37 protein-coding genes and 1 pseudogene (1 of these 38 running past the window's edge) are annotated in these 57671 nt (G+C 36.8%); 26 read left to right on the top strand and 12 right to left on the bottom strand.

Annotated features, from left to right (window positions below; all coding sequences use genetic code 11):
- Nucleotides 1–96: the 5' end (the start) of a DUF1003 domain-containing protein gene (locus L1275_RS10740; protein WP_253472721.1), read on the bottom strand. It extends 609 nt beyond the left edge of the window; 96 of the gene's 705 nt are visible here — the first part of the coding sequence; it begins with the start codon at nucleotides 94–96; its stop codon lies beyond the left edge, outside the window.
- 968 nt (nucleotides 97–1064) lie between these two features.
- On the opposite strand from L1275_RS10740, the gene L1275_RS10735 reads away from it, so the two are divergent.
- The 3 genes from L1275_RS10735 to L1275_RS10725 all read left to right on the top strand — a co-directional run bounded on the left by L1275_RS10735 (nucleotide 1065) and on the right by L1275_RS10725 (nucleotide 10669).
- Nucleotides 1065–7721: a gliding motility-associated C-terminal domain-containing protein gene (locus L1275_RS10735; protein ID WP_253472718.1), complete on the top strand. Its 6657-nt coding sequence runs from the start codon at nucleotides 1065–1067 to the stop codon at nucleotides 7719–7721.
- Nucleotides 7722–7786: 65 nt separating this feature from the next.
- The gene (locus tag L1275_RS10730) at nucleotides 7787–8716 is read left to right on the top strand and encodes a type IX secretion system membrane protein PorP/SprF (RefSeq protein ID WP_253472715.1); all 930 of its coding nucleotides are present in this window, start codon (nucleotides 7787–7789) and stop codon (nucleotides 8714–8716) included.
- A 12-nt stretch (nucleotides 8717–8728) separates the two neighbouring features.
- Nucleotides 8729–10669, top strand: coding sequence for an OmpA family protein (locus tag L1275_RS10725; protein ID WP_253472712.1), 1941 nt, complete (start codon nucleotides 8729–8731; stop codon nucleotides 10667–10669).
- 76 nt (nucleotides 10670–10745) lie between these two features.
- Here L1275_RS10725 and L1275_RS10720 read toward each other — a convergent pair whose 3' ends face one another.
- From L1275_RS10720 to L1275_RS10695, 6 genes and pseudogenes are all read right to left on the bottom strand, one after another.
- Nucleotides 10746–11468 carry an SDR family oxidoreductase gene (locus L1275_RS10720; RefSeq protein WP_253472709.1) on the bottom strand — a complete coding sequence of 241 codons (723 nt, stop codon included), beginning with the start codon at nucleotides 11466–11468 and terminating at the stop codon, nucleotides 10746–10748.
- A 118-nt stretch (nucleotides 11469–11586) separates the two neighbouring features.
- The gene (locus L1275_RS10715) at nucleotides 11587–12267 is read right to left on the bottom strand and encodes a hypothetical protein (protein WP_253472706.1); all 681 of its coding nucleotides are present in this window, start codon (nucleotides 12265–12267) and stop codon (nucleotides 11587–11589) included.
- 249 nt (nucleotides 12268–12516) lie between these two features.
- Nucleotides 12517–12951, bottom strand: coding sequence for an META domain-containing protein (locus L1275_RS10710; RefSeq protein WP_253472703.1), 435 nt, complete (start codon nucleotides 12949–12951; stop codon nucleotides 12517–12519).
- A gap of 231 nt (nucleotides 12952–13182) precedes the next feature.
- On the bottom strand, nucleotides 13183–14058 hold the full coding sequence (locus L1275_RS10705) for a pirin family protein (protein ID WP_253472936.1): 876 nt from the start codon (nucleotides 14056–14058) through the stop codon (nucleotides 13183–13185).
- A gap of 45 nt (nucleotides 14059–14103) precedes the next feature.
- Nucleotides 14104–14352: pseudogene (locus L1275_RS10700) on the bottom strand (GNAT family N-acetyltransferase); the annotation flags it as partial.
- 200 nt (nucleotides 14353–14552) lie between these two features.
- Entirely contained in the window at nucleotides 14553–15149 is a 597-nt protein-coding gene (locus L1275_RS10695) for a Crp/Fnr family transcriptional regulator (RefSeq protein ID WP_253472701.1), read from the bottom strand.
- Between the two features lie 246 nt (nucleotides 15150–15395).
- Between L1275_RS10695 and L1275_RS10690 the strand changes: the two genes are divergently transcribed.
- From L1275_RS10690 to L1275_RS10630, 13 genes are all read left to right on the top strand, one after another.
- The gene (locus tag L1275_RS10690; protein ID WP_253472698.1) at nucleotides 15396–15977 is read left to right on the top strand and encodes a YdeI family protein; all 582 of its coding nucleotides are present in this window, start codon (nucleotides 15396–15398) and stop codon (nucleotides 15975–15977) included.
- Nucleotides 15964–16389 carry a DUF1801 domain-containing protein gene (locus L1275_RS10685; RefSeq protein ID WP_253472695.1) on the top strand — a complete coding sequence of 142 codons (426 nt, stop codon included), beginning with the start codon at nucleotides 15964–15966 and terminating at the stop codon, nucleotides 16387–16389. Before L1275_RS10690 ends, L1275_RS10685 begins: the two co-directional genes overlap by 14 nt.
- A 71-nt stretch (nucleotides 16390–16460) precedes the next feature.
- Complete coding sequence (locus tag L1275_RS10680) at nucleotides 16461–16916, top strand: DUF1569 domain-containing protein (protein WP_253472692.1); 456 nt, start codon at nucleotides 16461–16463, stop codon at nucleotides 16914–16916.
- Nucleotides 16917–17011: 95 nt separating this feature from the next.
- Nucleotides 17012–17500 (top strand): DUF4199 domain-containing protein, encoded by a 489-nt coding sequence (locus tag L1275_RS10675; protein WP_253472689.1) that lies wholly within the window; start codon nucleotides 17012–17014, stop codon nucleotides 17498–17500.
- Nucleotides 17501–17515: 15 nt separating this feature from the next.
- Entirely contained in the window at nucleotides 17516–18364 is an 849-nt protein-coding gene (locus tag L1275_RS10670; protein ID WP_253472686.1) for an SRPBCC domain-containing protein, read from the top strand.
- A 27-nt stretch (nucleotides 18365–18391) separates the two neighbouring features.
- Nucleotides 18392–18823, top strand: coding sequence for a VOC family protein (locus L1275_RS10665; protein ID WP_253472683.1), 432 nt, complete (start codon nucleotides 18392–18394; stop codon nucleotides 18821–18823).
- 269 nt (nucleotides 18824–19092) lie between these two features.
- Complete coding sequence (locus L1275_RS10660) at nucleotides 19093–20601, top strand: hypothetical protein (RefSeq protein WP_253472680.1); 1509 nt, start codon at nucleotides 19093–19095, stop codon at nucleotides 20599–20601.
- A 70-nt stretch (nucleotides 20602–20671) separates the two neighbouring features.
- On the top strand, nucleotides 20672–22468 hold the full coding sequence (locus L1275_RS10655; protein WP_253472677.1) for a cytochrome-c peroxidase: 1797 nt from the start codon (nucleotides 20672–20674) through the stop codon (nucleotides 22466–22468).
- A gap of 215 nt (nucleotides 22469–22683) precedes the next feature.
- Nucleotides 22684–23040 carry a hypothetical protein gene (locus tag L1275_RS10650; RefSeq protein ID WP_253472674.1) on the top strand — a complete coding sequence of 119 codons (357 nt, stop codon included), beginning with the start codon at nucleotides 22684–22686 and terminating at the stop codon, nucleotides 23038–23040.
- A gap of 151 nt (nucleotides 23041–23191) precedes the next feature.
- Nucleotides 23192–23557, top strand: a complete 366-nt coding sequence (locus L1275_RS10645) for a heavy-metal-associated domain-containing protein (RefSeq protein ID WP_253472671.1) — start codon at nucleotides 23192–23194, stop codon at nucleotides 23555–23557.
- A 21-nt stretch (nucleotides 23558–23578) separates the two neighbouring features.
- Nucleotides 23579–24061: a TlpA disulfide reductase family protein gene (locus L1275_RS10640; protein ID WP_253472668.1), complete on the top strand. Its 483-nt coding sequence runs from the start codon at nucleotides 23579–23581 to the stop codon at nucleotides 24059–24061.
- Nucleotide 24062: 1 nt separating this feature from the next.
- Nucleotides 24063–24587 (top strand): heavy-metal-associated domain-containing protein, encoded by a 525-nt coding sequence (locus tag L1275_RS10635; RefSeq protein ID WP_253472665.1) that lies wholly within the window; start codon nucleotides 24063–24065, stop codon nucleotides 24585–24587.
- Nucleotides 24588–24590: 3 nt separating this feature from the next.
- A complete protein-coding gene (locus L1275_RS10630; RefSeq protein WP_253472662.1) occupies nucleotides 24591–25397 on the top strand; it encodes a hypothetical protein in 807 nt (268 codons plus the stop codon).
- Between the two features lie 195 nt (nucleotides 25398–25592).
- Here the strand turns inward: L1275_RS10630 and L1275_RS10625 are convergent, their stop codons facing one another.
- Nucleotides 25593–27308, bottom strand: a complete 1716-nt coding sequence (locus L1275_RS10625) for a tetratricopeptide repeat protein (RefSeq protein ID WP_253472659.1) — start codon at nucleotides 27306–27308, stop codon at nucleotides 25593–25595.
- 423 nt (nucleotides 27309–27731) lie between these two features.
- On the opposite strand from L1275_RS10625, the gene L1275_RS10620 reads away from it, so the two are divergent.
- The 3 genes from L1275_RS10620 (at nucleotide 27732) to L1275_RS10610 (ending at nucleotide 40329) form a co-directional block, all read left to right on the top strand.
- Nucleotides 27732–33758, top strand: a complete 6027-nt coding sequence (locus L1275_RS10620) for an MBG domain-containing protein (protein WP_253472657.1) — start codon at nucleotides 27732–27734, stop codon at nucleotides 33756–33758.
- Nucleotide 33759: 1 nt separating this feature from the next.
- Nucleotides 33760–34599 (top strand): outer membrane beta-barrel protein, encoded by an 840-nt coding sequence (locus L1275_RS10615; RefSeq protein WP_253472655.1) that lies wholly within the window; start codon nucleotides 33760–33762, stop codon nucleotides 34597–34599.
- Nucleotides 34600–34857: 258 nt separating this feature from the next.
- Complete coding sequence (locus L1275_RS10610) at nucleotides 34858–40329, top strand: choice-of-anchor J domain-containing protein (protein WP_253472653.1); 5472 nt, start codon at nucleotides 34858–34860, stop codon at nucleotides 40327–40329.
- A gap of 81 nt (nucleotides 40330–40410) precedes the next feature.
- Here L1275_RS10610 and L1275_RS10605 read toward each other — a convergent pair whose 3' ends face one another.
- From L1275_RS10605 to L1275_RS10595, 3 genes are all read right to left on the bottom strand, one after another.
- Entirely contained in the window at nucleotides 40411–40665 is a 255-nt protein-coding gene (locus L1275_RS10605; protein ID WP_253472651.1) for a zf-TFIIB domain-containing protein, read from the bottom strand.
- Nucleotides 40666–40813: 148 nt separating this feature from the next.
- On the bottom strand, nucleotides 40814–41776 hold the full coding sequence (locus L1275_RS10600; RefSeq protein WP_253472649.1) for a TIGR03571 family LLM class oxidoreductase: 963 nt from the start codon (nucleotides 41774–41776) through the stop codon (nucleotides 40814–40816).
- Nucleotides 41777–41843: 67 nt separating this feature from the next.
- Nucleotides 41844–42143: a helix-turn-helix transcriptional regulator gene (locus L1275_RS10595; RefSeq protein WP_253472647.1), complete on the bottom strand. Its 300-nt coding sequence runs from the start codon at nucleotides 42141–42143 to the stop codon at nucleotides 41844–41846.
- Between the two features lie 449 nt (nucleotides 42144–42592).
- On the opposite strand from L1275_RS10595, the gene L1275_RS10590 reads away from it, so the two are divergent.
- From L1275_RS10590 to L1275_RS10560, 7 genes are all read left to right on the top strand, one after another.
- Nucleotides 42593–42769, top strand: coding sequence for a histone H1 (locus L1275_RS10590; protein WP_253472645.1), 177 nt, complete (start codon nucleotides 42593–42595; stop codon nucleotides 42767–42769).
- A 277-nt stretch (nucleotides 42770–43046) separates the two neighbouring features.
- Complete coding sequence (locus tag L1275_RS10585) at nucleotides 43047–46769, top strand: helix-turn-helix domain-containing protein (RefSeq protein ID WP_253472643.1); 3723 nt, start codon at nucleotides 43047–43049, stop codon at nucleotides 46767–46769.
- Nucleotides 46770–46914: 145 nt separating this feature from the next.
- A complete protein-coding gene (locus tag L1275_RS10580; protein ID WP_253472641.1) occupies nucleotides 46915–49986 on the top strand; it encodes a TonB-dependent receptor in 3072 nt (1023 codons plus the stop codon).
- A 106-nt stretch (nucleotides 49987–50092) separates the two neighbouring features.
- Entirely contained in the window at nucleotides 50093–51682 is a 1590-nt protein-coding gene (locus tag L1275_RS10575) for a RagB/SusD family nutrient uptake outer membrane protein (RefSeq protein WP_253472639.1), read from the top strand.
- A 117-nt stretch (nucleotides 51683–51799) separates the two neighbouring features.
- The gene (locus L1275_RS10570) at nucleotides 51800–53596 is read left to right on the top strand and encodes an alkaline phosphatase (protein ID WP_253472637.1); all 1797 of its coding nucleotides are present in this window, start codon (nucleotides 51800–51802) and stop codon (nucleotides 53594–53596) included.
- The gene (locus tag L1275_RS10565) at nucleotides 53597–55093 is read left to right on the top strand and encodes a calcineurin-like phosphoesterase family protein (protein ID WP_253472636.1); all 1497 of its coding nucleotides are present in this window, start codon (nucleotides 53597–53599) and stop codon (nucleotides 55091–55093) included.
- Between the two features lie 145 nt (nucleotides 55094–55238).
- On the top strand, nucleotides 55239–57377 hold the full coding sequence (locus L1275_RS10560) for a catalase (protein ID WP_253472634.1): 2139 nt from the start codon (nucleotides 55239–55241) through the stop codon (nucleotides 57375–57377).
- Between the two features lie 84 nt (nucleotides 57378–57461).
- Here L1275_RS10560 and L1275_RS10555 read toward each other — a convergent pair.
- Nucleotides 57462–57671, bottom strand: a 210-nt coding sequence (locus L1275_RS10555; RefSeq protein WP_253472632.1) for an IS3 family transposase, incomplete at its 5' end; no start/stop codon positions are given.

The following is a 57671-nucleotide window of genomic DNA, read 5'->3' as shown; positions in this document are numbered from 1 at the left end:
GACTTTTATTAAATTAAAAATTCCCTCGCGGATATCTGAAACTTGTATTTCTTCACCGGTTTTAATCTCTTTTTTACTGATAGCGCTGATTTCCATTTGCTGATTTTATTTTTATACTGTGAGCATGCGATATTTTAGAATGGAAATTGTTTGCTTTCCAACAAATGTCGTAGTGCTGTTGTTAATTGATTGGAATAATTGTTGTAAGGTTGGATTCCATTTTAGGTATGCGATTGCGTTTAATGTACCCAGCAGCTTTCAAACATTTAAAGATATGATAATTTTCTCCTATCAGAATTATTTAAAAGCCATTTTCTGTGTTTTTTATAGTACAATTTGTGAATGATTTTGTATTCTTTATTAGAAGATAAAGATTGATGTCTTGTTTTTATATCAAGCTACATGTAAATGTTATTTCGAATTTATCTAGGATTATTGCTAATCAGCACTCCTCAGTGTCAAGAATTTTCTTTAATTGGGATATTTGAAGTCGAAATGACAATTTGTGCGTTAAGTATATGTAATCCTTATAATGATTGATTTTTTTAAAATTTAATTGAGGCATATATAGCAAATTGCTTGTTTTTGGGCTGTTTTATTGATAGACTATACTAGTAAAACACTACTTTATCTATTATGTAATCTTGTTATCTGCATTATTTATGTGATTTTTTATATAAAATTAATATAATTCTATTTTATTTCTCATTTTATACTATATTTGGTCTGCTTTTGAGAAAGTACTCAATATGCGATTTTATATTAAATTTTAAGACCTCCTTACTAACGAATCGAGTATTTATAATTTAATAAAAACCTACAAAGTGAATATAACTCTTCTGTCGTTATTTAGGAGTGTTTTTGCAATGGATGAAGTATTCGTTGTGAAACAATCTTTAGAGTACAAGATGTGTTACAAATAAGTGATTACCTCATTTCTGTAAGAGGTGGGGGTATCGTTGTTATAAATAAAATGGACATATATATTATGTAATAAAGAGAACGATCGTCTTAGGTGTTGGGAAACCGAAGTCGATTAAGATTAGTAAACTAAATAAATAGGTATGAGCAAAAAGAAGACTCTCGCCGCGACTATTAGAAACCTAATAGTTGCAGTGGGAATTAGTATGTTGCTGCCCCTGACAGGGTATGCACAGGTGAGTCATGTTTTTCCGAATAAAGTAACGGGAAAACATCTTGACGATGCGTCTAACGCATTAGACAAAAGCGATTCGTTCGCAAAGGTTAATTCTTATGGCGGACTTGCCTTAGGAATAGGTAGTTATAGCGGGAATTTGGATTTAGCATTCGATACCGCAATACCTGCCAATCAAACTTCCTACATTCGTATGGGGTTTAATCCAGATGTTTTAAATGCCATTCTAGGCGGAGGTTTAGGTGGTGTATTGGCTGATATTTTGGGAACTGTGGTTCTGGGGAACCACAGTTTTGAAGTGATTGCGTCTAGCGGATCTAAAGAGATTCTAAAGGTAAACAGTCAGAAAAACAATAGTTTTTCTTCTCGAGCACGTATGGTTCAAAACCAATTTGGCCATTATATGCTCGCTTTAAAACCGGATCAGTCTTACAATAAGTTGTCGGTTATTGATCGTACTAGCGCTTTACTGCTCGGTACTTTGAATCACACTAAGGTTTACAGTGTGTTTACTACTTCAGGTTCAGATGTTTGTAATCAGGAGTTGCTGACATACTACGATGCCAATGGCGGATTATTGACTCTTGATGCTTTAGGATTAGCTCGTGGAGGAGTTACTAATGCCTATAAGGCCATAGATAAAGATGCCGATAGTTTTTCAGAAATCAGTTTGGGTCTACTTGCAGTTGCAGGAGAGATTAGTCAGACGATTCAATTGGAAACTCCAATGGGAGCTGAAAAACAATTTCACGTAGTGATGCAAGTGGGCAATCCTGCACTTTTGCAGTTGGGACTTGCTTCAGATGCGATCCGAATTCAAGCTTTGAGTAACGGAGTCGTTGTTTTTGAGAAACCGGTTAATAAAGACTTTTTAAGTCTGGATTTATTGGGGCTTTTAAGCAGCAATAAAAAAGCGCGTATTCCCTTTCATCCAAATACTAATTTTGATGCTGTACGCATTGTACTGCGATCATTTTTGGATTTGAATTTAGCAAAAACCACGAAAATATATGATGTAGAATTTACTTCTTTTCAATCGCAATTATCTTTGCAAGGCTGTGGAACCGTTGATTTAACAAAAGCCATTCCCAATTTCGACCCGTTGAACTCTTACGAGTTCTTTGATCAAAATGGAGCTGTGGTTGACGGAAATGGAGCAAAAAAATTAACTACTTCTGGAGTTTATCAAATCCGTGGAATAAGCGGAAATGGTTTTTGTCCAAACGATCGCGTGACTGTAGATGTTACCGTATTGGCTTTACCAACTTTAATTGTGACTACCCCAAATAGCGCATTAAATATCGGTGAGAGTATTGAACTAAAAGCTACTTCAAACAGTGTTGTTAAATGGTATGATCAGCAAGGTGTGGAAGTGACTAATCTTAAGGTTGGGCCTTTTACTGAAGCAGGATCGTATTCATTTACGGCTATAGCAAATGATGGACAATGCGAAAGCAGTCACACGGTATATATCAACGTGATTGACCCAGCAACATGTCCTCCTTTGGTAAAACGCGTATATGCTACGAAAACCAGTGTGGGTTCTATAATTACTGGTGGTGTATCAAATAAAGGAAATGCCGTAGATGGCAATTCTAAAACCTATTCCACGATTACGACAGGTTTGGGATTATTGGGAATTGGTACTACATGGCAGAACTTGCAATGGGATCATACGATTCCTGCAGGAACACCAGTTACGATCAAATTGGGAAGTGAATATAGCGGATTAGCTTTGGCTGGCGCTATTTCAGTTGTGGGTACTAAGAAAAATAGTCTTGGTGATCCTATAGATATCGGAACGATTAAAGCGGTAGATGGAGCACTTTTAACGCTGCTTCCGGGACAGAATACTTTTGAATATACTTTTGTACCGTCAACGTTAAGTGGGGTAAAAGCTTATGATGGTATTCGCGTTTCTATGGGCGCTTTGTTAAGTGTGGCTCAGAATGCACGATTATATGGAGCATATCACGAAGCTACTGCAACTCAGGTTGCTTGTACAGGTGAAGATATTCAAGATGTTTTAAGTGGTGTAGTAGACTTGGGAATCGGTGCTTTAACCGCAACAGTTGGGGTTTCTGATCCATGGAATATTGCAGATCGCAATCCGAATACGTATGCTACAATGTTTGCTGGTGTCAACGTGCTAGCTGCAACGGAATTGACCGCTGTTTTTCACAGCCCGTCACAAGTTGGTGATAGTTTGCGTATTGATATTTCTAAGCCCAATGCACTTTTATCTTTAGGCTTGATTAAAGGAATGGAAATCCAACGTTTTTTAGGTAAAACCAAAGTTGGGCAACCGATCTATACCGATTATTCTTTATTGGATTTAAGACTGTTAAGCAATGGAACCTCTCGGATTTTGATTGCTCCGCAAGATGGGATTTATGATCGCGTTCGCATCCGTTTAGGAGGTGTAGCAAACGTTTTAGACTTCTTACGTGTACATCAAATTACGAGAACGGCCAATACCAAAATTATTGGTAGTGATCCTTCTAATCGTATCGAAGCCTGTCAAGGAGAAACCATTTCTTTTGATATTAACGATGTGTGTACCACCTATAAATGGTATGATCAAGAAACCGGCGGAAAAGTTATCCAGACCGGTAATAGTTACACTATTCCTGCAGATATGGCACCGGGTACTTATAAATTCTACATTCAAGCGGTTCGCTACGGATGTGAGAATTATGACCGTACTCAAGTTATAGCAGTAGTAAAAGAAGGAGTTCCTGCTAATGCGGTACTAAATGTTAGTTTAAACGGAGGTCAAGATTTGGATCTTTGTACAGAAAAGGGAACTGTTACCTTACAAGCTACAGTAGCTACGGGCTATGATAATGTGGGATATGTATGGTATCACAACAATAACGGGACTGTTGAATTGGTTTCTAATGCTACCACTGCAACACTAGTGCTAAACAATTTGGCCGTAGGTACTCATACATATTATTTGGCTTTAACCGCTGATGGATATTGTGAAACCAGTGCTGCTGATCGTAAAAAGATTGAGTTTAAGGTTCGAGAAAACAGTACGGCTACTGGAATTACAGTATCCAATACGACTTTCTGTTTGACGGATGCTATTGAAGTAGTACCAACGGTAACCATGGCTAATCCAACATACAATTGGTATTTCACCAATGCGAAACTAAAACCCATTTTAGATGGAGCTGTAGTGAATGGAATTACATACAGCATTAATGCACAAGGGAAACTTTCGATTTCAGGATTGACTGCGGGTACCTATACCTATTTTGTTGCAGCCTCAAATACGACGGTTTGTCAAAACAATGATGGTGATTTAAAGGAAGTAGTACTTACATTAAATAATGCTTCGACGCCAACAACAACAAATACAACTCAGGCATTCTGTATTACAGCTGCACCAAAGGTTGCTGATTTGCAAGCAAACGGTACTAATGTACAATGGTATAGTTCAGAAAAAGGAGGTACAGCTTTAGATCCAACCACAGCACTTATAGATGGTGTTTACTACGCGTCTTCTAAAGTTGGAAATTGTGAAAGTGCTGTTCGTTTAAAAGTAACCGTTAACTTAGCCGATGGCGAATTGGCTACGGGTAATGCTAACCAAAGTTTCTGTAAAGTAGATCAACCTAAGGTTTCTGATATTGTTACCAAGCAAATTGGTGTTAAATGGTATACCACTTTAGTTGGCGGTACGCTTTTGTCAGACCAAACTCTTTTGGAAGATCAAAAAACGTATTATGGAGTATTAGGAGGAGGAACATCTTGTGAATCATCTGTGCGCTTGGCGGTTACGGTAACGGTTTCTGATGTTGCTGTTCCGACGACTACACAGAAAAAACAAGAATTTTGTAAGTTAAGTCTTCCAAAAGTAAGTGATTTAAATGCTACTGCAACAAACATCAAATGGTATTTAGCGCCTCAAGGCGGTGTTGCATTGAATGCTACAACGGCTTTAGTTTCAGGAAATACTTATTATGCAGTCGATACACTTAACGGATGTGAAAGCTCAACTCGTTTAGCGGTTACTGTGACCATACATGATACAGTAAGTCCAAGCACGACTCAAACGGTTCAAACATTTTGTAGTTTGGCTGCACCAACAGTTGCCGATTTAAAAACCAATGAAACCAATGTACTTTGGTATACTGCGGCAGTAGGAGGTAGCTTATTACCTCAAACCACGCCTTTAGCATCAGAGATGACCTATTATGGAGTGCTATCGGTAAATGGTTGTGAAAGCACAACGCGTTTAGCGATTAAAGTTTTGTTGAAGGATGCGGCTGTACCAACAACTACTTCTACACAACAATCATTTTGTAAGGTTAATCAACCTAAAGTAAGCGATATTCAAACCAACGAAGTGGGCGTAAAATGGTATACACTTCCACAAGGAGGAACAGCTATAGCACCACAAACTTTATTGGTTACGGGGACCTATTATGGAGCTCTTGTTCAAAATGGATGTGAAAGTAGTAGTCGTTTGAAAGTTGCTGTTACCATAAATGACGCGGCAACACCAACCACAACTCAAGTAGCTCAATCGTTTTGTAAAGTAAACAAACCTACTATTGCGAATCTAAAAACGGTAGAATCCAATGTTATTTGGTATACGACTCCAAAAGGAGGTACACCATTAGCAGGGACTACTTTATTGGTAAGTGGAACAACCTATTTTGGAGCTTTAGAAGTTGCGGGATGTCAAAGTTCTGTTCGTTTAGCTATCGACGTGATGATTAACGACGAAGCTACTCCTACAACATCTCAAATGGTTCAGAAATTTTGTATCGTTAATCAACCTAAAGTTGGCGATTTACAGACTATAGAAAAAAATGTAGTTTGGTATAACAAAGCTGTTGGCGGAACCCTTTTGCCATCAAATACGGATTTGCTTAATAATACGGTGTATTATGCAGCTATTCAAGGAGTAAATTGTGAGAGCTCTGTTCGTTTAGAAGTTACAGTACTTTTAAATGATGCTGCAAGCCCAACAACCAAATTCACTTCACAAACTTTTTGTAAAGTGAGTCAACCAAAAGTTCAAGATATCGACACTAACGAAAGTGATGTGATCTGGTATCTAGATGCCGTTGGCGGAACTGCTTTAAGTGGATCGGATGTTTTGATTACAGGTATTTATTATGGTGTTTTAATCCAAAACGGCTGTGAGAGCAGTGTTCGATTAAAAGTGAATGTTAAAGTACAAGATGTTGCAACTCCTACAACGGAAAATGCAAAACAAACATTTTGTAAAGTGACGCAACCTACAGTTGCAGATCTAAAAGCAAATCAAACTGGTGTAAGCTGGTATATTGAAGAAGTAGGTGGTGAAGTATTGCCACAAGATCAAGCTTTGGTAGATGGCGTTACTTATTATGGTTCTTTAGTTACAAACGGTTGTGAGAGTACGATTCGTCTAGCTGTCACAGTAACTGTTGAAGACGAGGCTACACCAACTACAACTCAAACTGTTCAGCAGTTTTGTGCGACGAGTAAACCGACAATTGCCGATTTAAAAGTTAATGAAAGCAATGTTATTTGGTATGCTACAGCAACTGCTGGTACACCATTGGCAGCAAAAACGGCTTTGGTAGACGGTGGGACTTACTATGCTGCAATTAAAGGAGCGCTTTGTGAAAGTTCAGCGCGTTTAGAAGTTACTGTACGTTTCTTCGCAGCAACTTTTGCAACGCTTGACGGTGATTTCGAAGTTTGTTTCGGTGAAACAGCTACGTATACAACTGCGGCAGGAATGAGTAATTATTTATGGACTGTAAAAGGCGGAACAATCGTTCAAAGAGGAACAACTTCGGATGATTCGATTACGATTTTGTGGAATGAACAAGGAAAACAATCGTTGCGTATCACCTATACAGACTTAAACGGTTGTACGAATGAAAGTGTTTTTGAGGCTGCTGTTAACGTGATGATTTGTTCGGATTTAGCAATTAGTAAATCGGTAAACGAAGCGAGACCAATTGTAGATGAAAATGTCGTATTTACGGTTACTGTTAAAAATGAAGGTAAAAGTGATTTCACTGATATCGTTATTGCAGATCAACTTCCAAACGGCTATCAATTTGTTTCTTATGAAGCTACTTCGGGAATTTATAAATCGACTACAGGTGAATGGATGATTCCAAGCTTGCTATCTAATTTAGAAGCGACTTTAAAAATCACTGCGAAAGTGAAATTTGAAGGAGATTATCTAAACATTGCAAGTATTTTATCTTCGGAGCCTGCCGATTTGAATACAGCTAACAATAGAGCAGAAGCGAGTGTGGAACCTCATTGTTTAACTATTTATAACGAATTCTCTCCAAATCAAGATGGTTCTAATGATTATTTTAGAATCGATTGTATTGAGTATTTCCAGAATAACTCTATTGAAATTTACAACCGATTGGGAAGTTTAGTATTTAGTACAACTAACTACAAAAACAATTGGGATGGAAAATCAAATGTCAGTGGAACACTTGGAGGAAAAGATCTTTCAGATGGAACTTACTACTACGTTTTGGATTTAGGAAATGGAGTGGTTAAAAAAGGTTGGGTGTATATCATTCGATAACATTCCCCCTAATTTTAAGAGGGAAGGAAACTTCCCTCTTTTATAAAAACACAAATATTTAAAAGATGAAAATTAAAGATAAATTACAGCAATTACTCCTTGTTGCAACTTGTATTGGTACCACAACTGCTTTTGCACAACAAGATCCGCAGTATACACAATATATGTACAACATGATGACCATTAACCCTGCATATACGGGGTCGACGGGAGCTTTAGAAGGAATTCTATCGCACCGTTCGCAATGGGTAGGAATGGATGGTGCTCCAAGTACTCAAACCCTGTCGATACATAGTCCTTTGGGCAATGAACGTTTGGGATTGGGTTTTAATGTAATCAACGATAAAGCCGGACCGGCAACAGAAACCTACTTTGAGGGTAATTTTTCTTACAGTATTCCCACAGGCGTAAGCTCTAAATTGGCATTCGGTTTAAAAGCCGGTGCACATTTGATGAGTACGGATTGGAGTAAAGGAAAATATTATGATCAAACGGATATCAAGTTTCAAGAAAACATAGATAGTAAATTTTCTCCGCGTTTAGGAGCGGGATTCTTGCTTTATGATGACAATTGGTATGTTGGTGGATCAGTTCCGAATTTTTTGAAATCCGATCATTATCAAGACGACAAGGAGATCATGGTAACGAATGAATACCATTATTATTTGATGGGGGGATATGTGTTTGACTTAAGCCAGAGTTTAAAACTTAAACCGGCTTTCTTAGCCCGTGCTGTAAAAGGAGCACCTTTAACAGTGGATCTATCAGCTAACTTATTGATTCAAGAGATCTTTACTATAGGAGCTTCCTACCGTTGGGATGATTCTGTAAGCGCTTTAGCGGCTTTTCAGATCCTACCGCAATTGATGGTGGGCTATTCTTATGATTATTCAACAACCGATTTCCAGAAGTATAATAAGGGATCGCATGAATTGGTTTTAAGATATCAAATGGGTAAAAAATATGTAAAAACCAAATCGCCTAGATTCTTCTAAAAAACAAATAATATGAGAAAAATTTATACCTTAATTTTTGTTTTGGTTGCTACTTTAGGGTGGGCACAAAATAAGAATTTGAATAAAGCTAAAGAGCTTTTTGAAGCAATGCGTTATAAGGAGGCTGCCGTGATGTATAATACCCATCTCGAAAACCATTCCGAGCCAACAGCTGCTTTGTTAAAAAATGCTGCTGATGCTAACTTTTATGTTCAAGACAGCAAACATGCCTTGAAATGGTACGAAAGACTGTATGCCCTAAAAGGGGAACAACTGTCTGAAGTTGAATTTTTGAGATACCAACAAAGTTTACGCGGAACAGAAAACTACGCTAAGGCAGACGAATTAGTGAAAATTCATTTGCGTCAGAAGGGACAATCAAAACAAATTGATGCATTTAACGCACAGCGTAAGTATAATGACAGTCTTTCAAAAACGGCATCCCTATACACCATAAAAAACCTAGCGATCAATTCGAGTAAATCGGATTTTGGAGCGGCTTTTTATGCGGATAAGGTGATCTATGCATCTTCTAAAGATACGACCCAAGTAAATTCTAAATTGTATTCGTGGAATCAACAACCGTTTTTGTCGTTATATGCTGCTGATCGCAATGCTGCAGACGGTTCATTATTTCGTGAACAGCATGTTTTCCCAGAGATACGCTCTGCTTTTCACGAAGCAACAGTAGCTTTTAGTCCGGATTATAAAACGATTTACTATACGACTAATACAACCAATGCAAAGCATAAACCCTTAAAAGACAATAAGGGATTTACCAATTTGCAGATTATTAAAGGCAGTGTTGAAAACGGTAAAATCGTAAAGACACAAAAAATAGCGATCAATAATATTGACTATTCAGTTGGACATCCTGCTGTTAGTCCGGATGGTAAATGGCTGTTTTTCGTATCTGATATGCCTGGAGGTTATGGAGAAACGGATATCTATGTTGCGGAAATCAAAGCAGACGGTGATGTTCAAAATCCAGTAAATTTAGGAGCCAATATCAATACGGTTGGTCGTGATATGTTTCCATTTTTTGTAGGGGATCGTTTGTTTTTTGCATCAGAAGGGCATTATGGCTTTGGTGGTCTAGATATCTACATGGCTATGGATCTTGGAAAATTGAATTTTGGAACAGCTAAAAATTTAGGTTCTCCAATCAATTCCAATGCCGATGATTTTGGATTTATTATGGATTCAAAATTAGCCTATGGTTACTTTTCGTCTAATCGTATAGGTGGACAAGGTGATGATGATATTTACAGTTTTACTAAGGCTCCTGATGTTTGTCTAGAGATTATTAGTGGTGTGGTTACTACAGCTAAAAGCGGTTTACCGCTTGAAGGAGCTATAATTAAAGCTTATGATGAATTTGATGATTATATCGGAACGGTTCAAAGCGATGCTCAAGGTAAATATGCCATAACGGTGCCATGTGGTTCAAAAGTTCGTATCGAAGCATCAAAAGCCAATCATTCGACGGAACAACAAATGGTACCTTTAACAGCCAAACACGGTAAGGAAACACCGAATATTAATTTTGCTTTGGTCAACTATGCTGACTTGATTAAAATTGAAGACAAACAAGAAAAAATTGACATCAATCCAATCTTCTTTGATTTTGATAAGGCTGATATTACACCCCAAGGAAGTATTGAATTAGATCGCGTGATTTATGCGATGACTAAATTTCCGAATCTAAAAATCAAAATTGAATCGCATACCGATTCTAGAGGTAAGGATGCTTATAATTTGCGCTTGTCTGATGCGCGTGCCAAGTCAACGCAACAGTATATCATTTCGAAAGGAATCGATTCTAGTCGTATTTTAAGTGCGATAGGATATGGTGAAACCCGTTTGAGAAACAAATGTAAAAATGGCGTAAAATGTACAGAAGAAGAACATTTTGCTAACCGTAGATCAGACTTTATTATTATAGAGAAATAAAAAAAATAGTGCTTTGTTATATGTTAGAGGCCTTTCCAGTTTTATATTGGAAGGGCCTCTTTTTTTAACTGAAGGGTTAGACGTTGAGATCACGCATCGCAGGCATATTGATTTCCTTGACACAAGTCGCAATGGATGTGGAAATTATAAAGCGAATGGCATTTAAAACATCTGGAATGGGTATCAATTGCCCTTGTGTTGCTTTAATAATCAAATCGACATCGGTTATATCTTCAAATTCAGTGGCTAAATATCCCAGGTTTAATACACTAACGCCAATGTGGTCTGCTCTAAGATTTTCCCTTAAGGCATGAGTAATTCCTCTTAATGCAAATTTAGATGCAGAAAAAGTAACCTCTTTTCCTTGGTGATTGTCCAACCCCCATGTTGAGCCAATTAGGATAATTTTAGCGTTAGGCGATCTTTTTAGGTTATCGAGTAAAGCTTGTATCGCAAGTATACAAGAGGTAATGTTGGTGTTGATCATTGCAGTGATTTCTAAGGCACTGTTGTCTGCAAATCGATATTCTTCATCAAAGGCATTGTGTTCCCAGATTCCTACATTGTAAATCAATATATCAATGGAATCTTCATTTATAGTGTTTTTAATGATAGAGATAGCCTCGGTAGGGCGCGCTAAGTCCGCAGCGATCCAATGGAGATTAGGCTGCGTTTCTATGTAACTGGGTTTACTTCTGGAAATCCCATACACCTTATCGGTTGACTTGGGTAGTTGTTGTACAATAGCCTTACCCAAGCCTTTGCTTACGCCGTAGATAATATAGTTTTTTGAACTCATGTTGCCAAGATTTTAAGGTATGTGTTTTAACTTATAGCAGCAAAGATAAACAGTAATGCGTCACAAAAAGTTTTTGATACCATAGTACTAGAGCTCATAGTGCTTAGTAGCGAATTTATTAAGGTATGAGCGCGTCATTAGTTGTTGTAATGTGCGCTTTTTTTCTCGCAGCACTTGCGATTCCTTTCTCCATAGAATGTTGTAGTATGGTATTGATTTTATTGAAATCAATTTCTTTGTCTTTTTCAGGATAGAGTTCTGTTTTGAGCAGTGCGATAATGGAAAAGTATTCTTCGGTTAAGATGGCATAATATTGTTTAAAAGCCGGTGTATCGTCATTGGATTGATTTTGTAAATGTTTGTTTGCTTCTAGTAGGCGAGCGGTATGTTCGAGGATTTTATCGAATACATCTACAGAAGTGTGCATCTGAAGGTATCCGAATTCGAATACGAAGTCCTGCAGATTAATGGAGCCGGGCGTAGTTGTTTTTTTGGTGTCGAGATGAATTCTAAAATCCTGATCTTGTAGAATATGGTTGAATTTGGAAAGAAAGTCGAAGTAGACCTCCTGTTTTTTTTCAAAAACCCGAAGATGAATTTCACGTTTTTCCTCACTTTTGGTCTGTCCCTGTAAAAGTAAAACCGTAATAATAGCAGTGATAACCACTCCGAGTAAAGCACCAAAAACTTGCGTTGGAAGCGTTCCCAATTCAAATATTTCAAAAAACACCGCACTACCGATAAATAATAGCGTGAAAACCAAAGTACCCACTCGTACCCAATCAATTTTTTTAATCATGTTTAATCATTTACAAGTTATATTCCGTTAAAAGGTATGGTCGAGCAATAAAGAAATTAAAGATTAATAACTTATAAAACATACAATTAACGAATTTTAATTCACAATAGCAAAGGCTAAAGTTGAAATGATATAAGATCCTTCAACTGCTCATATTAGTCGCGAATCTATAGTTGAAATCAATAAAAAAGGTTACCTCACTGTGGAGGTAACCTAGAAATTTTTTATGCAATAATTAAGTTGTAGTTCTTATTTGTCTACTTTTTTAAATCTCATCATTGGGATGTCTTTCATTTTTAAATTTAGTTTACCATCCTGATCAATAGAATAAGAGTCTATTTGTATAATGGTTTTTAAAAATGTTTGCTCTCCACCACCTTCACAGTGCATCATGGTGCTTATTCCATGTTCTCCAAAAGTAAGGGATTGATCTTTTAAGGTGTAAGAAGTACTGTAACCGTTACAACCTGAATTTCCAGAAATTCTGTTTGAATCTTTGTCAAACTTGATTACCGGTTTTTTGTCGGGAAATAACCCCTCAAATGCAATACGTGGACCAGAAATATATTCTAGTTCCCAAGTGGCGTCATAAAGATCGGCTGATTTTTTAGTGTTTTTCATAGTCGAACAAGATGTAATGAATAAGGCTAAAACTGAAACGAATAATAATAAGTGGTTTTTCATAAAAAAAGGATTTAAGCCTCTAAATTATAAATTTTTTAGTAAAATACATAGAAGTTAGCCTTTTATTTTATTAATCGAGCTGTGGTATTATTAGTAAGTTGTTAAGGGTTTTAATACTAAAGCCTTCATTTCGATGGCAATAACGAATGCAAATAGCCACTAAACTACCTGTTTTGTAGCATAGTGGCTATATTTTAGTAAAACTCAAACAGCTTATTAAGCTTTGTTTATTTATTCTAGGAAACCGAATTTACCCATATTGACATCGTTAAAGGCTTGAATGATTTCTTCCTGTGTATTCATTACAAAGGGACCATGAGATACTATAGGTTCGTCAATAGGTTCTCCACTTAAGATTAATACGATGGCATCTTCAGAGGCTTTTACAACAAATTCTTCACCTTCGTTGGCGAACAAAAGAAAATTATCCTGCATCACATTTTCCGAATCATTTACTCGGATACTGCCTTCTATGACTAAGAGCGCTGTGTTGAAATGTGCTGGAAAACTAAATGTCGCTGAGGCATCTTTTTTCAGTTTTGCATTAAATAAATGCACGCTAGTGAACGTAGAAGCGGCTCCGACGGTTCCGTTGTATTCTCCTGCAATAACCTCAATAATACCGTCGTTATTTGGTAATTGGTGTTTTGATATTTCACTATTTAAGATCCCTTGGTATTTTGGTTTGGACATCTTATCCTTTGCAGGTAGATTGACCCAAAGTTGTACCATCTGAAAATCACCACCCTCTTTACTAAATTGTTGTTCGTGGTATTCTTTATGTAAAATACCCGATGCTGCAGTCATCCATTGTACATCTCCTTCTCCAATAACACCGCTATTTCCCGAACTGTCGTGGTGAGCGACTTTTCCTTTGTAGGCAATAGTCACGGTTTCAAAACCTCGATGCGGATGTACGCCAACTCCTCTTAATTCGTTAGTTGGTGGAAAATAATATTTAGAATTGTAGTCCATCATGATAAACGGACTCATACGCTCCATACTCATTCCTCGTCCATAAGGAATAAAGTTATGTACTCTAAATCCATCTCCAACCATATGTGCTGGAGGTGGTGCTAATACAGCTTCTATTTTTTTAGTTTTCATAATCGTTTTTTTGTTGTGAAATAAAGAATTGCTTTGATATTCCGGATGTTTGTTGATGTAAGCGTTGATATAAGGGCAGTAGGGTTTGACCTTAAGTTGATGTTCTTGTGCATAATCCAGTACGTATTTGGCAATATAGGCGGCAAGGCCTTTTCCTGCCAATTCATCGGGTACTTCAGTATGGGTATAAGCAATGCCTCCTTCAAACAATTCGTATTGTTCAAAGGCCACTTTTCCATCTAAGTGAATTTCAAAGCGCTTGTCTGTTTTGTTGTGTATGACAGTATATTCCATGTTGTTGTTTTTTAGTACAGTAAAATTAGTGACTATACAAGCCAAAACACTTGATCTATGGTAAGAAATACCGGTTTAGAAACAGTGATATTCATCGTATATTATTTACACGATGGAAGGAAAAGAAAAAATAGATGGTTTTGTTTTCGTAAGAGGACTACCAAAGAAACAATTGGGATTCCACGAGATTAGAAATAGACTTAGTTATTGAAATTTTTAAGCGCCAGTTGTTTTCTTACTCTACTTAGGCTTTCGGGAGTAATACCGAGGTAAGACGCAATCATGTGTAAGGGCAAACGCAAAGTGAGTAAACGATGAGATTCAATAAAGTCTAAATATTTTTGTTCAGCAGTGGCACTGAGTAGATAATTAATTCTCTTCTGCATCTGTCGGATATTTTTCTGTAAAGCTAGGGTGTTAAAACGGCTGTAGTTTTTCGATATTTCTTCCAATTTTGATAGGAACGCTTTTTCGATATATACCACTTCAGTATCTTCGATGGCATCGATAAATAATTGTGAGGGTTCGTCAAAATAAAAACTACTTCGATCAGCGATCCACCAGTTTTCAGAAGCAAATTGAATGATGTGTTCTTTTCCCATTTCGTCAACGGTATACGAACGCAGCAATCCTTTGCATACAAAAAATGATCTGTGGCATACCTGCTCTTGTTCGAGTAAAACACTGCCTTTTTTTACGCGAAGTGAATAAGTCAGCGGTTCTAATTCTTTATACTGTTCCTCCGTGACATCGGTATTGGTCAATATATATGTTTTTAAATTTCCTAGCTTCGTCATTAAATGTCTTTTGATCGTGGGGGTTTATACAAATATAGTCAATTTAAAATTTTAATGTAATCAAACTAAAGTCTTTGTCGTTGTACTATGTTTATCAAAAATAATTTATAATTAATAATTTGACAAACACTTGTGTTGTTAAGTACATTATCTTTATTTTACAGGAGATGAAATCGTATTAGTAATACTATTTTATCGCTCTCGAAGAGTTCGAGAACAAACAGCTATAAACAGAGCGTATTAAATATGGAAAGTAATTCGCAATGGACCGAAGAGTTGAATCGTATTTCGAAGATTCTTGACAATGCTCCATTAGTTAAAACGATTAAATGGGGCTCAGAAGTTTTTACCTATCAAGGTCGAAATGTAGTCAGTTATGGCGGGTTTAAAAAATATTTTGCCCTGTGGTTTTACAACGGCGTTTTTCTTCAAGATCCATATGGGGTATTGATCAACGCCCAAGAAGGCAAAACCAAGTCATTGCGACAATGGCGCATGATCCAAATCGACGAAATGGATGCGATTAAGATTAGGGAATATATTAAGGAGGCCATAGAAATCGAAGAAAAGGGACTTAAAATCAAAACTGTAGTTCAGCAGGCATCGCAATCAGCGTTGCTGGAGGATGTTTTAGATAAAGAGGTATCCTTACGCCTGGCATTTGATACGCTAAGTCTGGCTAAGCAAAGAGAGTACAGCTCATACATAGAAGAAGCCAAGTTAGAAAAAACGAAACTGTCGCGAATAGAAAAAATCATACCGATGATTCTAAAAGGTGGGGGATTAAACGACAAGTATAAAATAAACTATAAAGATGGCCAAGAATAAAACGGTAGTAACGGATATCAACGTCGAAAGTTTTGTCAATTCGTTTACTGACACAGCACAAAGGCGAGAGGATAGTTTGCAATTGATCAAATTGATGCAACAGATAACGGGCTTTGAACCCAAAATGTGGGGCCCAACGATTATTGGTTTTGGGAGCTATCACTATAAGTATGATAGTGGGCATGAGGGGGAAGCTCCACTGGTCGGTTTTTCCCCACGCAAAGCGGCAATTTCACTATATGTCTTTACGGGATTGGAAGAGCATCAACACTTACTTGAAAAACTCGGAAAATTTAAAAGGGGAAAAGCCTGTATTTACATCAATAAGTTAGCCGATATCGATACAGATCAACTCGAGTTATTAATACGTGAAACCTTGGGTTTTTTAGCAGCAAAATATACCGTTAATTAGGAGTATGCTCCATTTCTTTTATAGGAATCAATTATTAATTTTTAAACAATCAATGGTACTCCATTCATAAAATGAAAAATATATTTAATAAGGAGGTTACCGATGAGGTAATCCATCGAATTAACCGCTTGGAAAATGACACTAAGCCCTTATGGGGAACCATGAACGTTGCACAGATGTTATCCCATTGTAACGTGAGTTATGAATTGGTTTATGAAGACGGTTTTCCAAAACCCGGCACTTTTAAGAAATTGTTGTTAACGTGGTTTGTAAAACAGGCTGTTGTCAGTGAAAAACCTTATAAAAAAAACGGACCTACTGCTCCTGAGTTTATCATCAAGGAGACTAAGGATTTTTATATTGAAAAGCAGCGGTTAATTAACTATATCATCAAAACTCAAGAATTGGGAGAAAACTATTTCGAAGGAAAACAGTCACATTCTTTTGGACGACTAAAAGCCGTAGAATGGAACAATATGTTTTACAAACACTTAGATCATCATCTAACACAATTTGGGATTGACTAATTGCGTTGTCATTCTAGAGAATCTGTGATGAACTGGTCATAGAAGAGGCTTTAAATACCGAGATACCATGTGGAATAACATTTAGATAAAGAAGTATGAAAAGAATTGCAATCGAAATCAAATGGGCTTTGATTTTTACTATAATGGGTTTGGTGTGGATGGTATTGGAGAAAATTTGTGGTTTGCACAGTGTTTATATAGATTACCACCTCTACTTGACTAATCTTTTTGCGATTCCTGCCATTTGGGTCATGGTTTTAGCGCTTAAAGACAAAAAAAATAAATTTTATCACGGACAGATAACTTATAAACAAGGCTTGATTTCTGGAGTAATAGTATCGCTTTTTATAGCGGTCTTAAGTCCTGTTGCTCAGTGGATCACATCCTATGTAATTACACCGGAATATTTCCCTAACGTAATTAAGCGATCGGTAGAACTGGGATATTATCAAACGACGGCCTTAGCAGAAGCGCAGTTTAATTTTCAAAACTATTCCAAGCAAGGAGCCATTGGCGCTTTTATTATGGGAGTAGTGACAACAGCGGTTGCAATGATTTTTATAAAGAGTAAAAACACGATTTAAAACACGATAAAAGTTATGGTAACATCAGAGATGATCATTAAAGCACCGACATCAGTAATATGGCAAGCATTAACCGATCGAGATCAAATGAGGGAATGGTATTTTGATATCGCTGATTTTAAATTAGAACTTGGAGAAACCTTTAATTTCTATGAGCCTGGAGAGGCGAGGCAATATCATCATCAATGTATTATAAAGGGCATTGAGCCCAATCAGAAATTTTCGCATACTTGGACACATCCCAGCCATAGTAAGGGAGAGAGCCTGTTGACTTGGACCTTAGAAGATCTTGGAGATGCGACCAAGGTAAGTTTACAACATCAGGGTTTGGAAAATTTTGCAGATGCAGGACCGGGATTTGAACCGGAAAACTATCAAAAGGGTTGGGATGGTTATATGGCGATTTTAAAAAACTTTGTATATGGTATCCGCAAACAAACTTTTACAATTGAAATCAATGCGACTGCAGAAAAGGTATGGCAGGTGCTCTTTAACGATCAAACCTATAGAGCTTGGACAGGAGCTTTTTGCCAAGGATCGTACTATACAGGTGCGTTAAAACCGGCAAGTCGAATTCATTTCTTATCGGCAACTGGTAGCGGAATGTTTTCTGATGTTATATTTTGTACGCCCAATCAAAGTGTGTATTTCCAGCATTTGGGAGAGCTTAAAGATTTTAAAGAATTGCCGATAGATGAAGCAACTGAAAAGTGGTCCGGATCTTTTGAAAATTATATTTTAACTGAGCAAGGAGGTAAAACGACTTTGCAGGTTGAAATTGATTTAACGGCTGATCATATTGATTATTTTAAAGAAGCTTTTCCTAAAGGTTTAAACACCGTTAAAGAATTAGCGGAAAAATAGATAGTAAACACGATAAAACAAAATTATATGGCAACAACAAACACTTATTTAAACTTTGATGGAAATTGTGAAGAGGCATTTCTCTTTTATAAGTCCGTTTTTGGAGGAGAATTTAATTATATCGGTAGATTTGGAGAAATGCCGGCAAGCGATGACTATAAGGTCGCTGATTCAGATAAGAATAAAATCATGCATGTATCATTGCCAATAGGTACCTCTATTTTGATGGGTAGTGATTGTGGCGGTGATTGGGCGCCGAGCTTTGTTCACGGGAATAACTTTTCAGTTTCCGTATCCGCAGATACTAAAGAAGAGGCTGATCAGATTTTTAAGGCACTCGCTGAAGGTGGGAAAGTAACCATGCCTTTAGAAAATACTTTTTGGGGCGATTATTTCGGTATGTTGACCGATAAGTTTAACATCAATTGGATGATGAGTTACGACGAAAAAAGCAAGTAATCTCTAATAATTCTTTAATTTATAGATGGACATGATTCGCGCATTTGCAGCCTGATAGTAGGTTAACGCAGGAGGAAATCCTGCGTTTTTTGTTCATTTCCAAAACGGCTTAACCACTCTGGTTAAGCTCTGATTCCCTATTCCCGCATAACCAGTCTAAACAAGATCGTTTTCTTAATATATGCCAAGAGTACTTAAAGGTTTTGTAACAGTGAGTTAAAGTTGTTGTGATTTAAGACACCTAAGTTTGTTAAAAATAAATTACACAAATGAAAATGAACTACAAATTATCTTTATGGGTTATGGGACTCATAGTTTCTACTGCGGTAATCAGTTGTAACGACGACACCACTTTGCTAAAGCCAATCGAACCGGGTATCGTGGTACCGGAACCGGGCAAAAATCCGGTGGTATTACAGAACCATTCGATAACGCCGGCTTTTGTATTTGCGATGCCAGGTTTTTCTAATCTCGAAATCTTTTCTCTGATTTCCAGTGAAGATAAATTAAAAGATTCACCTGATTTTGTATTTGCCGGTCAACCTGATGGTGCTGGATTTATGAAAGATCCGAGTGGTGAAGGATTTATGATGATTACCAATCACGAAATCACTCAATCGGTTTCTCGGGTGTATTTCGACAAATCGTTTAAACCCGTTCGAGGAGAGTATATCGTAGATGGAATTGGAGGAATAACAAGGTTGTGTTCGGCTACTTTAGCCAAGCCAGAGATACATGGTTTTGGGCCTGTTTTTTTAACTGCAGGCGAATCGGGAGAAGAAAGTATGGTACATGCTATTGATCCACTTGGATCCACTGGTTTAAAATCCAATACGGACCGCGTTTTACCAGCTTTGGGTAAAGCGAGTATGGAGAATGCTGTTCCATTACCGGTTGATGTTTCCAATGGTAAAACGTTGATTTTAATAGGAGAAGATCAAGGATATGCATCCAATCATCAAAGTGCTGGTCAGTTGTTAATGTATGTAGGTAGCAGAGGCGATTTACAAAACGGAAAATTATATGCGCTAAAACGCAAGTCTGGTGGATATACTGAAATGGATATCACCAAAGGAAATCAATATGATGTAGAGTTTGTTGAGATTCCGGATGCTAAAAACCTAACAGGTTCTCAAATCAATCAAAAAAACATGGAATTGGGAGTGATTCGTTTCTCTCGTGTTGAGGATGTGGATTATAGAAAAGGTGCTAATAAAGGAAATGAAATTTATTTTACAGCAACCGGTCAGGCTAGTGGAGGTAATCCAGTTAGTGGATATACCATGTGGGGTCGCGTTTATAAATTGGTTCTAGATAAGTCGAATATGTTAAGCGGTAAGCTGTCTCTAGCGGCAGAAGGAGATAGTAATCCTGGAAACAACCTAATCAATCCCGACAATCTATGTGTTACTGAAAACTATGTTTACATACAAGAAGACGGAGATTCTTATTATGCTGATGCCAAACACGATTCGTATATCTGGCAATACAAAATATCCGACGGTACGTATAAGCCTTGGTTGAACATGAAACACAATAGAGGTGATGTAGCTTGGAATGAAAAGTATAACCAATCGGGTAATCTCAATAAATTCGGTTCATGGGAGTTTGGTGCTATGGAAGATGTATCCGATTTAATTGGTATTCCAAATACTTTTTCAGTGAATATTCACTCACATACTTGGCAAAATGCCGCATTCTCCAACGCAGATAAAGCAGGAGTAAACACCAACAAAGAAGGTGGGCAAGTCGTGCTAATTCGCAATGTAGAGAAATAGTCAAATAAATAATTTTTAATGATCTCTATTGGTTTAGTTTCTATACCTCTAGAGGTCTTTTTTATAAAAGATGGAGAGTTTTAAATATATTATATTCAGTATTTTTTTCTTGTTGTTGACTGGTTGTAAAAAAGACACGACGATTTATCAAGATGTTTCCTTTAATACTTATTTGCTCAAAAAAGTTGATACTTTAGATTTGAAACTAGACCGACTGATTGAGAGCGTCAGTGATAATAAAGATAGTTTGGTCGTTAGACAGGCGTTTATAGAAAGTCGTTTGGCATATAAAGAGGTAGAATGGGCCATTGCTTATTTCTTGCCGCATACCAACAAATCGCTCAATGGCCCGGCATTGGATCAATTGGATTTGGATGAAAACAAATTTATTCCAGCCGAAGGATTTCAAGTAGTCGAAGAGTTGGTGTTTCCTGTTTATCAATCTGCAGAGCAGCAAAAGCTTATTTTGGAATCGAAGAAAATAAAGAACTTTGCTTACGGTGCTCGAAAAAACTTTGAAGTCATCTCTATTGATGAAAAGCTTGTTTTGGAGGCTTTGAAAATGGAGCTTTTTCAAATCACCGCTTTGGGGATTACGGGCTTTGATACACCGGAAAGTCAGTTGCAATTTATTGAAGCTGGGGCAAGTTTAAAAGGAGTGAAGGAAGTTCTAGAATTATCAGGTAAATGGCGAGAAGCGAAAGCTTATAGGAAGTTAAAGGAATTATTAGATAAAAGCATTGTAGTATGTAACGCCAATCCGTCTAAAGAAAGTTTCAATTATTTAGACTTTATAACCGACAATCTCGAGCCGATCGCTCAGGGTATTGTCTTTTTACAACAGGAATTAAACATTCCTTTTCACGAGGGCAATCAAGTGGTGGACGGTCGTGTAGCCTCGCTTTTTGCCAAGGACCTGATCAATTTAAACGCTTTTTTACCCGATCCGACTTATTACTTAAGCCCCGCTAAGATAGCCTTGGGAAAAGAACTGTTTTTTGATAAAAACTTGTCAAAGAACAGTCATCGGAGTTGTGCAGACTGTCATCATGCAGACAAAGCCTTTTCCGATGGTTTGAAAACGGCCTTGGACTTAGAGGGAAAACCGTTAAAGAGAAACACCCCTTCATTAAACTATGCTGCCTATTACCACGGACAGTTTTGGGATATGAGAAGCGTTACTTTGGAGAGTCAATCTTCCGATGTCATCACCAACAAGGATGAAATGCATGGGGATTTAAAGGAAATCGCTAAATTTTTAAATCAATCACCTACCTACAAAAAAGCATTCCAGAAAGTCTACTCGAATGACAAGCCAATTGAGTCTTGGCAATTAGAAAATGCCTTGGCATCCTATATACGTTCCTTAGCGGTTTTTGAATCGCGTTTTGATCAATATATGAGGGGAGATAAAACGGCAATGGATGAGCAGGAGAAACGAGGTTTTAATCTGTTTGTAGGCAAAGCCAAATGTGCTAGTTGTCATTTTATGCCTGTTTTTAATGGAACCTTACCGCCGTTTTTTACCAATTCAGAACAAGAAGTACTGGGGGTACCCAAGGACAAAGCCGGTACAATGCTTGACGATGACTTAGGAAGGTATGTGTTTAATACGGATTTAAAACAATTAAAACATGCGTTTAAAACACCAACCATTAGGAACATAGAAAAAAGTGCTCCCTATATGCATAATGGTGTTTACGAAACCTTAGAAGAAGTGATGGATTTTTATAATAAAGGCGGAGGAATAGGATTGGGATTAGATGTTGAGAGTCAAACATTGCCAGATGCGCCTTTGGAATTAACAGACCAAGAAATAAAGGATATCATCGTTTTTATGAAAACATTAAACGACACCTCGCCTTAAAAAAAGGCTACGAGCTGTGTTTGGTTAATCTTAAATTTACCGCAGTAGTATATTCGTCAGAATAGATTACTGCGGTATTTTAGTAAGAGATAACCGCTAAAACAGGCGGTTCACAACGAATAAAAAGCGAAATACTTCAATGAATTACCCCTAAAGAAAGTTTTTACGAGAAATTTAACAAGGCTAAATTCATTTTTAAACTATATTTGCTGGACATGACAAAAAAGATATTCATATTGCTAATCGTTGTTTTAGGACTTATTACAGGTCCTACATCATCGTATGCCGCTGGAATGGATTCCGTTATGTCATGTTGTACCAAAGAATCGGGAACCAAAGACTGTTGTAAAGACGAGGGAACGAAACATCAAGAACACCAGTGCGACAGCAGTTGTGCGGGAACATCTTGTGGATGTCCTACGGTTTACACCAGCTCTACACTGATTTTTTTAAGTCAAACGATCAATGCTGCTCTTTTTGATTTATCAGAAAAAGCACAGAAATTTTATTTTTCTGAAATCTTTATTTCTTCTGATTTCCGATCTATTTGGCTTCCACCTAAAATAGCCTAAATTTCTTTATTGACAGCCCATGGTCTGTCTAATCTCAAGTCTTTACGACTTAATCATTCAAACATTTAAACCCCTTTATCTGCAATTGTAGCTATTACGGCTTACAGTATTGTGGTGTTTTAGGGTATCGTAATTCAAAAAAGCAAAAAAAATGAATTCAATAAAAAAACTATTGATGGTAATAACACTATTATTATCAGTCACTATAGCCAACGCGCAAATTAAAAATCAAACCACAGAAACCGTTACGATTAATGGCAATTGCACTATGTGTAAAAAAACCATCGAGACCGCTGCCTATGCAAAAAATGTAGCGCAATTAACGTGGAATGAAAATACTCAAATCGCTACTATAATTTACGATAAAGATAAGACTACTACAAGTGAAATTCTAAAACGCGTAGCCAAAGTAGGTTATGACAATGAAAAATTTATCGCTGCTGACAACGTATATAATAAGTTGCACGGATGTTGTCAATACGATCGTAAAATAAAGGAAAAAAAGCGAATCCAATAATAAGTTTTAAAAACGTATAATATGTTTAATATCAAAAATATAGGAGCGATTTTGTTGGTTGTATTTTCAATTTCGCTTGGCAATGCACAAATCAAAATCGGAGATGTTTTACCTAATATAACCCTTCAGGATACTAAAAACAACGCCGTTAAATTAAATGCTTTTAAAGGTAAAACGGTTTTAGTGGATTTTTGGGCATCTTGGTGTGGCCCTTGTAGATTAGCCAATCGAAAGTTGGTGAAAATGCATGATAAGTACAAAGCAAAGAATTTTGAAATTGTTGGAATATCTATCGATACTGACAAATCCAAATGGATGAAAGCCATCGAGAAAGATAAAATACAATACGTTCAATTGATCGATCCAAAAGGATTCGATGCCAAGACGGCAGTAAGTTTTGGAGTTGATGCCTTACCGGCGACTTTCCTTTTCGATGCAACGGGTAAACTGATTGCGATCAACCCGACAGAAGCACAAATAATTTCTCAAATCAACAAAAAATAAAATGAAAAATACCTATATAAAATTTATCGCCCTTTGCCTTTTGGTAACTTTTACGAGTGTAAGTTCTTACGCTCAAATTTCTAAAGTAGATATCATTGCTACTGGACTAACCTGTTCTATGTGTTCGAACGCGATTAACAAACAATTAAAATCACTTGTTGAGGTTGACAGCATTGGAACGGATTTAAACACCAATACATTTACGGTTTACTTTAAGGACAATCAAGAATTGGAACCTAAAGTTTTAAAGAATGCGGTTGAAAAAGCTGGTTTTTTCGTGGGATCTATGGTGTTAACGGCAAAATTTGACGACGATCAAGCTTCGGATAAAACAAAAGTAACCCATGGAGGGGCTACTTACTTTTTTATGGATGAGCGCGGTGTTATGAATGGAGCAGCCAAATTTAGAGTTTTAGATAAAGGATTTGTGACCCAAAAAGAATACAAAAAACTCGTGAAAGCCTACTCGAAATTCCCGACTTATGTAACGGGCGTTGATCGTAATTATCATTTAAAGGCCATCTAAGAAATGAAGTATTTATCAATTTTAGGTTTGTGTCTTTTTTCGTTTGGAGTTCAGGCACAAGAGTTATTTGTTATGACCGAGCCAGCAAGTAATGCTCCAGCAGGTTCCATTGGAGTTCGAGTGGGGCAATCTCTGATGAAAAATCAATTTAGCGAAGGTAATATGTATAATTTATCGCCGGAAGTTACTTGGGGAATCAACAAGAATCTTATGGTACGTGCATCGGCTTTTATGTCTAATGAAAAAAGTGGTTTGGGTTTTAACGGTGGTGGTGCTTATGCGAAATACCGGTTTTTCTCTGTAGATGATATGCAAAGTCATTTTAGGATGGCAGCATTTGGTCGTTACAGTTTTAATAACGCGATGATTCATCAGGAATCCATCGATTTGAATAGCGGTAATTCCGGTTATGAAGTTGGATTTGTAGCAACGCAGTTGATAAAAAAAGTTGCTTTAAGCAGTTCGGTTAGTTATTCCAAAGCATTAAACAATGACGGATTTAACTTTCCAAGTCAATTTGGAAGTGATGCGGTCAATTATACTTTTTCAGTAGGGCGTTTGATGCATCCTAAAAAGTATACGAGCTTTAAGCAAACGAACATCAATGCGATGTTGGAGTTTGTTGGTCAAACGATCACGGAAAACGAAAAATCGTATATGGATATCGTTCCTTCTATTCAATTTATCATCAATAGTCAAGCTCGAATTGACTTGGCTTATAAAAAAGAGCTGTATAGCTCCATGCATCGCGCTAATAGCGATGGGTTGTTTTTAAAATTGGAGTACACCTTTTTCAATGTGACCCAATAATTTATTTTTACTTTTACTCATTACACTGTTCGGAGAAAATTCTATACGGAATTTTTTTCGAACAGTTTTTTTTTGATAAAGTAGTAGATGTATTGACGCGATATGCATAGAGGGAATTGCAATACCGGTGATACTTTTAATATCTACGATACATTTAACTTTAGAGTCGGGCTAGAAATGGTTTTGATTTAAGGTTTATTGATCATTAAAGATCTCGGAGTAATTTTCTTCATATCGTTTTTTCAACCGTTGTTTAGACTTTTTAACTGCTTCAATAGTAACACCGAGAATCTGTGCTGTTTCCAAATTTTTCAATCCCATTTTTTGCAGTAAAATAATTCGTAGATTGGCTTCGGTTAATCCTGGGAAGTTTTCCATCAGGTAATCGTAATAATCTGTTTGTTCTGCTATAAAAAGCTTTTTAAATTCCAACCAGTTATCTTTAGTCATTAAATGAGAGTCCAACAGCTTCTGTAGATTGTTTTCTTTTATTTTAGCGTTGATTCTGGGCAGGCTTTTTAGTTTTTTAAATTCCTTTTCTAATTTGGTTAGTTGCTCATTTTTTTCTGATAAATAAACTTGATATGAACTCAAGGTTGTTTGGGTTTCATGGAGTTTGTTGTCGGATTGAATTTTTTCCAACTGCAACAATAATATATTTCTTTCAAATGCCAGACCTTGAGATTTTAGTTTTCTGCGATAAATTAAAAGTAGGAGTAGCGCTATTATAAAGAGTAAAACACTGATACTGATCCACGTATTTCGTACTAAGGAAGCTTTTTCTAGCTTGTTTTTTTCAGACTCTAGTTGTGATTTGATCTTGTCTTTCTGAGCTTGTATATTTAATTGATCTACAACGACTTGTCCGTCGGTTTTTGCGATAATTGCTCTCAAAGAGTCCGCTGATCTGCGAAACTGTAATTCTGCTTTGACGTCTTTATTTAATACCGCCCAATCAACTAGCAGTTGGTTAATCTCAAATTCCGTACTAGCCAAATAGGGTTTCGCAATAACATAATTTTTAGCTGCCTGTAAGTGCAAATAGGTGCTATCTAATTGACCTTCTTCTAGATATATCTTTCCCAATTGAACTTGGGCATACATGGTATTTCTATCACTATTATTTTTCTTAGAAATAGCAATATCTTCTAAATACAATGTTTTTGCTTTTATATAATCGTTTCGAGAAATACAAATTTTTGCTAGTTCTCCTAAGGTTTTGGCATAGAGTATTTCTTGTCCATTGTTCAGTGCCAGTTTTCGAGCGCTTAGATAGGACTCTTCAGCCTTAATTAATTGGTTTTGTCTGAAGTAATTCATACCCAAATTGTTGAGTATTTCTATATAAATCTTGGAATCTTTATGGGAGTGTTTAAGCGCTTCAGTAAGATAGTTTTCTGCTTTTTTATAATCTTCGATATAACCAAAAAAGAAGGCGTTTCTCTTTAAAACCTCTGCTGGCTCGATAAGGTTACTGGCATCAACATCTATGGACTGTGAGGAAAATAAAAAATAAGGCAAGGCCTTAGAGAGTTGTCCATTTCTATAGTAGTAAAATCCAATATGAGTTTGCACCCAAATGTTTAAGCCGTGCTGATTAAGTGCTTTTGCGGCTTTACAAGCTGTAATATAGAGAAGTTCGATTTGGGTATTGCTCTGATCAAGTGTTTTTGAATATTTTTCTGCAACCAAAACTTGATGTATAATTTTTAAGAGTTTAGGGTCTTCTGAGAGATGACTAGTTCTAAAATCTGAAAATGATAGTTCCAAAGAATTTAGATCGTTGTTACGATACGCTTCAATAATCTTATTGAGGGACTTATGTGATGTATTGGCTTCTATGGGATAAGCGAAGAGAAGCAAAAAAATAGGAATTAAAAGTATTCTTAGAGAACTAGATAATGGTTGCATTTAGTCGACGATTAAATCAAAAAGTAATTGACTTTGTCTTCGCAAGGTAATAAAAAACAACAGGTCTATAAAATTGTTTTTTCATAAATTTCGACAAGTAAAAGTTGATTAAATTACTTAAATTATAATATTTTTAGTTTTTTTTTGCTATATAGTGGTAGTTTTTGGTGTTATATGTGATTTTATTTTGATAAAATTTACTTTTAAGTCCTGTACATGGTAAGTTTTATTAAAGACTTTTAATATTATTAACACTTTAAAAGCTGTTGGTGAAGACATGTTAAAACTCCAATTGTCTACCCATTGTCCACTCGAATGTCCACCCCTTATTTTAATTTATTTCAGTGTTGTAAGGTTATATTTGCACTATTGTTAAAAATGATTAACTAGTTCGCGGAATAATTCAGATAAATATAGATTACTATGAAAAAAAAATACTTTATAATTTGGATGTTACTATGTAGCTTAAGCAGTGCTGTTGCGCAAGATTTCGTACCGATTAAAATCGTTTCTGGTTTTAATGCAGACGTTATTGCCAATGGAGTTGGTTCTGTTTCAAGCTCCACAACCCATACATTTGATATATCTGGCAACAATCTAGTGAGCCGCGATTTTGTTGCACAAGCAGGTAATGCTGCTTTGACATACGGTTTACCTACAGATGGGCGAATCATTGCAAGTAATGATCCCAATCTTATCTTTCAATTAAATCCGTATTCACAAAACAATTCACTGCGTTTAAGTGATGGGGGAAGTACTGGTGATTTGGTTTTTGAAACACCAGAAAACGCCACTAGAATCGAGATATTAACAGCGTCAGGAAATGCCGCAGGTTCAATGGCTACTTTTTCAGGAGAGATCCGTTTTACAGACAATACCATACAAAGCTTTAACGGTTTGCATGCAGAAGATTGGTATTCGTACGGAATATTTTCTCCTACAGTTATTTATGGAATGGGCCGAGTTAGAGCTTCAGATAATATAGTGGAAAAATTAAATGATTTTCCTCGATTATTTGGTGCACAGATCAATTTGTCGGTCAGTAACTATTATAAAAAAATCAGTAGCATTCACGTATTCAAAACAACTGGTACTCAAGAGGTTTTGAATATTTTGGCGGTCACCGTTAAAAAGACACCAGATTGTTTTCAACCGAATGATATTCAAGTGTATAACATCAGTACGAATCAAGCAACTATAAGTTGGAGTTATGCTGCAGTAGATCCCAATTTGGGTTACGAATATGAGATTCGTACCTCAGGTCTTGCTGGTAGTGGTACATCGGGATTAGTAACATCGGGATTAGTAACTAATACCACCCTTTTCAAAGACATTACCAACCTAAGTCCGAGTACGGATTATTTCGTATATGTACGTTCAAAATGTACGGCAACCTCATTCTCGGATTGGAGTTTGTCTAAGCGGTTTGAAACCAAATGTTTAATGCCTACCGTAACTGCAACTGGCAATTTAATCTGTCAACCAGCTACGGTTAATCTTACAGCTATGACCACTGATGGCGTTATCAGATGGTATGACAGCCCGACTTCTAATACCGTTTTGCATACAGGTGGGGTTTATACAACTCCTGTTCTTAGTGCAACGAAATCCTATTGGGTCGATGCAACCTCGTCAGATTTTGTCAGTATTGAGAGTGGGAAAAAAACGCTAAGCGCAGCTGCTAATGATGTTAATACTTTTAAGAATTGGGGTGTTATTTTCGATTTAAATAACGATGTGTTTTTAAAGAGCACCGATGTTTTTGTTGGAGGTCCCGGAAAACTTGATGTAGCTATTTATGATTCTTCCGGAACCGAGCTGTTCTCAACGGGTATTTTAACAATACAAGCCTTGGGTATAGCCAGTCCAGTAACCATTCCGTTAAACGTTCAGTTAAAAGCTGGAAAAGGTTATCGATTGTTGATCAAATCCTTTGAAGATATTAAATTATATAGAGATTCAATGGTTGCTTTTCCTTATAAAGACAGTTCCGAAACCTTGAATGTCATCGGGGGTTTCTTCGATGGGTATACGAGAGATTACTATTATTATTTTTACAATCTCATCTTTGAAAAGGGATGTAGATCACCTCGACAAGAAGTGGTTGCTACTGTTTTTAATAGTATCGCACCTACTACATCATTGCCTATACAGACTTTTTGTTTCGAAGCGGGAACTCAATTGAAAGATCTCAGTATTAACGGATCCAATATCAAATGGTATACTGCAGCAAATGGAGGGAATCAATGGAGTGAGACGGCTCTTGTCACCGAAGGTACTACCTATTATGCCTCTCAAACGGTGAATGGATGTGAAAGTACGGATAGACTTGCTATTACCACTAAAGTAGAGAAAATCAGTGTTTTTTCTGTAAATCAAAACATTACTTATAAATATAAAGATGTTGCTGCGGCTTTATCAGCCACAGCTGCATCTGGAAATAAGATCTTATGGTATTTAACTGCTGCAGCAGTTGTTGGAGATGAAACTGCACCTGTTCCAGATACGAGTATAGTGGGAATTCAAAAATATTGGGTGCGTGAAATATCACCACTCGGCTGTATGAGCGATGCCGTAGAAATAACCGTCGCTATAAATCCTATAGAGTTGACGGTTACTGTCGATTCCGATCTAAGCAAGGTTTTTGGAACAACTGATCCTGTTTTAACTTATACGGCGACGGGTTTCTTGGGACTTGATGGCAACAGTTTGTTTACCGGAGTGTTAGACAGAGTCTCTGGCGAAGTGGTGGGAAGTTATGCGATAACCCAAGGAACTCTAAAAGCAGGACCAAATTATACGATTCGTTTCATTTCTAATCTCTTCACCATTGAAAAAGCACCGCTAAGTGGTTTAGTGTTCGATGGACAAACAGTGACTTACGACGGTACAACGAAATCATTAATCTTGACTGGATTGCCAGCGGGAGCAACCGTGAATTATACCAATAACGATCAGATCGACGCGGGTACTTATACGGTTACCGCTACAATTAATGGTGGTTCCAATTATGAAGATGCTACTTTAACAGCTGTTTTAACTATTGAAAAGGCCGTATTAAGTGGAATTACATTCGATAGCCAGACTGTGATTTTTGATGGTGCGATAAAATCTTTAGTGTTGACTGGATTACCAACGGGAGCAACCGTGAATTATACCAATAACGATCAGATCGACGCGGGTACTTATACGGTTACCGCTACAATTCATGGTGGTATCAATTATGACGACACTACGCTAACAGCGGTTTTAACCATTGAAAAGGCCGTTGTAAATGGAATTACATTCGATAGCGAGACCGTGATTTATGATGGTGCAGTAAAATCTTTAGTATTGGCTGGATTACCAACGGGAGCGACCGTGACCTATACCAACAACGATCAGATTGACGCAGGTACTTATACGGTTACAGCTACAATTCATGGTGGTATCAATTATGGAGATGCTACGCTAACAGCTGTTTTAACCATTGAAAAGGCCGTGGTAAGTGGCATTATATTCGATAGCCAGACCGTGATTTATGATGGTGCTATAAAATCTTTAGTATTGGCTGGATTACCAACGGGAGCGACCGTGACCTATACCAACAACGATCATATTGACGCGGGTACTTATACGGTTACCGCTACAATTCATGGTGGTACCAATTATGAAGATGCTACGCTAACAGCTGTTTTAACCATTAAAAAGGCCGTGGTAAGTGGAATTACATTCGATAGCCAGACCGTGATTTATGATGGCGCAGTAAAATCTTTAGAATTGACCGGTTTACCAACAGGAGCAACCGTGAATTATACCAATAACGATCAGATCGATGCGGGCATTTATACGGTTACTGCTACAATTCATGGTGGTACCAACTATGAAAATACCACTAAAAAGGCAGTTTTAACTATTGAAAAGGCAGTTTTAAGCGGTATAGTGTTTAATGGCCAAACGGTAACTTACGACGGTACATCGAAATCATTAATCTTGACAGGATTGCCAACTGGAGCAACCGTGAATTATACCAATAACAATCAGATCGACGCGGGTATTTATACAGTTACTGCGACAATCGATGGAGGAACCAACTATGAAGATACCACTCAAACGGCAGTTTTAACTATTGAAAAGGCCTTGATAAGTGGACTTACATTTCATAATCAAACGGTGACTTATGACGGTACAGTAAAAGCTTTAATCTTGACTGGATTGCCAACTGGAGCAACCGTGAATTATACGAATAACAATCAAATCGACTCGGGTACTTATACGGTTACCGCTACAATTAATGGTGGAGCTAATTATGGGGATGCTATTCTAACAGCTGTTTTAACTGTTGAAAAGGCCTTGCTCGATGGACTTACTTTTACTGATCAAACTTTTACGTATGACGGTAGTAGTAAATCTTTAGCCGTTGGCGGAACATGGCCAACAGCTGTGACTGTAAGTTATGTTAATAACGACAAAATAGTAGCAGGTATGTATACGGTAACAGCTAATATTCATGGTGGGCAGAACTATCAGAGTAGCACATTAACAGCTTTACTAACTATTGAAAAGGCGGATATTCCTACAACGGTGTTTGACAATGCGGTTTTTGTTTATGACGGTTTTCCAAAATCAATATTTATAGCAAATGCTTTACCGACAGGGGTGACAGTGAGTTACACGAATAACGAACAAATAGCAGCGGGTACCTATGCAGTGACCGCTATCATCAATGGTGGTACAAACTATCAGAATGCGACTATAAGTGCTAGTATGATTATCCAAAAGGCTTCGATAACGGGTATCAGTTTCTCCAGTGTGACAATTCCATATGATGGGTCGGCAAAATCGATTTATATCTCGGGTAATTTACCCGCAACAGCTGTGGTCACTTATCAAAACAACGGTCAAATCAATTTGGGAACTTATCCGATTGTTGCTAGCATTGTTGCGGGTAATAATTACGAAGATTTGGTTCTAAATGCAACCTTGACTATTGAAAAGGGCGTGCTGTCAAATGTTTATTTGCCGAGTGCTACTTATACTTATGACGGACAGCTAAAATCACTTCAAATTGGAGGAAGTACCTTACCACAAGGTGTAACGGTGACTTATCTAAATAACGGACATACGGATGCGGGGATCTATACGGTTACAGCGGAAATTAATGGAGGAGCGAACTATCAAGGTCGGGTACTGCAATCAGTGCTCACCATCAAGAGAGCATCAATTGAAAATATTACATTAAGCAATGCTACGTTTACCTACGATAAAACGATTAAGGCTTTAGTAGTGAGTGGTATTATAGATGTGGGTGTGACCGTGAGTTATGAAAATAACGCTAATATTAATGCGGGGGTTTATACCGTTACCGCTAATATTGATGGGGGTAAGAATTTTAATTTTCTTCAATTAACGGCGCAATTAATTATTGAAAAAGCGAGTCAATTTATCGACTTTAAAGAGTTGGATGTGGTTACTTTGGAAGATAGTGTTGGTTTTCAGTTAGCTGCGAATGCTGATTCTGGATTAGGTATTTCGTATACTTATACTTTCACTACAGAAACCGCTGCGGCTACCGTTAGCGAATCGGGATTGGTGACACTAAAGCAGCCTGGAATCATACTTGTTACAGCACATCAGGGCGGTGATCGCAATTATCTACAAGCGCCTTCAGTAACTAGAGAATTGCGTATTGTTAGTCGTGATGCCAGCATTCACGAGCTTTGGATCGGTTCGCAGCATTATTTAGCTCCACCCGAGGAAATTCATTATATCATGGATTGCGATGATTTGGAAACTAAAGTCAAAGTGATCATTCAAGCTCAAGCAGGTGCGACTATGGATCCGGGGCAAGAATTTGTGATAGATATTATAAAACCGGGTATCCATACTCAAACGATTCGTATTACTTCGGAGAATGGTGCGGTAACTAAGGAATATCAAATCATTATTGAAAAACCCTTTCCTTTTCACGCTATAGTTCAGCAAAAATACAATCATGTGTTATTGGTAAACAACAATCCCAATACCAATGGTGGATTTAAATTTGTTAAGTTCGAATGGTATAAAAACGACCAATTAATCGGTGAAGAGCAGGTATATTCTTCGGGAAATAAAGAGGTAGACGTATTAGATACTCACGCACTATACAGAGTTGTACTAACCTCAAGCACCGGGCAAGTATTTACTGTTTGTCCATCCTATATCGAACTTAAAAACAACGTGGTATTTAGACTACATCCCAACCCGGTTGAGGTTGGCGCTCGAATCGTATTGACGATTAGTGATGCCGAATTTATCACTACAGGAGCTCCGTTACGAATTTACGATATGAAAGGGCGTTTATTACAACAGGGTATCATAGAGGGGTATAATACAGAAATTCAACTGTCTAGTTCCGTTCAAAGCGGCGTTTATTTGGCCGTATTTAGAGTTAAAGGACAGGACAAGGTTATTAAATTTATAGTGAAATAAGATGAGAAATCGAAAAATAGTTAGTTTTAGTCTATTGGTGTGGACACTGATGACAACGGTAAATGTTCAAGCGCAAGAAAATGAAATCGGTGTTGCATTATACGGAGGATTGGGAACGATAAAATTTGATGGATCGGATGTTTTAGACGGTGGAAATGGCGGTGTTTCGGTCGATTATCTAGTGCGTTTGGACGAAAATTGGGGTATTCAAATTGGTATGAGCTACGGATACTATCAAATTAAATTGGATCAGAACAATGTTAAAGGATCTTATTTTACACGGGATAATGAAGCCGAGGAATTTGAATTTCGTTATAACATCAATCGTTTTACAGAAACCTTGAAGGGCAGTTACTTTGCCATTCCCCTTAGTCTGCGTTACGAAACGAGTTTTAAAAGTAATACCAATTTTTATTTGCAAGGAGGCCTTAAATACAGTTTTTATTCTAAAGTCTCTTCGGATATAGAAGTCAATCAGTTAAAAACTAGTGGGTATTTTGCCTATTCGGATGCTGAATTATTTGGACCAACTTTTATGGGATTTGGTGAATTTGATCAACTTAAAGAAGATAAAAAAATGAAATTAAAGCAAGGGGTATCTATCCTAGGCGAAATTGGAATTATTCAAACTTTGGCCAATGATCAACCCTTGTATTTTGGAGTGTACATCGATTATGACATGACAAATCCTTTAAAAAATCCTAGTCGCATAGTGAATTATAATGCCGAAGGATTACAGCGACTAAATCTCCAGAGTATAATTGAACAGGAGCAACAAGAGAAACATCGTCTACGGATGTTTGCTATTGGTTTAAAGGTCCGTTATGCTTTTGGGCTTTAAAATAGAAAAGTATATAGCGTCTTGATTTCACAACTTAGGTTGATCGATTCGTAACACTTTAAATAACACTTTATAAGTAACCCGAAGATTTTTGATCTTTGGGTTACTTTTTTTTTGCATGCTTTTACAAAATAGCATTGTTCGAAAACCTAATTCAATTTAGTAACATTCGCTAAAATTTAATCTCGAATATTTAATTTTTTATAATGTTTAGTTAAATTTTTTGATATATTTATGTTTTTGTTTTAAAATTAATTTATGAAAAAATTAAAATATACCGCTGTTTCCTTGATTTTTTTTGTGTTTTGTGTAGGATATGCTTTTTATAGTGTAAAGGGAAGCGATTGGGAAGCGTTTTTGGACGAATTTTCGACTGACCAAGTAAATCATGAAATCACGGACCGATTTCAGCCAACCAATATTCCGGCTGTTTTAGAATCAAAGGGCGTGGAAAAGCGATCCAATTGCTGGGAACCCGCTAATTATGAAATCATAGAGCTCGATCCTGTTAAGGCGGTGGTGTTGCTAGACGATGTGGTAAATACCAATTGGGAATACTTTGTTCAACTTCAAGGAGGGGGACAGCCAACGACCGCTGGTTTTATGAGTAATTCCAAACGAATAACGATAACCAGAATGGTAGGAGGGGTCAATTTGCAACCCGACACAGCGTATGAATTTTATGTAAGAAGTGTTTGCTCGCCGGGAGTAACAAGTTTCTGGGAAGGTCCTATAGTTTTTAAAACTCCTTGTTTACCTATGGCGCCTCCATTTTGGGAGCGTTTTAGTGATATTTCCAAATCGGCCCAGTGTTGGCGTACGACACTAAAAGGCCATCGAATGAGTGTCAATGCTACTTCAGTACAAAATAGAAATGTTTATATAGGAAATAGAAGTGTAGAATTGACTAATAAAGAAGGTGACCAAGTATGGTTAGCAAGTCCTACTTTTATAACGGATCCCAAAAAGGTTTACCGCTTGAAATTTCATTATTTGGCTGATTTTCCAGAAGGTAAAAATTTTGATTTGATGATTTCTCATGGAGGTATTGCAGCTGCTGAATTTGTTTCGATAAAAAATATTCCGCTTGTTAAAGATTGGAGAGAATTCAAGATTTTCCTAACTGATTTACAAGCTAAGACAACTTTTGCAATTCTCTACGGAGGGGTTAATAGGGTGATGACTATAGATAATTTTTACTTTGAAGAAGTTATAGGATGTCAAGAGCCAATGAGTGCGATTAGTAAAAATATTCAATCGAATAAAGTCGACTTAGAATGGACGGATGATCAGGGTAAAGAATGGGAGTATTTAATTAGAGAAAAGGGTACAGGTACCGGAATTCCTGTTGCAAAGGGTGTGAAAACGAAATTAAAGCAGCAGACCGTACTACAAGAAATAAATGGAAAAAAGATTAAACCCAATTCGAAGTACGAATATTTTATCCGTACGGTTTGTGGTAATGGAGCATATAGTGTTTGGTTAGGGCCTCTAGAATTTACGACTCCATGCAATAATGTAGAAATCCCTTTTTGGGAAGGATTCAATAAGGGGTCTAAAAGCTTAAATTGTTGGACAGTTAAGAGTGATAATCATAATACAATAAATCAATGGATGCCCCATAGTGATTTTGTTCAAGAGGGAAGTCAATCCATGGGAGCGCTTATCACCAGTTTTGTCGAATCAAAATCTAATGGAGAAACTTGGTTGATTAGTCCGATGATCAATTTTGATAAAAACAAAAAATATAAATTGAGTTTTTATTATAAAACTTCCGATGATATTGGCGCCCATTTTGAGATATTAGCGTCAGACCACGGAAATGAAATCAAGGATTTTACCAAGGTTTTGGTTGCGAAAAAACATTACAAAACAGCGGAATTTCAAAAATTGGAATACTTCATTTCAGATTTATCAGCAAATACCCATCTGACCTGGCGTGCTTTTGAAAAAGACAGCAGACTTTTGCTTATTGATAATGTTTTAATAGAAGAAGTAAGGGGTTGTGAAGTGCCATTTGGCTTAAATGTAAAGGATGTTGACGTAGACAAAGTAACCTTGTCTTGGGACGCTTTAGCGAATAATTTAGGTTGGGAATACGCCGTTCAATTGCGAGCTAGTGGAATTCCCAAGGGAAAGTTTAAATCTACTTCGACAAAAGACAATGTGATCACCAAAGACAATATGGGGAATTTGCTTAAAGCGAATACTTCTTATGAGTTTTACGTGCGTTCTAAATGTATGGGTGATCAGATTAGCTCCTGGTCGGAACCTTACTTTTTCTCAACGAATTGCGCCGTAATTACACCACCATTTTGGGAGGGCTTCAATTCTAATTCCGAAACTATAAACTGTTGGTCGGTTATTGATATAAAAAATGTACAATCTGTATTAAAATCTGATAATTGGAGCTTCAACGGCAAATGGAACCTACCAAAAAGCTATGGCAATAGTGTTTTTGAAGGAGATGGGATAGTACAAATTATCGATCATAACCCTAAAAATGCGACTCAATGGTTGATTTCCCCGTCTTTAAAATTAGATGGAGGGGTTTATGTTTTAAAATACCAATATAGAACTATTAATACAGAACTTAATAATGCAGGATTCGAGGTCTTTTTGTCGAAAGAAGGGGTGATTATGGATAAATTCACAACTAAAGTGGTGGCAAAAAAAGCGATATCAAAAGATAATGTATGGCAGGAAGAAGTCGTTTTCATCCGTGATATAACTGGAATTGTCAATCTCGGTTGGAAGTATACAGGTGTTTCTTCCTCACCGGGAATCCCTATTATTGATTTAGATCATGTTAGTTTAAAGAAGGTAGAAACTTGTTCGGAACCGTATGGAATTAAAAAAACAAATTATTCCGCTAATGGATTTGTTATCGAATGGGAACAAGACGGAGGTATTGTTGATTGGGAAGTAGCTTTGTTGGACTATGGAACGGATATTTTAACCGCTAACCCCACTTGGATTGCCGTAACGGGAAAACCCACTTTAGCTATTTCGAATCTTATATCGGGAAAAGTTTATCAAGTGTATGTACGCGCGAAATGTAAAAACAACAGCACCACTAGTGATTGGTCAACACCGTTAAAAGTAGAAATACCCATTCCTACAGCTAATAATTGCAAAGGAGCAATTAAGGTACCGGTTAATAAAGGAGTCGATTGTGAAGTGTCTGTAACCACTTCGATGTTCGAAACTGGGGTTTCGGGCCTTCTTCGAACAACTTGTTCTGATCTTAATTTCAGTTCTGAAATCAAATCAGAGTTGTGGTTTGAATTTGTAGCAACCGCTACGCAACACGCTATATCATTAGTCAACAATTATGATTGGGTAAATGAAAATAGATCTTTTATTAGCTATGCCATTTATGAGGAGAATTGTTTAACATTGAATCATAATACGGAGAATATTGGTTGTTATATTTTGGGAAACACCCAATTATTAGACAATCTAGTGGTTGGAAAAACTTATCTTATCCGAGTTTTAAGGGTTGTGAGGAAAGATATGAGTGAGGTTCCCAATCCTGATTTAACATTGAATATTTGCATTACGAGTTATAGTGGACCATATATACAGGTAAAACCAATAGGTGATCAATATACTCCTTTAAATTTAGTTAAAGATGTTTTAGCCGATACATCCTGTGACTTAATTTCAAACGTGACGCATAATCCTAGCGAAAATGGTGTCATATCCTTGGGCTATTTTAATAAGAATTCTACCAATTTTCCGTTCGAAGAAGGTCTTGTTTTGTCGACTAGTTCTGTGAATGAAATTCCAGGTCCATTTAAAAACAACATAGATCCACGGAATAATTCACCTTGGAATAAAGTAAGAAAAGCTAAAATCTCGCCTGGTAGCGTTGACAGTGATGTAGAAATGATTTATAAAAATGATTTAAATGCAAATAATTATTATTCCTGGAGTGGTGAAAAATATATTAATGTGATTGAGTTTGATTTTGTACCGCTTTCTGAAAACTTTCAATTAGAGTATATATATGCAAGTGATTATTGGAATCATTACTATGGCGGTGGTACTTATACATACTGGAATAATCTAGGCGCTATTTGGTTGACAGAAGTCGAAACTGGTGAAGGAAGAAATATTGCTAACATAACTAAAGATGAGCTTGCGATATCTACTGAAACAATATCTAGTGGTTATTCGTATTTTTATAGTTATGATTATCAATCGCGAAATAAGGAGTATTTTGACAAAATTTTCGAAGAAAATAGGAATGAATCTTCCAGATTAATTTTAGATACCAACCCCTTAGGGGCACCTATTAATTTTTCGGGTATGACCTTACCGATCAAGACCCAATCGGTTTTGGTAAAACCAGGAGTAAAATACCGTCTAAAAGTCGCCGTGACTGATATTTATTTTTCTTATTATAACCAAGATAATTATTATAATAGTTCTTCAAGTGCTCTATTTATAAATGGGGGTAGTCTTAATTTAGATCGATTGGATCTGGGAGAAGATTTGTTGATTAAAAATTTAGAAGCCTTATGCGCGGGTGACAAAATAATAGTAAACTCTGGTCTTTCAAAAGATAAAACGACGATACAATGGTATAAGGATGGCAAAAAATTAGCAGGTCAAATCCTACCAGACCTTGAAGTAACTGAAGCGGGAACCTATAAAGTAGTAGCGAGATATGATACCGTGGACTGTGATGTAACGGGTGAAATAAAAGTGGAGATGTATCCTTTAATATCAGCAGTTTTAGGGAAGCCGGATACGATTAAAATTTGTAAAAATAACCTCAATGTGACTACTGTAGACTTGACTGCTGTCGAAAATCAATTATTTGCTGGTTTGGATAAAAGCCGTTATCATGTTCGTTATTTTGAAGACAAAACTCAAGCGGAAAAAAATGTTCTTTTTATTGAAAAACCAGCAGAATTCGCGACTACTACTGTAAAGGAAAACAAAGACATTTACTTGCGAATAGAAGACGAGGTTACAGGTTGTGTAGAGATTATCGTCATAATGATCGAAGTAAGTAAGGGCGATGCTCCTAAGAAACGCGAAGATGTAGTGGCTTGTATGTCTTATGTCTTTCCAGAATTGAGTGTTAAGGATCAATTTTATTACAGCGGTTCAGCCGCACAAGGCAAATCTTATGTAGCTGGTGATCGATTAGATGTTCTGGGTCAACATACTATTTACGTATTACAGTTAAATGGTAAAGAAGGTTGTTATGAAGAAATTTCTTATCAAGTAACCATTACTCCAAATGTGGTTGCAGCGGTTTTTGAAGATGAAGTTTTAGAATGTAAATACTATCAATTAAAACCGTTGTTGGCAAATAATAAGTATTTTACAAAGAGTGGAGGACAAGGGGTTGAATTAAAAGCAGGTGATTTGGTGACTGCATCACAAACTATTTATGTTTTTGCACAATCTTTAGATCAGCAATGTACAGACGAAAGTAGTTTTACTATAACATATAAGGATTGCCCAATTCCCAAAGGAATTTCTCCAAACGGGGACGGATTTAATGATCGATTTGATTTGAGCGAACATGGAGTAAATAGTATAGTGATTTACAACCGTTGGGGCGTGGAAGTCTATAGTTACGGATCAGGATATCAGGCTCAGTGGCAAGGTCAAGATAAAAAAGGGAATACCTTAGCCGACGGCACCTATTATTATATCATCGATGCTCACGGAAAAACCCGTACAGGATGGGTTCAAATAAATAAATAAGCAAAACTAAAAAAATAGGGTTCACTTTTCAGTGAACCCTATTTAATTAAGATATAAAATAATTGGGAATATTCCCAATGTTTAAAAATCAAAAATATCGCTCAAGAATGATTTTTTCTTGGATTGATAATTTTCTTTATAGTGCTCTTTATGTGGTCGGTTGTAGTCATTATTGTTTTGATTACTACTTTGCGAGTCTTGCGCCATAGAACGCTCGATGATTTTATCGAGTTCACCACGATCTAACCAAATACCTCTACAGCTTGGGCAATAGTCAATTTCAATTCCATTTTTTTCACTCATTAAGAGTGTTTCATTACAGGTTGGGCATTTCATAACTTTTTGTTTTTTCATTAATATTCTCCGAATGTAGAGAATTGCATTTAAAGTATAGATATGACCCAATAACATTTAGGAAATACTTATGAAATTTAGCCATATTGTACTGTTTTACTGTACTTGATGTTACGAATATATCGCTGGTTTACCGCTTTAAACCTGAAAAAAGAGGAAGTACTTCTGTGGCCAATTCATCGATTACATCCGTTGTCGGTCTTTTGCTGAAATGGATGCCTATTGCGGCATGATTGACTCCGGCTTTCTCCCATTCTGATAACAATTCAATAAGTCCCAAACGTCCCGTTTTTAAAATAAATCCGCCTCTTAATGGCGTTCTAGGAAAATGAGGATCTTCTGAAAGTTCTATCCATTCATTAGTTATATGCGGTTTAAAAGTACCGTTGGGGATTAGATTCCTCCAGGCATTTATTTTCTGGCTTATCTGCGCGGTGTCGTTGGCAGTAGCTGTGGCTCCTGGATAGGTAATCCAACCGTCGGCATTTTGGGCATTCCACGTCAAGGTTTGTTGGCTTCCACCAGTTAGTAACAGCGGAACTTTGCCGGAAAGGGGTTTGGGTACTACGTCCATTCCCTTAAAATCGCTAATTGTAGATTGAATCGCAGCAAATGACTTTTCGGTATGTTGCTTGAATTGTTCAAAAACTTCTCTAAAGCGTGCGCCTCTATCATTAAAGTCCAAACCAAATGCCGGAAACTCGCCCATTCGATCTCCTGAACCCACACCTAAGAGTACCCGATTACCCGATAGCTGATCCAATGTAGCCACTGCTTTGGCTAATGCTATCGGATGCCAGAGCGGCATCACTATGCTCGCTGTTCCCAACGCAATTTGTGTGGTTTGTCCCGCAATAAACGACAGGTAATTTAAGGCGTCGAAAACCTGTCCTACATCGCCAAAACTAGGGTCGTAAATCGGTATATCCCGTACCCATAATGCTGGAAATCCCCAATTGTCAATCCGCTTGATCTGTTCGATATGCGTATTGTAGGTAGTTTGATTTGGTTGGTTTACTTCTAGCGGAAGAAAAATTCCTAAAGTCAGTCGATCGGGTGCAAATACGCGATCAAAAACACGATGTTTTTCCATAATTTATATTTTTAATTCTATATAATTAAATATCTATAATTGTCGATATGTTTGATTTAAAAAAAAATCACAATTGTTGTTTAATATAGGAAGCGAGCTCTTGAATTTGCTGTTCATTTCTTTTATAGTAAGTCCATTTTCCTTCGCGAACAGATAGTAATAAGCCACTATTAACTAGGCCACTAAGGTAAGAGGAGGTAGTAGATTGAGAAAGGCCTATTTTTTTTTGAATAATACTCATACATACACCAAAGTCATCTACTTCAGGCTCTATATCAATAGCTTCGAAATGATTTCGAGGTTCTTTTAGCCAAAAGAGAATTTGTAAACGGTGCTCGTTAGAAAGCATTTTAAATAACTCAATCATTTTTATATATCGCGATTTCTCGATGCAAAGTAACTATTATTATTTGAAACCATCAAATTTTATTTTAAGTACGTTTGATATATTCAAGATGATGGAAGCTTTACAAATGTATTAACGGTTAAACTTCGTACTGAATCTCTTGTTGCTAATGGTGTTTTGAGAGAAATATATTAAAAGTTGTAAAAAAATTCCTTAAGTCCTAAATTTAAACAAGGAAGCAAGATCCCAATGTTTTTGGACTATGTGAAAAATAAACCTTATTTTTTTTATAGAAATGCAGGCTTGTTGCTTTGTCTTTAATAATATAGCATTAAGATCGGTTGTTTTATGCTTTTTTGTTGTTTTAAAATCAAAAAATCCTTGAAAATAAACAGATATTTGATTGCAAAATTCTTGCATCTGATTCTTAAACTGCTAATTTTGTAATCTTAATTAAATAAAAATTTATCATGGAAAATTTAATCCAAAAAATTCATTCAGAAATCGAAACTTTTAAAAACGAATCTGAATCATTAATTGACAAAGGAGTTAAAGCTGCTGGAGCAAGAGCACGTAAATCAACTTTAGAACTTGAAAAACTTTTGAAAGAGTTTAGAAAAGTTTCTATTGAAGAGTCAAAAAAATAATATTTTTACCTTGATAACAAACCTCAACTAAATCTTTTTAGTAGAGGTTTGTTTCAATTAGCAATCGGTAGCCAAACCGATGCGTATGAAGCATGTATTTTCTTTGCCTTGCTTTTAGTCGAATTCTTTTTCGCATTCCCCACAATTTCGTTTTTTTAATACTTAAAGAACATTTCAATTTTAACTTACATTGTAGTAACCAAATCTTAATGATAGGGTTCGCATTCTCCAAGTTTGATGTTTTACATTTAGCGCGTCATAAATGTAAATACTATTAATGCGCTACTTCTTTTTTTTTCTCTTTGTAAGTTTATTTACTTACGGTCAAAACATTCATTTTAATAACGTTACTACCAAGGATGGACTTTCTAATAATTCGGTAAATACGATGTTCAATCATAAAGATGGATCTTTATGGATAGGTACCTGGGATGGCTTAAATTTATATGATGGTAAAAAAATTACAGTTTATAAACACAACCCGCAAAATGCGTCAAGTATTGCTGGAAATAACATCTATAAAATAACATCAGATTATCGCGAAGAACTATGGATCTGGTGTGATGATCAAAAAGTCAGTTTATATCGAGGAAAAGATCAATTTATCAATTATAGCTTTCCAGCGTCTATTATTGATATGAGTTTAACTGTACAAGGGGAATTGCTCGTGACTTTAAATGATGGAAGTAAATACCTATGGAAGTCGGGAGAATTTGTTAAAGATCAGTTGCATAAAGTCTTATTAGAGCCCAAAGATGCATGGATTACAGATTTGAAACATTTGTTTAAAGATACTGTAATAAATGATGTTATAAAAGAGGATGATTTGCATTTTTGGGTTGCGACAAAGGACAAAGGCTTATATTATATAAGCAAAGTCCACGGAAAATATGTGATTCAAGACACCTATACTACAGATCCATATAATACCCTTAGTTTAAGAAGCAATGAAATTGTTGTTTTGCATAGAGACCTGTTAGGCAATTTGTGGTTGGGTACAAAGGATGGAGGAATCGCAATGATGGTGAATCGCAACGAAGATATTAAAACCATTTATTCGCATCATAAAGAGCAGCCGTTTTTACCGTCAGAAACCGTGAGGGCCATTACTGAAGATCAACAAGGAAGGTTGTGGTTGGGCTACTATACCCAAGGCATATACACCCAAGATAAGAAAGGTGGTGTTTTCCGAACGTACCCATTAACACGAGCTAAAGTTAATGCAGATTGGTTGCGTATACGGAGCTTATATACCGACAGTTATGGAAGTATATGGATTGGTACTTATGCAGGAGTTATACAAATCAGAGATGGCGAACAGATCTATTACGAACAAGGTTCCACACCCCATTTTACCAATAATCGCAACTACCATTTTCAAGAAAGCGGACCGTTTTTATGGATTGCTTGTTGGGGAGGAATAGCCAAGTTCGATTTAATCAAACAGCAATTCGTGCCATTTTTGAATCAGAAAACCTTAATGAAGTATCATATTAGACATATTTCAGTGGATGCTAAGCAGTTATTGTTAGCAACAGAAAAGGAAGGAGTAGTATTTTATGATATCAGTTCGGGTGAAATAAATCATCTAAATCTTGACGATGGTGTTTTGGGGAATAGTGTGTACGTCACTTATGTTGACCCGTATTCCAAAGATATTTGGATTGGAAGTTTAGGAGGAATTTCAATATTTTCATCTGCTAAGCAGCTAAAGCAGCAGCTGACAGAAGAAAAGGGTTTACCAAGTCACTTGGTATACAGTTTTCTACCGTATAAAAACAAAATATGGATTAGCACCACCAAAGGTATTGCCTCTATTGATAAAAAGAGCATGGCAGTTTTGAATTTCAGTAATTATAATGGCTGGCAGGGACTAGAGTTCTCCGAAGGAGCAGCCTATCAGAATACCCAAGGTAAACTGATGTTCGCTGGAAATAGAGGAGTTAATTTATTTGATGCAGAAAAATTACAAATCCCCAAAGAGGTTCCTGATTTTAAAATTGTCTTTAACGGAGAACCCGTTGTAGTCAATGAAATGGTAGAGCGGGCTTTTAAAGATAATGATATCAAATTGGAACTATACCCGATCGGCTTTAATACTTATCTGAAAAATCAGTTTGAATATCGAATTGAAGGGCTTTTTGACGATTGGCGCGTGTTACCACAAAATGATATACTGTTGGATAAGTTAGCACCAAATACTTACAACATACAAGTTAGGAACACCTTAGGAACAAAAAAAGAAGTAGTGTTTTCCAAATCGTTTGTCATACGTAAACCTTTTTACGCCAACCCCTTTTTTATACTAATAGTCATTGCGGTTCTGATCTCTTTGTTTGTGTGGAGGTTTAAAAGAAAGCAACAAATCGTTTTACAACGCGAAATAGCCTTAAAGAAAGAAGTGGCACTACGTACCGAAGAAGTATTGTTACAGAAGGAGAGTCTTAGACAACAGTATATACAGCTCGACAATCTTAATGGTGAGATTTTAAAGCAGCAAAAAGAAGTTTTAGAACTGCATAGTCGTTTTAAAAATGCGGATATAGAAATTGAAAAATTTCGAGTTTTTGTGCTTTCAAAAATTAAAAAATCCTTGGTTGAAATCCTTGGGAGTTTAGATCATGTCGCCATGCACAATACAACGAAGAATAAAGTAGTCGGTTTGTATGATATGGTTAGAGAATGGGATTATCTCGAGCAGATTAAAGATTTTGACTCTCCACAGAAAATCAGTATTAGGCTTCAAGATTTAATTAATAAGTTACATGATGAATGGAAGTATAATGAAAAGAAAACTTTGGTAAGCATTGATGTGAAAAGCAGTATAGGTAAACAAAGGGTAGAAATTGATTTAATGCGTTTGAAATTTTTGTTTAAATACTTTATGAATGATTGCTGCAAGTATATGAAACAAGACGAGAAAATTGAAGTTTCCTTTGATATCGTTGAAGATTATTTGGAAGTATCGATTGCTTCGGAAAGTAAGTTACTTCAAACTTATTGGAGGGAAAACAGTCTCTTTAGTCCATATTATAGAGCTTTTTTTGTCTTACTTCAAGATTTAAGCGGTAGCCTGATAGACTTGTCGCAGCGTAGTTTTCAGGTATTGATCCGTTTACCACTGGATTTGTCCAGCGAAGCACAGCAGGAAAATAACGCAAAAGATTGGAACATCTATTTGCAAGAGCTACAAACCCTACCTAAGGATAAAAATAACCTTTTGGTGTATGCTGAAGATCAGGACCATTTATTGGTCTTGCAGTTGTTAGGAAGTGAAGAGCGATATCAGTTGATTTATAACAACCAGATTAATGAAGTTATCAGTAATATAGAACACTATAAGTTCGATGCTTTAATTCTATACAATATCCCAATTTCAGATGCTTTGCTGTCTTTATTTAGTCGTATTCAGAAAACAGTAAATAAACAGCGCTTGTTGATTTTTTATATTGCAGAGGAGGTCGATTACTTTTTACAAGAACAGTTGGTACAATTGGGAGTGACTGATTTTATTCACTTACCTCTCAACAAAAACATCATAGAAAACAAGATTCAAAAGAGAATCAGCTATGATAAGCAAAACAAAGAAGCGACCGCTTATATGTGGAATAGTGAAGTGATAGAGCAGGAAGATCGATTAGAGTCGTCCAACGAAAGACTCTTGCGAAAAGCGATGGAAATGATGACTAGTAAACTGGGTAATGCTGATTTTGGAATAGAGCAACTAACCGAACAATTGGGTATTTCTAAAATGAAGTGTTATCGGATCTTTAAAGAAATTTTACAGATCTCACCATCAGAAGTTTTAATACAACTCCGTTTAAAAAAAGCGGAAAACATGTTACAATATGGAAACCTCACCGTATCAGAAATCAGTTTTGAATGTGGGTTTAATGACCCGAAATATTTCAGTAAAACCTTTAAAAAACACTATCAGGTAAGTCCGTCATCTTATAAAAAAGAAGAAAGCATTGTTGCAAGTGGATTAAGTGAATATTAAGCCATTGTTATTGCAAAAAAAACACCCTAAATCAAGTCGTTTTCCAGCCTAATATGTAATAAAAAACCACCAATTAGAAAGATTTCTACCCTATTGCAACTAGTCACTACTATAATTTTGAAGCAAATCGAAAATAGTAAAACTTATGAAACGACACTTTTTATTTACGTTGCTGTTGTACTTGTCTGGACTAACTTTAGTACAGGCTCAAGTTGTGATCAAGGGGAAGGTTACGGCACAATCAGATGGGCAAGTAGTATCCTTTGCTACGGTAGTAGCTAACAAGGACAACAGCACTTGGACCACTACTGATATTGAAGGAAATTATAGCATCACGCTAAAACAAGAAAAAGGTAATTTGACTGTTGAATATCTGGGTTATAAAAAACAATCTATGACCTATGCAGGCAGTCAAACGATTAATTTGGTATTGGAAGATGAAAATAACGTATTGGACGAGGTGGTACTCATTGGATATGGAGCCGCGAAAAAAAAGAATATTACAACTTCTATTGCAACAGTGGATGAAATTGGGAAATTAAGTTCCAGACCGGTTTCAAATGTAACTGATTTTTTACAGGGACAGGTAGCGGGGGTTACTGTTATGCAGCAGGGTGGAGATCCATCTGAAAACAGTAAAATAGTGATTAGAGGAACGGGATCTTTGGCAAATGAAGAACCTTTAACAGTGGTTGATGGAGTGCCGTACTACGGACCTCCAATTAGCCCAAGTGATATCGAATCGGTATCTATTCTTAAAGATGCAGCAGCCGCCGCAATCTATGGTGCACAAGCATCTTCTGGGGTTATTGTTATTACTACTAAGAAAGGAAAACCAGGGGCAACACGAGTGTCTTTAAATATGTATACCGGTATGCAAACGGCAACAAATTTGCCAACACCATTAGATGCGCAGGGTCAGGCGGCTATATATAATCAAGCGGCAGATAATGCTGGTGCTCCTAGACAAAGTGCACATGATCCTAAAGCAAATCCTTGGGGGCAAACCACGCGTACCAATTGGATGGATGAAATTTTTAGAACCGCTGCAATCTATAACGTAGATGCTAACATTTCAGGAGGATCCGAAAAGGGGAGTTATATGACTTCTTTTGGATACAATAAAAAAGAAGGTACGTTGATAGGAACCTTTTCAGAACGTTATAATTTTAGAGTGAAGTCAGATATTAATCTAACAGATAAGGTTACTATAGGACAAAACATCTATTATTCAAATACGCAAGCCGTTGGAACAAACACCACAAATTCCTATTCAGGCAGTATTGTTAATGCGCTTTATATGCCAGCGGCAGCACCTGTTTATGATGAAAAGGGAGGTTTCAGTGGAGTAGTACCTCAAGATTTGGCTGCCTTTGCAGGCGCTTATGGAGACGTATATAATCCTGTTGCCTTATTAAAACGTCCATCAATTGAAAGTCCTACCAATTTTATTAATGCTAATGTATATTTGAACTACAACATAGTTGATGGCTTGAATTTCAAAACCACATACAGTTACGATTACACGACTAATAAATATAAGAAATTTACACCAAAAGTACCCGAATTGGGACGTAGTAATTTGAATAATTACCTGTTTGAGAGTAATTATAATAAAAGCCATTGGATTTGGGACAATCAGTTGACGTATCAAAAAACTTTTGGAAAACACGACCTAAATTTGACTGCAATTCACTCTGCTCAAAAGACAAATTATGATTTTTGCTCCCAACAGGGAGAAGGATTCAGTAGTGAAGAGTCCTTCAATCATTATATGAGTAATGCTTCAGTGATCCGCAAACCTGAAACAGAGGTTTATGACGATGCTTTGACATCAGTAATTGGGCGAGCGATGTATAATTATGACGATAAATATTTTTTATCAGCTAGTTTACGTCGTGATAGAACTTCACGTTTAGCTCAGAACAATCAATCCGAAACCTTTCCTTCAGCTTCTGCGGGATGGCGTATTTCACAAGAAAACTTCTTTGATATAAAAGCTATTAATGAATTTAAACTTCGCGCTTCGTGGGGACAAATTGGAAACATCAATTCCGTAGCATATTATTCTTTCGATGTTCCGTTGAGCAGTACCAATATCATTATGGGAGAGGATGCCGCCTTAGACAGTAAAGGAACTTATATCAATCGACAATCTAATCCCGAGTTAAAATGGGAAACTTCAGAATCTTGGGACTTGGGATTGGATGCCTCTTTCTTTAATGGAAAATTAAACCTAGTCGCAGATTATTTTTCGAAGCGCACAAAGGGAATGATTATTCCTGGTTTGGAAGATGCACACCACGGTACTGCAGCGGCAGATGTCAACGGGGGAGAAGTACTCAATAAAGGTTTAGAACTTTCTTTGAGTTTTAACAATAAGGTAGGTAATGTAAATTATAAGATTTTTGGTAATACGAGTTTCCTGCAAAATGAATTGGTCAATCTAGACGGATATAACCAAAGCGGTATTGATTATATCGCTCATGGTGATAATGTACGCAGTACTTTAAATCCCTATCGTTCTGTAGTGGGACGGTCACTTTATGGAACCTATCTTGTTCCGTACATAGGTATCTTCCAATCGCAAGATGAAATTAACAATCACAGAGGTGCCAACGGAAGTTTAATTCAACCCAATGCAAAACCGGGTGACTTGATCTTCAAAGACAGCAATAACGACGGTAAGATCGATAATGCGGATAAGGAATTTATGGATGCCTATATACCGAAGATTACGTATAGTTTTGGTTTGAATTTAGATTATAAAAACTTTGATTTAAGTATGTTTTTCCAAGGAGTTGGTGATGTGAAAGTTTTTAATGGATACAAATTTACAGCTTATAACGCTTCACAACAAGGATATAATTTAGATAGCAGAGTGCAGGGAGCTTGGACAACAGCACATACAAATACAAGTATTCCTAGGGTCTCTACTAAAGATGATAATCAGAATTATGGAACTACTTCAAGTTGGTATTTGGAGGATGCCTCATATTTACGATTGAAAAACATCACTCTAGGTTATACTTTACCAGAGTCTTTGATGAAAAACCTTTCTGCAAATACGAGTTTAAGACTTTATATTTCTGGTGAGAATCTATTAACAATAACTGGATATCAAGGAATTGATCCCGAAGTGGGAGGTGTCGGATTGGATGTCGCTAAATATCCAGTTGCTCGTACCATATCAGGAGGGTTTTTATTTACATTTTAACGAGTACTTGAGTTGAAGAGCAGCTATTACAAAAGCTTGACAACAAGGGAATACCATTGAAAAGTAGGGACTGCCTCTAATTTTAATTTAAAGATATATACTACAAATGAAAAAATATAATTTATCAAAATATTGCTTTGCAATTGGATTAATGCTGGTGATGACTTTCGGGGCATGCAGTTCAGATTTTACAGAACTAGATCCAAAGGGAAATGCCTCTTATGAGAATTTTTGGAAAAGTGAACAAGATGCTATTGAGGCGTCAAACAGTTTGTATCAGATGATGAATAATGACGAAATGTTTGGTCGAGGCTTTTTCTGGTACATCAATGCTTCTGATGATATGGTTACAGGACGGTTAAATGCCACTGCCGATAATATTAAAAATTTTAATATGAATGGCGATGAAAACTACGTCAGTGATATTTATCTGAATTCTTATAAAATTATTCGTAGAGCCAATGATATTATTGCTCATGTTCCAGCTATGAATATTAATGAAGAACTAAAGACAAGAATCTTAGGAGAAGCTTATTTTATGAGGGCATTTCACTATTTCTGGCTGGCTCATACTTATGGAGATGATGGGCAAAATGGTGGAGTCCCTATAGTTACAGAACAGAATATGGAGCAAGCTGCTGGCAGTTTTGAAAGGCCTAAAAGCGTGATAGAGAATTATCGTTTTATAGTGGAGGATTTTACAAAGTCTGCAGAATTATTGACGCTTTTTACCGAGTTCTCTGGTGCCAATTACGGACGTGCACATAAAGATGCAGCCTTGGCCTATATCGCTAAAACATATTTATATTGGAGTCAATATGATTCGAGTAAGTATCAGGAGGTAATTAAATATTGTGATGAAGTTACTAATTCAGGGTCGGGTAGAGCCTTAATTTATACTGCAAAACCCGATCAAGATTTTAGACTGCTACACAGCCATTTAAACAACTGGACTTCAGAGTATATCTGGTCTGTTAATTCAGGAATTGAAGGCGGTAGTATACTTCCGGGCTGTATGCTTGAAAACAAAGGTTGGGGAACTTATAACGGTTGGGGATATTTTACGCCTACAGAAAGTTTATATCAAGAGTTTGAAGAGGGGGATGCTCGAAAAAAAGTGACTTTATTGAGTTTTGGTGATGAAATTACCTATTTCGGAAAATCAAAGCGTTATAGTTCAGAAAATTCTCTTTCGGGTTTCCAATTCAATAAGTATATGTATGAATACCAATTCGAAAATGCCTTAGGTACTTTTATCAATACCAATGGAAACAAACCAACTACCGTTTACAACGTGCCTTTAATGCGTTATGCTGAGGTTTTATTGATGAAATCTGAAGCTCAGATCATGTCTGGTCAAAATGGAGATGAATCACTAAATTTAGTGAGACAACGTGCTGGCCTAAAGCCGAAGTCAGCCGCGACTATGATAGATTTAAAACACGAACGCAGAGTAGAACTCGCAGGAGAATTTGCCAATAGGCATTTTGATCTCGTTCGATGGGGAGATGCGGAAGTTACCTACAATAAACCCTTATACGGTAGGATTTACAAGGATCGCTCAAACCCAGATTCTAGTTTTGAAATTGGAGAGGTCTGGAAAACAAGAAATTTTGATAAAAGCTATATGCAGGTATGGCCAATTCCTAACAAAGCGGTGCTCTCTTCGGGTATACGACAAAATCACGGTTGGTAATTTTATTTTTCAAAGAAGGGTCGCTTTATACAGGCGGCTCTTCTATTAATCCATTTTACAAAAAATCATTAATAATGCTAAAGTCGGTATTTAAGATTTGACGCAATAACTATATATATGAAAAAAATCATCTTATCCATAGCCATGCTCTTGGGAGTTTGGGCTACTTATGGTCAAAATAAAGCAATTAAAATACATTCTCATAACGACTATCAACAACAATCACCTTTTTGGAATGCCTACTCCAATGGTTTGCAATCGATAGAAGTAGACTTGATTTTAGAAAAGGGAAATCTATTTGTGGCTCATGATAAAGAAGACATTGAGGCAACTAGAACTTTGGAAAGCCTATATTTAAAACCTCTAGTATCTGCATTAGATTTAAAAATTGGTTCAGCAAAAAACCTTCATTTCTTGATTGATTTTAAGGGAGATCCTCAGGAATCAATGAAGTTGTTATTGCCTCTTTTAAAAAAGTATGAAACGACCATTATCGAACAAAACTTAATGTTCGTTATTTCGGGGCAGAAACCGGTTTTGGACTATTTTATTACTGTACCGAATTATGTACAAATTGACTACCAAAGTTTAGAACCATTAGATAATAAAGCGATTTGGGATAAAGTTGCGATGGTTAGCCTAAACTTTAGAGACTATTCGGTTTGGAATGGTAAAGGACGTATGGTTGAGCAAGAAAGATTAAAGGTACAAGATGTGATCAATAGGGTGCATCAAATGGGTAAACCTCTTCGATTTTGGGGTACCCCTGATGGGAAAACCGCATGGAAAGCCTTTGTAGACCTCGGAGTTGATATTATAAACACAGATCAACCCTATCAAGCTAGGACGTATTTAGATCGTCTCGGTACAAATGTTTATCACAATCAACTTTTTTCAGATGTATATAAGCCTACTTTCAGCAGTGATAATAAGGCTAAGGCGATAAAAAATGTGATTTTATTAATTGGCGATGGAAATGGATTAACACAAATATCCGCTGCAGCCTTAGCCAATCGAGGTGATCTATCCTTATTGCAACTACGGAGTATTGGATTGATAAAGACACAAGCTGCTGACGACTTTACTACTGATTCCGCTGCGGGAGGTACTGCGCTAGCGACAGGGCAAAAAACGTATAATCGCTCCATTGGTATGGGAATTAATCGATTACCGATTCAAAATATAACAGAATTATTAGCTCCAAATGGATTCAATACGGCTTGTATAACCACCGATGAAATTACCGGAGCTACACCAGCATCATTTTATGCTCACCAATTGGATCGAGATCAGGAGAGTCTGATAGCAAAAGATCTATGGGCTAGCCAACTTTCTTTGTTTATAGGAGCGGGTAAAAATAAATTTAAAGATATTGATTTGGCAAGTCGTTTCACACTGGTAGATGAGGTAAAGGATTTATCTCAAGCAACGGCAGCTAAAGTGGGGATCTTTTTAAGCTCGGGTTCGTTGCCTGGTATTATTGATGGTAGGGATGATGTTTTAGCGCAGGCTACGAAACAAAGCATAAATTTTTTAGCAGCTAAAAAAAAGCCGTTTTTTCTAATGGTGGAAGGCGCAAAAATTGATTCGTATGGACACTTTAATAATACGGGTGGTATAGTCACAGAAGGTATTGATTTCGATAAAGCAGTCGCGGAGGCTCTAAAATTTGCAGATCGAGATGGAGAAACCTTGGTGATAATTACCGCCGATCATGAAACTTCGGGTTTTGCTATACCTCAAGGAGATGTGGTTAAAAGTTATATAGAAGGAGATTTTATTTCTAATGATCATACTGGGGTAATGGTTCCAATCTTTGCATACGGTCCACATTCAAGTCAATTTAGTGGGGTATATGAAAACAATGAAGTACATCAAAAAATCGTCAAATTGCTTAAATTAAAAAAGAAATAAATGAACTATTTAGGAGCTATTTTATGCTGTGTATTTGGATTACTTAAGGCTGATGCACAAGGTATTTCAGTCCGCGGCAAAGTGTTTGAGGATAGTAATAAAAATAAGGTGTACGATCTTGGTGAACCCCTATTGTCTGGAGTTTTATTGAGTAATGGACGGGATCTAGTAGCTACAAATGCTCAGGGAGAATATCAAATAGAGCTAATTCCAGATCTTTCCGTATTTATCATCAAACCCTCTGGATTTCAGTCGCCGCTAAGTAAAAATAATAAGGTCGAGTTTTTTATTCCACTGAAACAAAATGATGCTGAGGAAATCTATGATTTCCCGCTTTATAAACAAGAAGAGAATAAACGCAGTGATTTTGTGTTATTGGGTGATTTACAAGTTGATGTCATGGACGACATCAACCATGTGGAAAAATTAGTGGTAGAAGAACTGGCCAAAGATCCTCCTGATTTGATTTTCCCACTCGGAGATTTGGTTTTTGACAATCTTGAAATTTTTGAACCCTTAGCGCAATCATTGGGATTAATTGGTGCACCGATTTATTATGTAGCAGGAAATCACGACTTAAACTTCGGTAGGGAAAAGCTCGAGCAACGCGATGACAGTTTTAAAAGAGTATTTGGGCCATCCTATTATGCATTGGAATATGGCGAACAGTTGATCGTAGTTTTAAACAATATCATTCCAATTAGCGATAAGGAGTATGTAGGAGGAATAGACGTCATGCAAAAAGTGTTTTTAAACAAGATATTGCAGGAGTTTAAACATCGGAAAATCACTGTAATGATGCATATCCCTGTCGAATTTATGGAGGATAAAAACGATTTTCTCGAATTATTTGCTGAGTATCCCGAAGTATTTATAGCAACGGGGCATACCCATACTCAATATCATAAATACTTTGAACGCAAAAACAATCCAGCTATACATCAATTAGTGGCGGGAGCTGTCTGTGGTGCGTGGTGGCAAGGGCCACATGATATAGAGGGAATTCCGTTTGCAATGATGTATGACGGTACATGGAAAGGGTATTGGCATCTATATACTGACGCAGGAAAACAGCAATTGCAATATAAAGTGTCGGGGCGGAGTGAATCCAAACAAATGTCGATTTGGTCCCCAGAATATAAAGACTGGGATCAGTCGCTACACCATTTAAATGATCAGTACATCTATGTAAATGTATTTGCGGCGGATCAAAATACTCAGGTAGAAATCAGTTTTGACGACGGTCCTTGGTCAGCAATGCACTATTTTGAAGGCGTGGATCCTGCATACAAACGATTGATCGCTTTACAAGATCAAGGACGTTATAATAATGGAAAAACTTCTTCTATGGTAGATGCTAAAAGAATCAGTACACACTTGTGGCGATTTCCCGTGCCATTTAAAAATCATAATAGTCCAGGTATCGCAAAAATAAGAGCGATTGCTAAAAATTTGGGTTTAAATCATGTGGAGACACGAGTGTTTCGAGCTTTGTGAACGGTTTATATAAGCAAAGTTTTATAAGAACTAGTATTGAGAAAATTATTAAATCATTGATTATTTAAGGTTATATTTTTTGATTTGTGTAATACCGTGGTTTATTTGTTGTAAATTAAACATTCTTTAACCAAAATAAAAAAGTATGAACGAAAAAGGAAATTTATCTGGCGACTCAAAAAAGAATCAACTGAGTCAATTTGAAGTGGATGCTTCTAATCGAGTTATGACCACCAATGATGGGATTGCGATCAACGATAATAACAATTCATTAAAAGTGGGAGAGCGTGGACCTAGTCTTACCGAGGATTTTATTTTTCGGGAAAAACTGGCACATTTTGATAGAGAACGAATCCCTGAGCGTGTGGTTCATGCACGTGGCACGGGTGCTCATGGAGTATTTGAATGTTATGAAGATTTATCTCAATACAGTTGTGCGAGTTTTTTGTCTGCAAAGGGAAAAAAGACTCCTTTGTTTTTGCGTTTTTCTACTGTAGCTGGTTTTAGAGGTTCGACAGATTTAGCGCGTGACGCACGTGGTTTTTCGGTTAAATTTTATACCGATGAAGGTAATTTTGATTTGATTGGTAATAATATTCCGGTATTTTTTATTCAGGATGCGATGAATTTTCCCGATTTGATTCATGCTGTTAAGCCCGAACCCCATAATGAAATTCCGCAAGCAGCTTCGGCTCATGACACTTTTTGGGATTTCGTTTCCCTGATGCCCGAAGCGGCACATATGGTGATGTGGGTGATGTCGGATCGAGGCATACCGCGTAGTTTGAGAATGATGGAAGGTTTTGGCGTTCACACGTTTAAATTGGTTAATGAAGCGGGTAAGGCTCATTTTGTCAAGTTTCATTGGAAACCGCTGTTAGGGGTTCATAGTGTAGCTTGGAATGAAGCTCAGAAAATATCGGGTTTCAATTCCGATTTCCATAGACAAGACTTATTTGATGCTATTGATGGCGGCGATTTTCCGGAATGGGAACTCGGTGTGCAGATTATAGCAGAGGAAGATGAGCATCGATTTTCGTTTGACCTTTTGGATCCTACAAAACTGATTCCAGAAGAACTGGTACCGGTTAAGATAATCGGAAAGATGACCTTAAATAGAAACCCAGAAAATTTCTTTGCTGAAACAGAGCAGGCGGCATTTCATCCGGGTCGCGTGGTACGCGGTATTGATTTCTCGAATGATCCCCTTTTACAAGGCAGACTTTTTTCGTATTCCGATACACAGATTTATAGACTGGGCGGTGCCAACCATCAAGAGCTACCAATCAACAGACCTGTCAATCCGGTGCACAATAACCAACGTGACGGGTCTATGCGTACGACCATAGCCAAAGGAGAAACGGCTTATTTTCCTAATAGTATCGGCAACGGTTGTCCATATCAAGCGATGATGAAAGGTGAAAAGGCCTTTGTATCGCATGCAGAACAGGTAGATGGTAAAAAAGTGCGCGCTAGAAGTACGAGTTTTGCCGATCATTTTACGCAAGCCTCTTTGTTTTATAACAGTCAAACTCCAGAAGAACAGCAACATATAGTTAATGCCTATAGTTTTGAATTGAGTAAGGTTAATCGGATTGATATTCGCAAGAGGTATTTGGGAATACTATCTCAAATAAATGGTGATTTAACGGCAAAAGTAGCTGCGAATTTGGGATTAGAGGTCCCAAAGGGATTGGATGCGTTGACTGTTCAATTTGCAAAGCAAAACCATCCGAACTATCCAGTGACACCTCCCAAAGCAGAGGTATTAAAATCAGCTGCTTTAAGCATGAGAGCCGATCCGGAAAAAGCGACTATTGCCACGAGAAAAGTCGCGTTTTTAGTAGCTGATGGGGTTTCTAAAGCTTCGATTGATTTATTAAAGAAAGCTTTGGAAAGCCAAGGAGCGCAAGCTTGTTTGATTTCTAATAAGGTTGGTGATTTAAAATTCATGGAAGGCGGTACGGAGAATATTCAGCACAGTTATTTGACTGAAGCTTCGGTTTTGTATGACGCGGTATATGTACCATCGGGAAAACAACTTGGAATTTTGGCGGATGAACCCGATTTTTTCCAATTCCTCAATGAAGCTTACCGTCATTGTAAGGTAATAGGCTTTGCAAAAGGCACTGAAAAATTAATTGAAGAAACTTATTTTCACAATAAAAAAGCAGATAAAGGTTTGGTACTTGACCATGAAAAGGACTTTGCCCAAGATTTTATTCAAGCTTTAAAAGCACATAGAATTTGGGAACGAGAAACCGCTAGAAAGGTTCCTTCATAAGACCCAATTCGTGTAGGTAGGTATGGAAATCGGGAACTGTAATTTACAATCCCGATCTCCAAAACCTATTTTCGTTGTACTTCCCTAAATAAGGTTGACCGTTTTTTGAATGTTTAATTCGTTATTAAAAATAGTAATAATTGGTTTAAAGAAAGTACTTTCTTTAAACCAATTATTTTCAAAATCTACAGGAGTCATTTTAACAATAGCGTCATGAGGTCTTTTGTTATTATAATTCCACACTGCTTTTTTTACCATAGCTTTTAACTCCATAAAGGTTTTAGGTTTCCAATA

This window comes from Flavobacterium sp. HSC-61S13, assembly GCF_024171535.1.
Classification (GTDB): Bacteria; Bacteroidota; Bacteroidia; order Flavobacteriales; family Flavobacteriaceae; genus Flavobacterium.
The sequence above is the reverse complement of the archived record's forward strand: the minus strand, read 5'-3'. Positions and strand labels throughout refer to the sequence as shown.

Coding starts and splice junctions, on each gene's coding strand:
- L1275_RS10645 (WP_253472671.1), top strand. CDS start 23,192: ATGAATTCAATAAAAAAACTATTGATGGTAATAACACTATTATTATCA.
- L1275_RS10725 (WP_253472712.1), top strand. CDS start 8,729: ATGAGAAAAATTTATACCTTAATTTTTGTTTTGGTTGCTACTTTAGGG.
- L1275_RS10595 (WP_253472647.1), bottom strand. CDS start 42,143: ATGATTGAGTTATTTAAAATGCTTTCTAACGAGCACCGTTTACAAATT.
- L1275_RS10675 (WP_253472689.1), top strand. CDS start 17,012: ATGAAAAGAATTGCAATCGAAATCAAATGGGCTTTGATTTTTACTATA.
- L1275_RS10600 (WP_253472649.1), bottom strand. CDS start 41,776: ATGGAAAAACATCGTGTTTTTGATCGCGTATTTGCACCCGATCGACTG.
- L1275_RS10680 (WP_253472692.1), top strand. CDS start 16,461: ATGAAAAATATATTTAATAAGGAGGTTACCGATGAGGTAATCCATCGA.
- L1275_RS10690 (WP_253472698.1), top strand. CDS start 15,396: ATGGAAAGTAATTCGCAATGGACCGAAGAGTTGAATCGTATTTCGAAG.
- L1275_RS10660 (WP_253472680.1), top strand. CDS start 19,093: ATGAAAATGAACTACAAATTATCTTTATGGGTTATGGGACTCATAGTT.
- L1275_RS10685 (WP_253472695.1), top strand. CDS start 15,964: ATGGCCAAGAATAAAACGGTAGTAACGGATATCAACGTCGAAAGTTTT.
- L1275_RS10655 (WP_253472677.1), top strand. CDS start 20,672: ATGGAGAGTTTTAAATATATTATATTCAGTATTTTTTTCTTGTTGTTG.
- L1275_RS10730 (WP_253472715.1), top strand. CDS start 7,787: ATGAAAATTAAAGATAAATTACAGCAATTACTCCTTGTTGCAACTTGT.
- L1275_RS10605 (WP_253472651.1), bottom strand. CDS start 40,665: ATGAAATGCCCAACCTGTAATGAAACACTCTTAATGAGTGAAAAAAAT.
- L1275_RS10575 (WP_253472639.1), top strand. CDS start 50,093: ATGAAAAAATATAATTTATCAAAATATTGCTTTGCAATTGGATTAATG.
- L1275_RS10565 (WP_253472636.1), top strand. CDS start 53,597: ATGAACTATTTAGGAGCTATTTTATGCTGTGTATTTGGATTACTTAAG.
- L1275_RS10620 (WP_253472657.1), top strand. CDS start 27,732: ATGAAAAAAAAATACTTTATAATTTGGATGTTACTATGTAGCTTAAGC.
- L1275_RS10665 (WP_253472683.1), top strand. CDS start 18,392: ATGGCAACAACAAACACTTATTTAAACTTTGATGGAAATTGTGAAGAG.
- L1275_RS10580 (WP_253472641.1), top strand. CDS start 46,915: ATGAAACGACACTTTTTATTTACGTTGCTGTTGTACTTGTCTGGACTA.
- L1275_RS10585 (WP_253472643.1), top strand. CDS start 43,047: ATGCGCTACTTCTTTTTTTTTCTCTTTGTAAGTTTATTTACTTACGGT.
- L1275_RS10610 (WP_253472653.1), top strand. CDS start 34,858: ATGAAAAAATTAAAATATACCGCTGTTTCCTTGATTTTTTTTGTGTTT.
- L1275_RS10615 (WP_253472655.1), top strand. CDS start 33,760: ATGAGAAATCGAAAAATAGTTAGTTTTAGTCTATTGGTGTGGACACTG.
- L1275_RS10625 (WP_253472659.1), bottom strand. CDS start 27,308: ATGCAACCATTATCTAGTTCTCTAAGAATACTTTTAATTCCTATTTTT.
- L1275_RS10715 (WP_253472706.1), bottom strand. CDS start 12,267: ATGATTAAAAAAATTGATTGGGTACGAGTGGGTACTTTGGTTTTCACG.
- L1275_RS10570 (WP_253472637.1), top strand. CDS start 51,800: ATGAAAAAAATCATCTTATCCATAGCCATGCTCTTGGGAGTTTGGGCT.
- L1275_RS10720 (WP_253472709.1), bottom strand. CDS start 11,468: ATGAGTTCAAAAAACTATATTATCTACGGCGTAAGCAAAGGCTTGGGT.
- L1275_RS10650 (WP_253472674.1), top strand. CDS start 22,684: ATGACAAAAAAGATATTCATATTGCTAATCGTTGTTTTAGGACTTATT.
- L1275_RS10590 (WP_253472645.1), top strand. CDS start 42,593: ATGGAAAATTTAATCCAAAAAATTCATTCAGAAATCGAAACTTTTAAA.
- L1275_RS10670 (WP_253472686.1), top strand. CDS start 17,516: ATGGTAACATCAGAGATGATCATTAAAGCACCGACATCAGTAATATGG.
- L1275_RS10695 (WP_253472701.1), bottom strand. CDS start 15,149: ATGACGAAGCTAGGAAATTTAAAAACATATATATTGACCAATACCGAT.
- L1275_RS10735 (WP_253472718.1), top strand. CDS start 1,065: ATGAGCAAAAAGAAGACTCTCGCCGCGACTATTAGAAACCTAATAGTT.
- L1275_RS10635 (WP_253472665.1), top strand. CDS start 24,063: ATGAAAAATACCTATATAAAATTTATCGCCCTTTGCCTTTTGGTAACT.
- L1275_RS10710 (WP_253472703.1), bottom strand. CDS start 12,951: ATGAAAAACCACTTATTATTATTCGTTTCAGTTTTAGCCTTATTCATT.
- L1275_RS10630 (WP_253472662.1), top strand. CDS start 24,591: ATGAAGTATTTATCAATTTTAGGTTTGTGTCTTTTTTCGTTTGGAGTT.
- L1275_RS10640 (WP_253472668.1), top strand. CDS start 23,579: ATGTTTAATATCAAAAATATAGGAGCGATTTTGTTGGTTGTATTTTCA.
- L1275_RS10560 (WP_253472634.1), top strand. CDS start 55,239: ATGAACGAAAAAGGAAATTTATCTGGCGACTCAAAAAAGAATCAACTG.
- L1275_RS10705 (WP_253472936.1), bottom strand. CDS start 14,058: ATGAAAACTAAAAAAATAGAAGCTGTATTAGCACCACCTCCAGCACAT.